The sequence below is a fragment of the Bacillus cereus group sp. BfR-BA-01347 genome (assembly GCF_022663835.1).
Lineage (GTDB): Bacteria > Bacillota > Bacilli > Bacillales > Bacillaceae_G > Bacillus_A > Bacillus_A thuringiensis_K.
In genome coordinates this window covers 1-57,671 of the sequence record NZ_JAKUGG010000007.1, presented here as the reverse complement: position 1 = coordinate 57,671, position 57,671 = coordinate 1, and the positions used below count along the sequence as shown (strand labels likewise).

Genomic DNA, 57,671 nt, shown 5'->3' with positions numbered 1-57,671 from the left:
ATGTTGCATCCATTCTAGATAATTAATTACTGAATGATGCTCAATCATTACTCCCTTTGGATTCCCTGTAGATCCTGAAGTATACATAACATACGCTAAATTTTCTCCTGTTACACCACTTATACATGGGGTTGATTCTTCTTTTTCAATTGCAGTGTAATCTTTATTCATACAAATCGTTTCTATTTTTTCAGATACAAACAAATTTTTAGAATTCTCTTCCGTCACTAGTACTTCGATTCCAGCATTCTCTAATATATAACGAAGCCGACCCTCTGGATAAGTAGGGTCAAGTGGAACATACGCTGCTCCTGATTTTAGAATACCTAATAACGCTATCATCATTTGTAATGAACGTTCCATATATACACCAACTAGAGACTCTGGGCCTACACCATGCTTTTGTAAATAATGAGCTAGCTGATTTGCACGCTTCTCCAACTCTTTATAGGTAATTTGTTCATTTTCGTAACTAGCCGCGATTGCTTCCGGTGTTTTTTTAACTTGCTCCTCAAACATCGTATGAATCATGCCTTCAGCCGAATAATTAACTTGAGTATGATTCCATTCCTCTAGTAACTGTATTTGTTCTTCTTCTGCTAAATGAGTAATTTCAAATAGTTTTGAATCTAAGCTTTTCGTCATCTGAATTAATATTTGCAATAAATGATTCTGAATCCGATTTATTGTTTCTTCATTAAAATAGCTTCGATCATACATCAACTTTAAAGTAATTTTCTTACCGGGCATTACAATGAGTGTTAAAGGATAATTTGTTTGTTCCGTGCTTTTAACATCTAGTAATCTTAAATCATCATTTCTCTCACCTTGAATTGGATAATTTTCAAACACATACAAGTTATGAAATAAGGAGCTATTTCGCGGAACCTCACTCCAGCCTTGAATATCTATCAACGAATTATACTCATACTGTCTTCGTTCCATTTCTTTCATTTGTATTTTACGAAGCCAATCTACTACTGATGTATTATCCGTTAATCGAATTCTGGTAGGTAATGTGTTAATAAATAGCCCCACCATATTCTCTGCTCCTATTAAATCAGTAGGACGTCCAGCGCTAGTTACGCCAAATACGACGTCACTGTCACCGCTATACCTACTCATCAAATAAGCCCATGCACCTTGTACTAACGTATTCAACGTTAATCGACTATTTCGTACCCACTTTTGTAAACTCTCCGTAAGTTCCTCAGATACTTGATAAGCACACTCTCCATAACCCTTCTCTTGTCCTTGATCCTTTCTTTCCATTGCTAATGGAGTAGGTGCATAGAACCCTTTTAATTCTTCTTTCCAAAATTCCTCTGCTAGACTTTGATCTTGTTTATTTATCCACTGGATATATTTTTTATAAGGAAGAGATTTAGGAAGATTCAATAATTCTCCCTTTATCATCTTGAGATAAACTTCCATCACTTCACTAAAGACCAGTGACACACTCCATCCGTCTAGCAAAATATGATGATGTGTCCAGATAATTCTCGTTTCCTCTTTTGCTTCTTTAATCGCAGCGACTCTCATCAATGGTGCTTCATCCAATAAAAATCCTTTCCTACGATCTGCAGTCAAAAACTGTTGTAATTTCTCCTCCCTTTCCTCATGCGAATGGGCACTCCAATCCTCTTGATGAATAGTAAAAGGAAGACGTTCGTAAACTGCTTGTAGTGGCTTTTCTACTTCCTCCCATACAAATACTGAACGTAAAACCTCATGTCGATTAATAACATATTCCCAAGCCTTTTCAAAAGTATCACCATCCAATTGCCCCCCGAGCAAGAAACCTACTTGTACAATATAGGAAAAAGAATGTTCATCATCTTGATCGTATAAAGTATGAAACAGTATTCCTTTTTGCAAAGGTGATAAACCATATATATCAATAACGTCTCCCATTTTTACACCCTCTTCTTTGTTAATTTAAGTAATACTTTGCTCAAGCTTTCTTCCGTAAGATCCTCTGCATCAGCAAAATCTGATACCGTAAAAGCAGACTCTGTTGTTGGTTTATTTATAAGTTGACGAAGATGCCTCAACATACCATCTGCTATCACTTGAATTTTTAATTTAGAAAACTGTTCCCTACTATACATCCAAATAAAATGTAACTTTTCATCTTTCACCATTCCGATAACATCAATTAGATGAGATGGTTTGGAATCTGGAGCATGATCTAAAAGTGTAAACCCTACCTCTTGCATAAACAAAGATTCCTTTGAAAACACCTGATCAAATTGGCCCAAATAGTTAAAGCTTATTGAAGGCTTTTGCTGATAAAACGGAAGTATTTCTTTATTCAAGTAACGTAAAATACCATAGTCTACTCCGTGATTCGGAATTCGACGCAATTGTTCTTTGACAGCCTTTAAGCCTTCAATTGGTGTTTTAGTTCCTTGAAAATTTAGATGAACAGGATAAATACTCGTGAACCAGCCCACTGTCCGTGATAAATCAATACCTTCAATCATCTCTTCCCTTCCGTGTCCTTCTAGATGAATAGAAACCGTTTGCTGATTTGTACAATCGACGATAGCTTGTCCTAATGCCGCCAATAATACCTCATTAATCCTTGTCTTATGAGTGACTGGAACTTCGTGTAACAATGCTTGTGTTTCTTCTATTCCTAAAGTCCTCGTCACTTGATCCATCGATTCTTCTGTCGTTTCTTGTATTGGATAGTCCATTGGAATTTTCATCGTTTCTTTTTCTACTTGTTGATTCCAATAATTTTGTACTTCTTTTGAAATACCCGAATCACTGTACGTCTGGAGTCGTTCAGACCACTCTTTAAAAGATGTACTTTTCGCAGGTAAGCGAATTTCTTGACCTTGTTTCATCTGGTTATATACCACCTGTAAATCTTCCAATAGGATCCTCCATGACACTCCATCTACTACTAAATGATGAATCACCCAGAATATTCGATCATTTCCAGTCAAGTTATCTTCAAAGTACACTACTCTCATTAACGGACCAGTAACTAAATTGAAACTAGCTTGATTAATGTTCATCTCTTCTTGTATTATTTTATTCCACTCTTTTTCATTAACTTGATTCCGTTTTACAACATGGAGTACTGACAGCTCATCAGTCCCTTCATTTCTCTGCCTCCACGTTCCGTTTGGTAACTGTTCGTACCGGAAACGTAAAGCATCATGATGTTTCAGTAAATTTAATATCGCTCCCTCTAGTAACTTCACATCCAATCTTTCTTTTACTCTTAAAAGCATTGATTGATTCCAATGCTCTGTATGTGGATGTTCTTGCTCGAAGAACCAGCACTGAATTGGAGTAAGAGGCACATCACCTATCACAATTCCCTGCTCCGCTTGTACTCCCTGCGTTTCTATAGCCACTTGTGCCAGCTCAGCGATAGTTGGGCATTCAAACATTTGCTTTGGAGTAAGTTTTAACCCCACTTGACTTGCTTGAGATATGATTTGAATACTGAGAATTGAGTCGCCACCAATTTCAAAGAAATTATCATAGATTCCCACCTTTTTAACACCTAATACTCTCTTCCAAATGGTAGTTAGTATCTGTTCGTTACTATTCCGAGGGCCAACACATTCACTATTAATCTGCTTTTTCTCCGGCATAGGTAAGGCCTCACGATCAACTTTACCGTTAGCTGTAAGTGGAATAGCTTCCATCGCCACAAATCCCGCAGGAACCATATAACTTGGTAGTTTCGCTTTAAGATACTCTCTCCACGCATCTACATTTCCATCTCCTACAACATATGCTACTAATCTTTTATCACCCGGCTGATCTTCTCTTACAATTACAACTGCCTCTTTTACATATGCATATGTATGTAAAGTAGACTCAATTTCCCCAATCTCAATTCTGAAACCACGTATTTTAACCTGATGATCAATTCTTCCACGATAATCTAGATTCCCATCTGGCAAATACCTCGCTAAGTCTCCTGTCCGGTATAATCTTGCTTTCGGATCACTACTAAATGGATGAGATATAAAACGCTCTGCTGTTAATTCAGGTCTATTTAAATACCCACGTGCCAATCCTGCTCCACCAATATAAAGTTCACCATCAACACCTATAGGAACAGGTTGTTGATAAGCGTCTAGTATATACACTTCTAAATCGGGAATCCGCTTTCCAATATTACTTCTTGAAGCATGCTGCACATCATCTAAAGTAATTGGATAATATGTAACATGAACTGTAGTTTCTGTAATTCCATACATATTAATTAACTGTGGTTTTTTCTCCCCATACCTTTTAAACCACGGTAACAAGCTAATAGGTTCTAACGCTTCTCCGCCAAATATTACGTAACGCAGCTGCAAATTTTTATTCTTATCTTCTTGTTCACACACTCGTATTAATTGTCGAAATGCGGAAGGTGTCTGATTTAGAACTGTGACTTCTTCCTCCACCAATAATTGATAAAAATCCTTAGGTGATCGACTAATCCAGTACGGAACAACAACTAATTTTCCACCATATAATAAAGCTCCCCAAATTTCCCATACTGAGAAATCAAATGCATACGAATGAAAAAGCGTCCAAGTATCTTTTTCATTAAATTGATACCAACAATCCGTCGATTTAAATAACCGAATGACATTGTGATGCTCTATCATAACGCCCTTTGGATTTCCCGTTGATCCCGAAGTATAGATTACATATGCCAGATTTTTGGGACCGACATCAGAAACAGGCAAAGTCTTACTTTCTTTCCCAATCTCATCTTGATCACGATCCAGGCAAATCGACTTAACATTTTCTGGTAAACATTTCAATTCTTTTAAACTTTCTTGCGTTACGAATAACTGAATGCTAGCATCTTCTAGAATATATTGAAGTCGCTGCTCTGGATATGTTGGATCAAGTGGAACATAAGCCCCACCAGCCTTCAAAATTCCTAAAATACCTACAATCATTTCGAGGGAACGTTCAACACACAGTCCAACTAAAGTATCAGGTCTTACTCCCTTTTTCTGCAAATAATGAGCTAACTGATTTGCGCGTTCATTAAGCTCCCTATAAGTAACTTTTTCTTTGCCATACGTAACTGCAATATCGCTTGGATAGTTCAACGCTTGCCGTTCGAACAATTCATGAATAGTTACTTGAGATGGGAAATCCAGCTTAGGATTGTTGAACTCAACTAAACTTTTTCTTTTATCTTCATCAGAAATGATTTCGATTTCAGCTACCTTCTGCTTTGGTTTTTCAAAAGTGTTTTCCATTATCGCTAACATCACGTTAAAAAACCGTTTTATCTCTTCCTTAGAAAATAGCTCCTCACGATAATCAATATGTACATGTAAAGAGTCAATATCAATTAGATTTTCAATATGCACTGCAAAATCTTGTACCTCTTCATGGTTTGGAATCCATAGTGAGTCACCACTTTCATCGCGATCCCTATAATCAATCGTAGTTCCGAAAAGTCTCACATTACTATTATTCTCTTTATTAATCTGCTTTAACAACAAATCAAATGGATATTTCTGGTGTCTCAATAATTTGCTTTGTTTTCTGGACACCCTACTAATAAATGAAAGTACTTCTTCTTCTGGATCAATATCCATTCTTAAAGGAACTGTACTCACCATCATTCCAATCAATTTTCGTTCCATTTTAGTCATACGGTTGCCGTAAGCCATTCCTAAACCAATATCAAGCGATAAAGTCCACCGATACATGGACAACGAGAAAGCAGCAACAAAAAAAGTGTATAAACTAATTTTGTAATCTTCAGAAAATTTTTCTATCTTTCTCTTCAAATGCTCCGTTAATATAAATGTCTCACGTGATGCTTTGGTACTAACTTGGTACGTATTATAGGGCTTCAATCCAGTCACAGATGGCAGTGTTTTAAATTCCTCTAACCAGAATTTTTGATCTTTTTGAAAGCGACTACTATTCAAGTATGTTTGTTCATTAGTCAGGAATTGAACATATGAATTTTTAATTTCGCCTTCCTCATTCTCGTTATGCATTTCATAATAATATTTTGCAATTTGCTCAGTAAATATTTGAATTGATAAACCATCCATAATAATATGATGAACATTTCCAAAGACTGCACATTCATTATCGTTTAATTTTATTAAAGCGAAATAGTATAAATTTGAATTAAATAATGTAAACGTTTCTTTTGTTTTCTGCTCAATCCATTCCTCAAGTAAATTTGTATTCTCCACATTACTGAAATCAAAAAACTCAAATTCTTGTTCTTCATGTTTAATAAAATATTGTTTTGGTTCCTGATGCCCATTTTCTTTTAACCTAATGCACAGACCGTCATTTTCACTGATAACGCGATTCACAACTTGGTTTAATTTTGAATAATTCATTTTCCGATGAAGTTTAAATAAAAATCTTAAATTACATATTCCTTTATCAGAATGAATAACTTCTGTATACCATATTCTTCGCTGCGGATGGCTTAATGGATAACATTCCTCATTGGTCATAAAAATCTCCCCTTCAAAAATTATTTGCTCTTATAGGTTCGTGTTTATGTCTAGCCCATAAATATTTCTGCAGTGAAACTCCAATTACTCCAATAATAACAAGCCCAACCCCTCCATAAACATAGAGTTGAGTTACTCCAAACAAATGCACTAATGGGCCACTCATAGCAGGAGAAATAATTAGAACTGCGTTTGTTAAACTGCTTTGAATACCAAATACTCTTCCTACTTGATCTTGATCGGATTCTATTTGTAAAATGACTTGATTAGATACAAGCATCAGCCCACTTCCAATACCAGCGATAAAACTAATTAAGTAGGCCAAAACGAAGACCGTACTGGGCGTTATCAAACCGATCCCGCCAAAACCAATTCCCATTAAAACCATACCTCCACATACTACCCAGCCATATTGAAATTGTTTTAATTTCTGAGTTAGTAATGCACCAAGTATTCCGCCAAGACCAATAATAGAAATGATATATCCCATTTTACTTTTATCATGTGGGAATAAGCTCTTAAATAAAGTTGGAAATTGTGAGTCTACTAATTGTAATACTGCCATGGCTATTGTAACGAAAATCATAGTTGATAATATTATCCGATTAGATAACACATAACTCCATCCTTGTACCCAAGCGGTCCAAGTACTTTGTTTTTGCTTTTCAACAAATTCTTTCGATATAGTTTCTTTAAATTTTATTGTGGGTATCAGAACTAAGGTAGCTAATAAACAACTTATAGCTCTTATAATGAGGCAGAACTCTGGTTGAAACCAACTCAGCAACATCCCCCCTATAAGCGGGCCTACTATTTTGGTACCCTGCTCTACTATTCCGTTGATACTTACTGCTTTAGTAAGCAAATCCGGGGATACAATCTGTCTTGTTAGTGTTTGCTGTGCAGGATAATAGAAAACAATAAAAATGGAACGAATCATTAATGCTACTAAGAGCCAGTGGATATCTTGTACAAATAAAAGAGCAATCGTTATTAGACCAACCATTAGATTACAGAACATCATAATTGGAATTTTTCTAAAACGATCTGCAATAACACCTGCCCATGAGCCAAAAATAATTCCTGGAAGTGCGTATGCAACAGGAATCAATCCAATCATAGTAGGATCTACTTCCCATTCAAATCCAACTATAGTCATAATCGCTAACATATCAATAAAAACACCAAGCATAAGCAATGAATAAGCAGAGAAAACTTGTAAATAAACCCTATTTCCTAATAGGCCTTTTGAATCAGTAGTTTTCATAAAAGCAAGCTCCTTAGGTTACTAATATAAACACCTTTGCGTATAAGGTACCCCTTTATTAAACCTAATTAATCATTATAAAGATTTCACCTAGAATTTAACTTCGTCAAAACCTAGACTAATCTCAAGGTTTCTCATATTTTAAATAGTCTGATAAATAAGAGTACACCTATTTCTTCGTCTTTATATCAACTGTTACAAAATAGACCTTTACCTTAGTTAAACATTACCTTAATATAACCATTTACAGTTGTTTGCACATTCAATTCACATCCTTTTTAAAGTTGGCTTTTTTCTATCTCAAATACTATCACACAAATATTTCACCTACTATATTCATAAAGTTGAAATATTTGAATCAGAAAATTCGGATAAAAAACCAAATCCACAAATCATAACAAAACTATTATTTAGTTATATTTTCATTTTATAGATAGCTTTAACCATAGGGATATTAAGAATAAAGTTTTTTAATTTTATTAACATAATAGTTTATAGAGACTATAAATCCTACTAAATAAAAAGATACATATACATTAAAGTATATGTACCTTTCTCTATCCTACATATTTTCTATTCAAATTAATTCCAATAACTAAAATAGATATTAAAAATATAATACTAACAATTACTAATGCACTCATAACAAAGATTGAATCATATAGTATTGAACCTATACATTTACTACCTATTTAATCTATTAGACATTACTGCTTCAAAAAAATTACACATTATACACAATCGGGATAAATCCCTAAAATATAATTTGACTATATTATTATATAATGTTGTTATGAATCTCTTGTAAGATATAATATATTTTACGCTAATGTATCATCAGTTTTTCTATAAAAGAACTTAATTTTTATGTAGTACGAATTTATTTAGTAATCTAATATATTAATTTAGGTATAAGAATGTTTAAAGATCACCTATTTCCGTAGGTGATCTTTTCTTGTAATTCTGTATTTGTACACTACTTTAGAAATATATCGTAGATACGCTTTGTTTGCTAAATGTTTAGTTCTTTCCATTTATTAAAAAACATAGCTTAAATACAATTAATATCATATTTGTTAAATTACAAACTATTATTTTGTCTTCTGTACAGGCAAACTACTAAAAATCAATTCAGCAACTTTTACATATCCTTTTGAGTTTGGATGAATTAAATCCTTAGACCAAAGCGTATTGTCATTAACTAGATGATGATTCCAAAAATCAACATGATGAAGCTTATACTCTCTGCTCAGTGAATGTATAACTTCATTTGCCTCTAATAATTGTTCTTTTATTACTTGTTTTTTTTCAGAAGACAAAGGAAGCCTAACTGTAAAATCGGGAAGGTTTGCTATAATAATATCCGCCCCTGCTTTACTTAATGTATCTATCATAAATTCCATATCGTTCTTATATACATCGTGATTCCAACGTCCTTTTAAAACATCGTTTGCCCCTGCAATGAGACTAATCAAATTTGGATTAAAAGTTAACGCCTTTTCCAATTGCTGCAAGCGAATTTCTTTAGTTACTAACCCACGCTTTGCAAAATTGGCATATTCTATATCTTCTTCACACAGTTGAACAAAATGATCTACCCAGCTTTTTAATGCGATTCCCTCAACTTCATCCCCTATCCCCTCTGTAAAACTATCACCAATTGCTACAAATCGCTTCCACATATGTATTCCCCCTTTATTTTTAAATATATCTATACTATACAATAGCTCACACCGTAATTGTTATTTCTAAGTGGTTTTCGATTTCAATTATATTCCACTTTACTATATTTACATTTATAATCCAAAATTGACCGATTCCCAAGTATACTTAGGAATCGGTCATATTCGTATATTTAATAAAGAAATAAGATCTCCCCAGGAATTATACTTTTTTCAAAAAATTTGTTGTTCTTTGTTTTGCCCAGTTGATACATTTCTTTTCGATTAAATGATACGAAACTATAGAAAAAAGTATTGTCATTGCAATGCACAAAGTAAGAAGAAAAAAATACACCCTGACATTCCAAGCTATCCACATAAGAATCTATAGTGCTTTGAAACCTTTTGTTTCAAACTAATATTTAATTGTACCCTATAAAATTAGCTTTTTACCATATCAATCGCACTATCCCACATACCACTAAAAAAAGATCCAGTTTTACGCATAAAACGTGTAAACCAATTTGCTTGTTCGACATCAGATTTTGTTACAAGGTCTATTTGTAATGATTTACCTGATAAGAAACCAGAATCTGTATTATCTCTAGGAGAGATAATCACTTTACTAATAGTTACCCCCTCTTGAATAGGCGCTTCTTGTTCCATATTGGATACTTTAAATTCTTTTTTATAAATGTCTTTATTGCCCTTCGGCATTGGAAGTGAAACAGCTTGCTTCGTTTGAACTACTACATCTTTGTCTTTTGCATTTGCCACTCGAACTGTTTCATGTCCTTTTATTACTGAATCTTTTCCGTAGACATTCTTCACTTTAAAATTCGCAAATCCATAATCGTATAATTTCTTTGTTTCATCAAAACGTGCCGTATGAGATTTTGCTTTTATCACTACAGAAATTAGACGCATACCATTTCTTTCTACTGTACCAGTGAAACAATCTCCCGCTTCTGGAGTCGTTCCTGTTTTCAAACCATCTACACCTTCATATTGCTTAATTAAACCTTTTAACATCCAGTTAAAGTTCGCCATATCAATTGGATATTTACCACCCTCTTGAAATGTTTTTTTAGGAATTTTTGCTGTATTTAATATTTGAGGGAAATCTTGAATAAGACGTTGTGCTAAAATTGCACAATCCCTTGCAGACATTTTATTTTTCTCGTCTAGAGTTGTCCCTTCTAGGTGATATCCTTTTAAATCTTGATTTGTTAAGCCGGTAGAGTTTACAAACTTATAATCTTTCATACCAAACTCTTTTGACTTATCGTTCATCATTTTTACAAAATTCACCTCTTTACCAGCAATCTCTTCAACTAAAGCAATTGTTGCACCATTTGCAGAGTAAATTGCCATTGCCTCATATAACTCTTTTACCGTATAAGAGCCACCATTTTCTAATGGAACATTTGATAGTGAACGATCTTGCGAAATCTTATGTGCATATTCAGAGATTTTAACTTTTTGATCCCATTTAAGTTTTCCTTTATCCACCGCTTCATGAACTAAGTATTCGCTCATCATTTTTGTCATACTAGCAATTGCCAATGATTCATCTGCATTTTTTTCATATAAAATTTTTCCGGAATTTGCTTCTATTAAAATTGCTGATCCTGCTTCAACGTCTATAGCAGGAACTGTTTCCGCTGCTGCTCTTCCAATTGTAACGACCATGCTACAAAATATTGTAAGCACTGTTACTATTGCAATAACTCTCTTGCAAAACATACCTTTCACTTCTGTTACCTCCAATTTCTTTGTACTTAAAAAAGCGTTATTCTAACATAATCCCGCAAAAAAATAGACAGTGTTCTCAAATTGTATATACATATAAAACGTTAGAATCGCTTTCATATAGACCATCTCATCCGACACTTTTAGGTGCGCTAATACTTTGTATTTCCACACATATCCTTATTTTTAATCCCCTTATATTTTTCAAAATGATTCACACTTTCATATTTTTTAGGATTACAGTTAATAGACAATCTAAATAATACATTTGTTCCACATTTACAAAAAATAAAAAACTACACCCTATACTGGATGTAGTTTTTCTAACTGATTTATTTATTTTTCACTTCATTTTTATAAAAAGCAAATAATGATTCGATGGATGGACTAGATAACAGCGGAATTGCCTTCTCAATCAATTTCCTATCCCAATCAAACCAACGCATTTCCATTAACATGTTTATTTCTGTATCAGTGAATCGTTTCTTTATTTCCTTAGCAGGATTTCCACCAACTATTGTATACGGCGGAACATCTTTACTTACGACAGATCCTGCAGCAACAATTGCACCTTCACCAATAGTAACGCCAGGCATTATTATAGCATTCATTCCAATCCAAGCATCACTTTTAATGACTGTATCTCCCTTAGGTTCATATGATTGTTTAATTTGCTCAGCGAATGGATATACTGTAATCCATTCTGAGTGATGATTATGATTACCACCCATTAAAATGACTACCCCACTTGCAATGCAAACATAATTCCCAATAATGAGTTTGTCAAGGTGCCATCCCATCTGTTCAATTGGATTGAACAGTGCTTGGGACTTAGCATCTCCCCACAAATACCTTACACAGCCATCTTCAAAATTTTGATGACTATAATACCCTGAATAATAGGAGTACTCTCCTACTTCAATGAGTGGATTTGTTACTATATCTTTTATATACTTTGTTTCTGACCAATGATTAAATAATGGATACTTCATAACTTTATTCCTCGCTTCTAAGTATAGTAGATTTTATAATTTACTTAGAAGCTTACTACGACTGCTACATTTTTTAGCTTTCTCAAACGACGAATCATTATCTTCAAGCCTTTCTTTTATACTAGAAAAAGCATAACGCAATACATTACACTAGTCAAATTGTGTAATTTTGAACACATCTTAAACAGCGTAATACTGCAATAGGAACATGAAAACACTCTAACTTTGATACAAATAATATATTGATTACATTTAGTTCATATTTTGTAAAAAAATCTTAATTGCCATGACAAAGCAAACAATAACCACTATTGGTCGTATTAATGCCGTCCCTTTTGTAAGCACCATCTTCGCCCCAATATATGATCCTATTATTTGACCAAGCATCATAATCAATCCAATTGTCCAATCGATTTGGCCAAAAATAATAAAATACAACAAAGCAGCGAAATTACTTGTAAAGTTCAAAATCTTAGCATTTGCAGTCGCCCGTGTAGCACTATATCCACATAAAAGAATGAATGCTAAAGCAATCAAGCTACCTGTTCCTGGGCCGAAGAAACCATCATAAAATCCCAGTAACGGAGCCACTGTTAACGCAAACAACAACATACTTATTTTTCTCGGTCGATCTTCGTTTGCTATATTTGGAGATAATAGGAAATAAATGCCGATAAAAACAAGTAAAAAAGGTAATATCATAATTAGATATTCTGCTTGTATCTGTAAAACAAGCCATCCACCCAAAACTGATCCAAAAAAGGTCATTAAGATGGACAAACGCATTTCTTTAAGATTAATTTCTTTCTTCTTAATAAAAAACACTGTCGCCATGAGAGTTCCGCTACTCCCTTGCAGTTTATTAGTTGCTATCGCTACAGAAGGAGACATACCTACTAATAACATTATCGGGATAGTTATCATACCACCGCCTCCAGCAATCGTATCTATCCACCCTGCTATTACAGCTACTAAAAATAGTAATATGAGTAATTCAATAGTAAAATCCATACAAAGAATATGGGAAGGCTTGAGCTATTATACTCCAAACCTCCCCATCGTCCCTCCTCTCTTTAAACTAGTTAATTAAATCTGTAAAGTAACTTTCTTTCTGATCACGTAATCGGCTGGAAACGTATTGCCTGCAAACAATTCTTCTTCCGTATTTATTATTTCCAATCGGGATTTTATATTCTTCCCCAGATAACCTTTCCCTACCATGAGTTACATTTGTTTGTTTACCATAGTATGAATTTGGTATAATTAATAAATCTTCAGATGTAAGTGGAACCTTATAAGTAGGCGTTGTTCGTAAGAGTTCTAAAAACATGTCAAATTTCAATTTTTCTTCTTCACTTTCTCCCACATAAATCAATCTATTTTCTGCTCCATTTAAACAAGTTGCAATAATATCGCCATTATCATCCAAAAATATAATTTGGTTTATTTCCCCTACAAATCCAGATATTTCACCATCAGCCATTCCTGCGATATGAGCAATAGGCATTTTACTTATCGCCAATATGTCATCTTTACTGAAGTGATTTTCTTCAAGATGCTTTTGAAGTAATTTTGGGGTTCCAATATGAGTTTGAGTTTTTAAATTTAACACTCCTTTTAATAAAAGAGCATCAACTCTAGTAAATTTTCCACAAGTAATTTCAGACACTATTCGTTCCACGGATTTATTAAGTCTATTTGATACAATTTCTAAATTTGTATTGAATGTATTCAATCTCGCTTCAATATCTGACTGGCCTTTCATATCTGTATACACTGTGGCATCGTTATGTTGATAAAAATTCCCACCACCGGTACTTGCACCGACATTTCGCAAAACTTCATCGTTATTTAAAGGCGAAATAAGATGAAATCTATTTTTCCCAGCATGTTCGGATGGGTGAATTAAAGCATCATAATTAAAAAGTGTGGCAAAAAGCCAGGTGACCCATTCTGCATAAAAATATTTTTTCATTCTATCGTGTTCGTCTTCACCATAATTAAAACCTCTGCGATTTTCCCCAGGTAATAGTGTTTCTATAGGATCACATGGAGTATTTTTAATAAGGATAGGCGGTACGTTCCCGCCACAATTCGCTATTTTTATCATATGTAGTAGATTTTTCATATCTGAATTCGGAGTTTTCTTCGAATAGTCAATCAAACAATTAAGCCACTCTTTTGAAAAATATGCTGCTATTTCTTGATCACAAGTATAAGGATTATGAGTTTTTAATTCATTTTCTATCAGATTCTTCATTTTATCCTTCAATAGATTCGGAATAGTAATTTCTTCAATTTCTGTAATCTGCAGTATTCCTTTATTCATTATAAAACCTCCGTTGTTTTATTTTTTACACCCTATCTTCTATTAAACAAACTATCCACTTCTTTTTTACTCCTTTACTTTTCGTCAGAGCTATTAGAATTACCGATTTACAAATAAAAAACATGGAGTATAAGAGATTTCTTCTTAGCTACATTTCCCCCACGAACCTCTATTGAATTGACAAATTTAATTTAAAAATCTGATTCATTTTCATACTTTACTTTCAAACTATGTTTATATGATTTTCAATTCAAGTAAGAGTATTTCATTTTCTAAAGTTTTCCTAATTTTAAAATCAGAATTTTCAATACAACTATGTTAACATTAAAAATATAACACGAAACCAAAAAATGTAAATGAATAGTTTTTTTATAAAAAATAGTCAGACTATTTATAAGGTAATTCGTATTCCATTGAACCAACTACGGCCCCTCAATTTTATTGATAACAATAAAAAAGCCCTCTAAATGAATAGAGGACTTTTTCCAAGTATATTCTATTTTAAAGTTCTTACTTATCTTTTACTTTAAAAGATATTGCTGTAACTTCTTTATTAACAGTTCCATCCCGTTTGGACTTACAATAATCTTCCCATTCGCTAACGAAATATTGCTGTCTGAAATATCTCCTGTAAGTGCACAAGCTCTTGGAGATTGATATTTTCGTAAAATAATCTGATCCTCTTCTATAAACATTTCAAGAGAATCTTTTTCTACAATTCCTAAACTCCGTCTTATTTCCATTGGAATAACAATACGCCCCATACTATCTGCTTTACGAGTAATTCCTCTTGATTTCATAAAATGCCACCCTTTATATTTATCTAATATTACGGTATTTATTTTAGCAATAAACAACAATTAGGAATAGTTCGTATTACAGTACTTTTTTTAGAAATAAATAACAATTAGGAATAGTTTATGTTAGAATTCTTTCTTGTTTATTCTTGATTTTTAATATATTTTTCCTTGATTATTTTTATATATTGTTTTCTTTCAGTTAGTTCAAATATAAATAATGCTTTTTTTATGTCTGTTAAACCAACTTCATTAGAGTGCTGAACTTTCAATAAAATTACACCTTTTTCAAAAAACAATTCACCTAATAAGTATAAAGTATTCATATTTATGGCTAATTTTATACCTATTTCACTATACTTTATTGCTTCTTCATATTGATTTGCAAGGTGTAAACATTTTGTTAACGTATGAATGAGTCTTAATTTGATTTCTTTTTCTCTAGGAAATTCTATCTTATTAAAATTAATTAAACTTTGTTTTAATATATTTATACTTTTCTCATACTCTTCATTTTCTGCATGTATTATAGCAATTGAATTCATTATGCTTATTTCTTTTTCTGATAAAAAGTTAGTACTACTTAAGGTTTGTTTTAGTGCTCTATTTAAAATGTCAAAAGCATTACTTGTTGCTCCATTCACATAATATATAGCAATCGCTTCATGCCATAATAAAAATTGTTTATCTTCTTTTGATTGAAAATTATTCTCATCTTTCTCTTTTTTTACTATTTCGTAAAGCTCATTATATTGTTTTTGTTTCACACAATCTCTCATTACACATTTTACATTTTCAATATATTTTATTTTTTTATTTTTGGTTAGTGCAAATATATAATTTGGATCAATACCAAGTCTTTCAGATAATTGATACAACAATATGCTAGATGGATAAATAATACCTTTTTCTATCTTACTAATTTGACTTTGTGAACATATTCCATGACATAATTCAGATTGTGACATGTTTTTTTTCTTTCTAAGTTCTTTAATAATAATACCAAGATTGTAGAATTCCATCTTTCCTCCCTCAAATGTAACACTTTATGAGTATAAGAATATTTTCCAACTTTTAATGTAATGTAAAATTGATATAGTTACAATTACTAATTATATGGATTTATGGTTTCTTTTACAAACTTGTACCACAATACGAGAAATTATTAAAATATGGCTCACTAATAATCAATGTGCGTTTTATTCACCCCCAATGATTATTAGTCCACCCCAGGCAGGCTTTTACAGGGAGTCCGACTTCTTTGCCACATCTAAATTTTGAGGTAGGAGTCTTACTACCCGCAAATAGCCGGATTAAAATAAATATGATTTTTCACCTTTATTTCTTTTAATAGTTTCTTTTGATTTTTATATAAATAATTTCGAAGGAGCGTATTTTATGAAAAGAATGTTGACCGAAAGAGAGTTAGAAGTGGCTATTTATGTAGCAAAAGGATATACAGATGCAGAAATTTCCAAAAAAATATATGTTACCCCTCGAAGAATTTCAACGATAATTAATCATATTAAAGAAAAATGGCATATTAATTCTAGAGTGGAATTAGGTATTTTAGTTTATCATTATGGTTTTATAGATGCACCCTTATTTTCAAATAAAAAAATTCAGCTATGTAAAAAGGTTGTACAATAGATAGCGGAATATAACGAGTTTAAATCGCAAATAAAAATAGAAGAGCAGACAAACTTTTATTATTTGGTTTACTCCATCACTTTTTAAATTTCAGACATTAATATAAAAAGGTTAGAGAATTAACTTCTCTAACCTTTTTATATACACTATTAGGTTTCAAACAGTAAAGATGCCCTAATGCTACCATTGATCCTGTTCCCTATTCAACCTTGTATAAACACAAAAAAGAATCAGACATTACCACTATTCAAAACCAGTTACAATTCTCTCTTTCATTTTCTGTAATACTTCACTGCTCAATACTTTTTGACCAGCAGGAAGTTTTAATATGGCAGCGGCACCTTTACTAAGGTATATTTCTTGATTATTATTTTGATTTACTACCAATATTCCTTGCCCTTCAAATTCGAAATAACTAATATCTTTTGTTTCATTTGTATTATTTTTTATTGCTTTATATAATCCATATAAATCTTTACTTCTATTTTCCCCGCCCGTTCGAATCGGTTCAGTATCATTCGCAACAATTAGTCCTTCTGGCTGCTCACCCTTCATAATAAACCACAGCTTTTCATTTGTTGGTAATAGTAAATTCTTAAATTCAGAGCTATTTAAAATTTGCTGTGCTGGAATTGTTTTATAGATTGGTAACGAAAATGGAGATGTTGTTATTTTTTCAAAACTTAAATTTTCAGAAGAACTTCCCTTACTATATTGATAATCTTTTAATGCGATCGATTGTACTGATTCACTTTTATTTTTTGATGCATAACTAATTTTACTAGCGAAAATAATAACGGTCATTAAGCACATGCACAGTATCACAAGCTTAAGTAGTTTTCCCATTTATGAACCCCCGCTTTTAATATTATTAGTTTGCATGGATATTATAAACAGTTTCACTCCACCAAAAATTATTATTGTTATGGAACGTACTGAAATTATGATTATAATGATCACCATACCAAGGGTCCATGTATGTTATATAATCTGTTCCATTTGTCCCTTTATAAAATCCATCAAGTACTAGAAAGTGTCCGATGTTAGCTCCATTTTGCCACATAATGAGTGCAATCATCGGCTGATTACTATTAATTTGACTTTTGAACCAATCATACGATTTTGCTCCAGAACTTATAGCTGAGCTAACCCCATATCCGGATAATCCATATTGTATTTCACGTGAAGTTGCAGGATTATTATATGATCCACCCTTAACATACCTAACGTACTGATCTTGTGAAGGAGTTTTCCCAAAATAATTTAAAACTGAAACCGAAGTGCCTGCCCAACACCAATTTGACCTTTCTTGTAATATGTTAGGTACAGATAATTTACGATCTATTGATGTATTTGGAGGATTTCCATTAATATACGCTGACGTTACATATACTTTTTTTCCATCTTTAAAATAATAAAACCAACGATTATCTAAATTTCCTGTCCAATAATCTTTAACCGTTTCACCATACTCCCATCCTTTAAAAGATACTTTTGTATTTCCGGGAATCACATCTACAATATTTGCATTTAAACTTTTTGCCTCTCTAACATTTACATTCAATGGAGCTGTTGTTCCTGAAAATTCAACTTCTTCTGCTATTATTTTCTGAACACCAATAAAACTAAATGTGAAAAACAATAAAAACATACAAACAATAAAATGCTTTCTTTCCTTCATTTCTCCACCCCTTCATCAGTACTAAAAAACATCAACAATTCATCCTTATTAATTGTTCAAGCTTAATATTACATACTAACGAAAAATGACTTCTCATAAAGTGAACCTTTAATCAGTAGTGGTTTTATTCATCCCCCACTGATTATTATTTAAACCAATCGGGCTGCCCGGCAAATAGCTTGATAAATTCCAATACAAAAAAGGAGCCTATAAATTTTTATAGGCTCCTTTTTATTTCGTCGTTATTACTTAGCTAATTCTTTCGTACCCTTCATTACATCAATGAAGAATCCCCAGTTATTCACTACAGAAGAAATACTGATATGTTCATCTGGAGTGTGGACGTTGAAAATGTCTGGTCCGAATGAAATTGCATCTAATTCAGGCATCTTTTGAACGAATGCGCTACACTCAATCCCCGCATGTACAGCGAAGATTTCAATTTCTTTATTGTATTTTTCTTGATGTACTTTTTCAAATAAATTACGAATTTGTGAGTTTGGATTGTATGGCCATTCTGGATACTCTGACTCTATTTCAAATGTAGCACCAACTAATTCAGCAATATATTTGATTTCTTCTGCAACATGTTGTTTTAAACTACTTACAGAACTTCGCACTTCGTTACGTAATTTAATTTCATCTTGCAACGTTTCAATAACGCCTAAATTTGTTGAGCTTTCTACAAGACCTTTAATATCCATGCTCATACTTTGAATGCCATTCGGAATTAAGAATAATGATGAAATAAGCTGCTTTTGTGTCTCTTTAGCAAATACTTTTTCAACTTTTTCATCCAATTTTGTCAGTGTAACATGAACATCTGGATCAACAGCACGCATTTCTTCTTGTAATACACGTGTCCATGATTCTAGTTTTTCTTCTACTTGTCCTACATCTTCTGTACGAATTAAAATTGTAGCTACACTTTCACGCGGAATTGCATTCGTTTTTAATCCGCCGTGAACTTCACTTATGTAAAACTCCGTATGTACTGATAAATCACGTAATACTCGTCCTAATACTTTGTTCGCATTACCGCGTTGTTTATCAATTTCCATACCAGAATGGCCGCCTTTTAGACCACCAACATATAGACGGTATGCATCCATATTCGCTGGCGTTTCATCCCAAATTACTTGAATTGTTTCAACAGCTTTCGCACCACCTGCACTACTTACAAGTAATTTATGATCTTCTTCAGAATCAATATTTATAAATATCTTTCCTTCAAAATGATTTGGATCAATAGCAAAAGCCCCGCCCATTGTCGTTTCTTCTTCAGTAGTGATAACGACTTCAAGTGCTGGATGCGGAATTTCTTTTGAATCTAATAAAGCTAATGCATACGCAACTGCAATACCATTATCAGCACCTAAAGTTGTTTGATTTGCATATAACATGTCCCCAATGATTCGTAATTCAATTGGATCTTTTTCAAAATCATGTACTGTTGCTTGATTTTTTTCGCAAACCATATCCATATGACCTTGAATAATAATAGCTGGTACATTTTCATAACCAGCTGTTGCTTCTTTTTTAATAATGACATTTAATGCTTCATCTTGAATGACTTCTAAGTTACGCTCTTTTGCAAAGCCCACTAAATAATCACTAATTTCCTTTTCATTACCTGATCCTCTAGGAATCTTTGAAATTTCTGCAAAATGAAAAAATACAGGGTGCTTTGTTAATTGTTCTAAAGTAGAATACATTTTTCAAGCTCCTCTCAAAATGAAAAAATAATATGTAAGTCTCATATCATTATACCATGATTCATTATTTTATCTTTCTTTTAACTTTTATTGTTCATTTTATGTACAACACTCTTACAACATTGTAAGGGCGTTGTAATCTACATCGATTTTTCTCATTTAATAATAGTCGTATACTTTTTAAAGAAACACATTAAAGGAGATAAAGAAAATGAAAAAGTTTTTAGCAATTATTACACTATGTTTATTATTTTTTAGTTTTACTATTGGCTGTGAGAGAGCGTCACTAAATAGAATTGGTAAAGATGTATATTACATGCAGATAAAAGGCGAAGGAACTATCGAAAAAGTAGATGGTAGAAACTTACGAAACTATACGCTGCCCGCATATGATGAAGATGGAGCCAAAAAACAAATTACATTTAGAAGTACAAAAAAAGAAAACAATCATAAATTAAATGAAGACGCGTTTTTACGCCTTTATGTAGATCAAGATGATAATAGCAAAAATGAAATATCATCAATTGAAGTAAAGTCTTATGAAGAAATTCAGAAAACAGATTTACCTAATAAAGTAAAAGATAAGTTTACTATTAAATAAAAAAACAAAAGAAAATGCTCTATGCATTTTCTTTTGTTCTTTTCACCTGTATATATTTTGAACTACTATTATTCATCAGTTTCTCTAACCGATTTATATTCTCCGTTAATGCACCTTTCACAAGAGAGAAATCTGTATTGGATTCTTCTTTTTTTTCTTTAAAAAACGAAGACTTTTGCACATTGACTTCAGCCATCTCTTCTCCCCCTTTTCAAAAAGATACAACCTTTTATTTATATTATATAGCAAATGTAAAAAGAGTGTACACTTATGATTTTCTTTTTAATTCTTCTTCTAATTCTTCTACTTGCTGCAACGTATCTCCTTTTATTAAAGAGAAATCTGTTGTATCTTCGTTACCTTCTTTAAAAAAATCATTGTCATAATCTTTTACCACTACAATCACCTCTACATGCTAGTGTAGGAATGATTGTCCAATTTTATTCAACTTTGTCGGATTTTGTTTTTAATTTATGTATAGAAGAAAAGGACAGAAAAAGATTCTGTCCTTATTTACTAAAATAACTATGATGTATTGTTAAATTATATACATTTTCAAAATCCCGATCTTGCAGGTTATTTTTCTTTCCATCAATAACAATGAAAACGTCACTTACTATTTTTGCTGGTATAATCCCGACATTTTCTACTTGCACCGCTTTCTGCTCATTCAATTGCTCGATATGTTCTAACGGAACGATAATACTAAATTGCGAGCGAATACCACGAAAGTTTGTATTTAACTCTTTCGCGGCTTCAAAAACAACAATTTTCGCGCCAATCTTTTCCCCATATGAATCTAAAAATGCATTTAAGCTCTTTGTATATTCCTCTTCCGTATGCCATTCCATCGTACCGAATACTGCTGGATTAACATTTTGAATAATTGTCGTGTATATTTCTCCTCTCGCTTTAGATGCAATTAATGATCGTTTTATTGATTGAACTGTCTTGCCAATATCGCTAAATTTCGCACCCCATATTTCAGAAATATTAGGTGTTAAAATGAACGCAATATCAACAAAAATAGCCATTGCAGTAAACATTAAAAGATTTTTCCAGAGGGTTAAATCAATTCCTTTTATCATGAAATACACGGTGACAGATATGATAAACAAACCATACCAAGTCTTTCTAATACGTTGCTTTTTCTCCTCGTACAACTCCTCATTTTTCCAATAAAAGAAAACAAGGACTACAAAGACAATCGCTAAAACAAATAAGCCAATTCGAATGTTAGAGATCATTAATCACATCACCCTCCATTCAAAAACTACTCACGATATCATTACATGCGCAAGCTGCTCTCTTTATGACAAAAGACGTGGACAAGCTTCTAAAATTAGCTACATCGCATATATATTAGAAAGTACCACGTCTTTTATCCTGTTATTTGTGGGCAGTAAGACCCCCACTGATTAAAATTTCACTTTACCATGAGTCTATATTGTATATGTAGACAAGCATTCATTTCAAATTTTCGTATTAAAAAGAAATATGTTTCGGAATTTCCCCTTCAGGTACTTCTCCATCCATACTTAAATAATAATGACGAATCGGACGTAAGTTTTCGTCTAATTCATAAACAAGCGGAATGCTAGTGGGAATATTTAATGAAACTACACCATCACTTGAAAGGTTGTCTAAATATTTTACTAGCGAGCGAATTGTGTTACCGTGTGATGAAATAATTACTTTGTTACCACTTTTTAATGTCGGCGCAATTTCTGAATGCCAATAAGCAAGTACTCTCTTCTCCGTATCCTCTAAACATTCAGTTAATGGAAATTCACCTTTTTTGAGTGTTTTATATCTTGGATCGGTCGCTTCATATCGAGGATCGTCTTCAGTAAGAGCCGGTGGTCTTACATCAACACTTCTTCTCCAAATATGAACTTGCTCCTCACCATATTTTTGTGCAGTTTCATCTTTATTCAGCCCTTGCAATGCACCATAATGTCTTTCATTTAGCTTCCAAGATTTATGTATTGGAACCCAAGTAAGATCCATCTCATGAAGTACAATCCATAACGTCCGAATTGCGCGTTTTAATACTGATGTATAAGCCACATCAAAAGTATATCCGTTTTTCTTTAATATTGCTCCTGCTTCTCTCGCTTCACTTAATCCATTCTCTGATAGATCAACATCTGTCCATCCAGTAAAGCGATTTTCAAGATTCCATAAGCTTTGTCCGTGACGAATAAGTACAAGTTTTATCATTATAATTCCCCTTTCGGAAATGTGAATTTTATTGTTCCATTGCGTACACGTATAAAGTATCTAGTAATGTATCTTTTTATCCATTCACTCTATGACTAATCGATAGTTGCCAAATGTATGGATAAAATTTGTTCTTTTTCAAACGATAAAAACAGAAGTTTTTTCATTATTTTTGATCGACTGGTATTTCACGTTTCGATATCCAAGCATCAAAACCTGATCGGCTATTTGCCATTTCATTCATAACTTGGTGCCAATTGTCCTCACATGATTCACCAAATTTTGAAAAAATAGCACCCATTTGTTGTCTTTGTACATCACTCAGTTTTTTCTCTAAATCTGTACCTTTTTCTGTTAAAGACAACTGTTTCACACGTCGATCATGCATAGCTTCATTACTCTCAATTAAGCCCTTTTCCACAAGTTGACGTAGCGGTCCGTGGAGCGCTTGTTTACTTATTTCTAATAGTGATAATAACTCATTTACACTTATCCCTGGAAAACGTGCGATAAAAAATAAAATTCGATGATGTACTCGTTGAATGCCATATTCTTTTATAATTTCATCTGGCTTTTCAGTAAATGTTTTATATGCAAAATAAAATAATGCTAATGCCTCATTCATCTGTTCTTCTTTATGTTGTGTCATCTACTTTCCCCCTGTATGTAAATTATACCACAATCTAGTAATGAATATTTTAATCAACGCATTAGAACTTGTTCAGTCTATTGAAACATTCATTGCATAATTAGGAGATGATTCATTTGAAAAAACAATATACTGTAAGTACATATTTATTGGATAGACTACACGACTTAGGAATTGAACATACATTCGGGGTTCCTGGTGATTATAATCTTGCTTTTTAGATGATGTAGTACCACATGAAAATTTAAAGTGGATTGTATTATTAGTATTGGTGTGAAGTTAACTGATACTATTACAGGCGGCTTCACACAAGGTTTTACAAAAGAACAAGTTATAGAAATCCATCCCTACACTGTGAAAATTATAGATAAAAAATACGGTCCAGTTGTAATGCAGGATGTTTTACAACATTTAAGTGATTCAATTGAGCATCGTAATAAAGATACCCTTGACGTTAAGCCATTTATTTTAGAATCATCACCTTTTACTGAAGAGTTCATTCCAAAAGCACAAATGGTCACACAAAAACGTTTTTGGCAGCAAATGTACCATTTCTTACAAGAAAACGACGTCTTAATTGTAGAGCAAGGAACACCTTTCTTTGGTAGTGCTGCTATCCCTCTACCTAATGACACTGCATATGTAGGACAACCGTTATGGGGATCTATCGGCTACACACTGCCTGCTCTACTTGGTACACAGCTCGCCAATTTATCACGGCGCAACATTTTAATTATTGGTGACGGTTCTTTCCAAGTAACTGCCCAAGAGTTATCAACTGTACTACGTCATAATTTAAAACCGATTATATTTTTAATCACTAACAACGGACACACTGTTGAACGTGCCATTCACGGCCAAAACCAACCTTATAATGATATACAAATGTGGGATTACAATAAACTATCAATGGTATTTGGGGCAGAAGAAAAAAGTCTAACATTTAAAGTAGAAAATGAATCAGAATTAGCAGAAGTCTTAACAAATATAACTTTTAATAAGAATCACCTTATCTTTATTGAAGTTATAATGAGCCAAAGCGATCAACCTGAATTGTTAGCTAAACTCGGGAAAAGATTTGGTCAGCAAAATTCTTAATATAAAAGTATAACCTAATTATACAATTGGTAGTGTAAAACTTGTTTTCAGAATAGTTTCGACACTCAAAATACATAAGGAAAAGGATGGAAAGCACCATCCTTTTCTATTTTAAGAGCGTTCTTCGACTAACGCCCCGTGCGACAAGCAAAAATTCTTAATCCATCTTTAACTTTATAGCTTTTGTCGCAATAAATGTTTTAATATGCTTATCTAATATCCTTGTTCCACCAAAATCATCCTCATAAAAACCTGTTATAGCAAAACCAGCATCAATTTGGCCTTGGATTTGGTCTTCTAAAGTATGCGCATATTCTATTGTTTGATTTGAATCGATGTAATCTTGAACTTCATCCTCTGGTAAATAATCCAACGTTGATGAAGGAATTGAATGTTTAACATCAAGAATACCTTTTTGCTCTTCGTTATCATCAAAAATCCATAGTAACGGATTTGTAAATCCAGCAATAAGAATACCTTTATTCTTTAAAACGCTAGAAACTTCATTCCATACAAGATGAACATCTTTTACAAACAAATAAGCTACACTTTTTCTTTTTTATTCAGCAAGAGTTAACTGCCAAGATACACCATACTTATCATTTAACCAGCCAAACTTTTTACTAAACGGATAAGAACCTAACGGCATAAGAATTGCTCCATCCTGCGCTAGTTTATGAAAGACCGTTTCAATTTCTTCTTCTGTCTCACAAGTTACATAAAGAGACATAGCTGGAGTGAATGTAAAATTATGATTTACATAACTATCAATACACATAAACTCTTGGTCATTTAGCGTAAAAGTTGCATGAATTACAGTTCCCTCTTTACCAGGTCCATTTTCATCGTAGCGAGAAATACTTATAATTTCTGATTGATCAAATAGCGACGTATAAAAATTCATCGCTTCCTCAGCTTTGCCCTCAAACATTAAAAACGTAGTAATTTTTGTGTTACTCATATGGAGACAGCTCCTTGTTATGTATTTATGTAAAACATACGTCGGCTAACGAAATCGAACGTACATTCCTATAAGTGTATTGTCTATAAAAACGTTGAGTTTGTCAATTATCTACTCTCTTATTTCTTCTTAAATAATGCTGTCCAAAGAAATGATTCTCCAAACATTTCATTCGGTTGTTTCATTTGTTTCATCCTTCTAATCTCAATTACCTCAAATTCTTTAAATATTTCTCTTAACTTTTCTTCCGAGTATGCAAGACCACCTTGTAGACTCCATCCTCTATATACATCCCAATCTGTTATTTCTGATCCATTTCGTTCATCTAAATCGCCTGCCGCAAAACATGTTAATCCGAAATAACCACCCGATTTTAATGAGTTTTTAATTAAATCCACATAATTTATTCTTCTATGCGGTGGAATGTGATGCAAACAGCCCGAATCGTATACAAAATCAAATTCGTTTTGAACCTCTAAATTAAAAATTGAATCACAAATAAAGTGAATTTCTACCCCTTTTGCCAATGTCCTTTCTTTAGCCCAATTAATGCCTTCTACAGATAAATCCACTGCTGTTACATCAAATTCTTGAGTCGCTAAATAAATGGCATTTCTACCTGGACCACATCCAAGTTCTAATACTTTCCCTTTTGAAACTCTCTCTTTTTGTATATACGAAACTAGATTCTCATCTGGAACATTTTCAAAAAACGGAACATCCTTTTCTCTATTCTCATAAAACTCATTCCAAAATGGCTCTGCAGGTCTTAATAATGAATCAAGCATTTTTAAAATGTCTTCTTGTGTGTGTAACGTTTCATTTTTCATTAACACCCCTCCATAAATTAATAGTCAGAAAATTATTATATATCTTTTTGAACTTTCAAACAAAGAAAAAACTCCTACATTTTGAAGTGAACCCCGAAAACGGGACACCTATCAAAATACCTAAACCACCTTTCATTTGGTGCGGATGCATCGAATTGGCGTTCCAATCGATGAGGGGCTACTACTGGCTCCGCACCACTGATATATTTCTTTTTCTTTCGACCAACTTTTGAGAGAATCTGATTTTGCCTCATGATTCATAATACTTTTTTATGATTTACACACAGCCCCATTTTCCGAAGAGTTGCGGTCACTCTTCGATATCCATATCGTAATTTATGCCGAAGACAAACATCCTTTATTTTCTCTTCTATCCCTTAGGTCCACTGTTCGTTGTAACTTGTTTAAATTCACCTTAATTCATATCAAGGTTTCTTAACATTCGCATTAATAACTGTATAATATAATTAAACTATTTGTATAAGGGGGACTTATTATGAACTGGAAACAAAAATACAATCCAAGATATCTCTTTTACCGAATGTATAGTTATATTTATAAAGCCCTTGATGATATATCATGCTCCTTAAAATAACGCTTTTGTTCACTTTTTTTGATACATTTACGAAACATTCATGTGTTATCTTCATTAAGGTCTTTTCTTTTTATAATGTCGTGTGAGATATACCAACAGAGGAAGCCCTAGATCCCCTAATCCTAGGGCTTTTTTTATAAGAATTTTATACATTTTATTATTTCCATCAACTTTTCAAATTGTATAAACATAATATATTTTTTTATGTTGTTATATTTTTTGATGGCCTCTTATCTTTCCTTAAAAGGCTTTTTTTTCAAATAACGCTTTTGTTTAATTTATATTTAAAAAGTTCCTTTTCATAAAGACTTCCCTTATATGCTATACTCATTCTTAAATAATTGTATAAGGAATGTTAAAAATGGATGATAGATCGTCAAGACAATGGAAATTGCGACAAAAGTTAAGAGCACTGAAAACCAAAAACAACAATGACACAAACCCTTTGTTTAGTGAATGCCTTGAATCCCTAGGAAACGAAACTCTCATTTTCTCCCAAGAAAAAAGCCAGCAGATTGCTACTATTTTAATGAATTCATTTCCTATAACTGTCTCGGGAAGAATATATTGGGAACAGATAGATAATCAATTCATAGCTTCGAACAAAGAACAACTAATTTCCCTTATTAGAGCAAACCAACTAGATTTTGACGAACAGATTTTTATAATATGGGATAACTATGAAATCCCTGTAGTAAGTACAAATCTTGATAAAGTATTCCAATCACTAGTTGACGTTGATGCAGTCAGTTTTTATTACTGGCTATTAGACAAAGAATATAGATTCGTAATTGAAATAAATGATGAAGAATTGATTAGGATTGGGTTTCGCTAATACTCTAAGCATATGAAGCTAGTTCCCTTCATTTCTTAATATTTTCTTCGTCACCACCGCTATTATTATCATTATGAAACTAATAGCTAATATAGGTAAATAAATTTTCGTACTGAATCCTTCAAACATAAAACCATATACGACTTGCCCAATTGGTGCCATACATTGAGATACCGCTGTTATAATTGCCATTACTTTTCCTATATTTTCATTTGGTGTTTTCTTTTGGACTACAGTAATCACATAGATGGATACAATTGTCATAATCATTGCGATTAGAAGAGAAGAAAGTATAAAGAGGATAAATGGTGGATAGTATCCTAAATTAAGAGTAAACGGTGTAACTGATAGTGCCACTGGTATTACTAATAAAGCTATGATAAACATCCAATTATATAATCTTTTCATCTGTAACTTTTTAGCAAAGAAACCGATTGACAATGCCCCTAATATGGTTGCAAAATCAATTAATCCCATTCCAATTCCATACATCATATCGCTACTCTGCATAGTTACTCGTAACATAATAGGTCCTCCGACAACAAATAACGGTGTCAAAATTAAGTTTAGTAAAGCTGCAAGTAACATAGCCTTCAAAATAAAAGGTTGCTTTAAAACATAAAGAAAACCTTCTTTCATATCTTTTACAAGTGTAGGTACGATATGGCCTTCCTGTATTCTTTTTATAAATGGCATTGTAATAAACATTTCTAAAATCGCAGATAAAAAGAAAGCAAGACAACTTGTTATTACGAGCATTTTCAAACCAATTATGCCATACAATATTCCTCCTAATACAGGAGCAACTATATTAGATAATGCTTGCACACCATTTATGATACCGTTTGCTTGTTCTAACTTTTTCTCTGGAACTAATTGCGGAATACTTGCCATAACAACTGGTGCGTACATTGCACTAACGACTGCTAGTAAAAACATAATTGTTCCAATCAATAAAATAGATATCGATTCAGTTAATAACAAAACTATAAAACTTAATACAATAGCAGCGTTTATAAAATCCAAAATGACCATTACATTACGGCGGTTGAAACGATCTGCTATCGCTCCGCCAAGAGGAGCTAACAAAAACGGGATACTCGTTACGGCATATAACCCTGCAAATATATCGGCACGTCCTGTTATATCTAGCACATATAAAGACAGTGCAAAACGTAATAGTGTTGAACCTAAAATAGTAATAATTTGACCACTTACCATTAAGTGAAAATCTTTCAAGGAAGATTGAATACTTGCTGGCATCCTCATCACATCCTTCATTTAGCATAGACCGACTGCCGGTCTATAATACCCAAACAGAAAAAAGCTATTTCTGTTTCATTAAAACCTCGATCATATAATTAAAGGACCCTTCTTTCGCTCCAACAGATACTTCCATCATTTTAATATAAGCCTTAGCTCTTCTCATCATTTCTTCCGTTTTCCACTGGAATAAACCATCATCAAATATGACTTGTGCTGAAGAGAGTAATAATTCAATTGTTTCTTGTGGGTATGGAGTATAAAATATGCCTTCTTCTATTCCTTGCTCTAAAACTTCCGTTAATACAGGAGATAAATGTATAATGGATTGCACTAAACTTTTCTGATGCATTTCTGCATTATTTGGTTGATGGAATTGTTGGATCATTTTTTCTTTTACATCTCCTGATTTTGGTGATTGTTCCATTAAAATTTTAAATAACTTATCTAAAACGGGGATATCGGGATTGGAGACAATCCTTTTCGCCTTAGTGACATCCTCTTTAATAATCCTCATAATGATTTCATCCATTACTTCCTCCTTCGACTTAAAATAATGATAAAACGTCCCCTTTGCTATACCAATTTCTTTTAAAATATCATTCACGGTTGTTTTCGTATAACCTTTCGTAAGAAACAAACGCTCAGCTGTTTCTAAAATTTCCTTTCTACGCTCCTCATACTCCTTTACAATTCGCATTCAAGTTCTCCTTCCCACCAGACCGACTGTCGGTCTATTAAAATTATATGTTTAGTTTGCAAAAAGTTTCCTATTATCGTACATATACAACACCATACTTTCCATTTCCTTTATAAATTTTTATTTTTTAACGTCCGCTCAATTTGTTTAAAACGTATCTCATGTTTCTTATCGTCACCTTTCATTTTAGGAAAAGAACGATGCCCTCCGCTTGATCCTATTTTTCTCGATTCTTTATCCAGACGCACAACACTTTGTAGTTTTTCAGCTCCTTCACCACAAGTCAGCGCATCTCCTTTACATCGATGACTTCAAAAAATGACAATTGATTCATACGATACGGTTCCCCTCCGTTCGATCTATGTACTTATCAATGGAGTATTTTGTTGAGTTCCAATATGTAATATTGCATATTTCGCACTTTTAATTTTTGCACATGCGATAATTTATTTATAAAAATATAAATTATTAATAAGGGTGATTTATATGAGCAAATTCCGAAAGAAGATGATTAAATATTTGCAAACATTTTGGGGATGCTTAACATTTGGTGTATTAATGTTTGCTATCTTCTTAATTACGGATTTAACAGATGCATCTTTAAATACATTAGGTTGGAGAGACTGGCTAGGTTCTGTAGCAGGCGCAACCATTTTATCTGTTGGGATGTTTACTTTAAATAAATTGAATTTAAAATAAACATTCGGTCAATACTGTATGTAGGCTGTATGCCAACATTCATTTAAAGTAGTCTTCTCTGTATCTCCTTGTATTGAGTATTGAGCAGTTAGCTTTTGCTAGCCGCTCTTTTATTTTGTTCCGGTTCTTGCCTCTTAAAGAACTCTTTATCTACTTTCCCCCAATAAGTACACATATCTATTCTCCATTGCTACAAAATGAAATCTTTATTTTGTTTTACGCGTCGCTTTTTCAATCAGCCAAGATACAATATTAAAATCATTAGCTTCCCCTTTAAAGATGTTCCGTTCCAAAAGCATTCTTTCATCACTTCAAGTAATTCTTCAACAGCTTCAATTCATCTCATATTCATTTTCCCTTTCTCCCAAATAACTATTTTGTTTTATTAATTAACTGATTAATAAAACAAACACCTTTATTAAACATTCCATGTTTCTTCACCCCTTGAATATTTTTTAAATAAAAATACATACTATTTTCAAGCCGCCGTGTCCACGGCTAATACCTCTTATCTTTTGTTACAGCAAAAGCAGGTAGGTTCTTCACTTATCTGCTTTCTCTGTATATTTTTTAAGAAATCGAAAATAATACCAACAAGCTGTTTGAACTAGCAGCTTCACTCTTCTCGCAATGGGGATGCAAATTATCACAATTAGCTAACTCATTGAGCTCACTGGCAGACAACCAAAATCGTTGTCTGCTTTTTGTATGAGATTTTTCGTTTTACATATACTACTTTTGAACCTGCAGACCAATACGAGCCATTTTGGTGCTTGGGATTTCCCTTCCGGGGATAAGTATCTTTTACTTATCCCTTTTTTGTATAGACATGTATATTTAGGGTAAAACTAATTACAAGCAGATTTTCTGTTTATGCGTAGTTCTAAACAAGATTACTTTTTCTCCTATTAAAGGACGGCAGGTACGACTGCTAGTCCTTTTTTCTTATTTCGCATATTATCACTACATTACCTTCATCGTCATAAGCAATTTCCCCATAAGGATGGCAGTGGTGCTTCTCGAGTTCCTCATCGATCAAAGCTAACAAATTAGTTTTCCAGTTTCCAACAATCGTACACCAATACGAGTTTAATCCTTCATAAACTTCTCTTGTTCTATTTCGATAATTGCGGAATGTGTAATGAAAATACTCGCTCGCTTCAATACCTTTTCTTTTAATCAAAGTGTTCTGCTGAATGATAGTAATATCCTTGCTCTAATGGTTTTGGACTATAAAATTTCCTTTATAAATTTCAAATACGGTGAATGAAATTTTTGTTTTTTCTTGCCATCATCCTTGTTGTATACAAACAAAAAAAGAGCCACAATATTTTGCGACTCTTTTACAATTATAACTATTTAACGACCACGCCTTTGCTGACCTTGCTTTGTACTACCTTTTTTATTACTTGGCTTATTAAATGATCGGTTATTTTCATTTCTAGAACTATTTCTCGAACTATTTCTGGAACCACTTCTTGAGCTATTTCTGGAATCACGTCTTGAATCACTTCTTGAACCTTCGCGGCTATCTCTTTGACGATTTTGACCTGATTTCTTCGGAGCCGGCTTTGGTACCGGTTTTCCATTTTCATCTACACGTTTTATCTTCGGTTGTTCGATTATTTCTCTTTGTATTGGTGCACCAAGCGTTTTTTCAATTTCTTCTAAATGTTTTTCATCTTTCGCTGCAACGAACGTAATTGCAAGACCTGATCCACCTGCACGTCCTGTTCGGCCAATGCGGTGAATATAACTTTCTACATCTTCAGGAATATCAAAGTTAAATACGTGCGTTACACCATCTACATCAAGTCCACGAGCTGCTACATCAGTCGCAATTAAGTACTGAATTTTCGCTTCGCGGAAACTCTTCATAACTCTTTCACGTTTCGCTTGAGGTATATCACCATGAAGTTCAGCACAATTATAACCTAGTCCTTTTAAATTATCATACAACTTACTTGCTCTAACCTTTGTACGACAGAAAATAACAGCTAAAAATGGCTGATCACGGTCCATAACAAAACGAAGTGCATCTGGCTTTGCACGATCTGTCGTCTCAATGACACGCTGCTCAATTGTATTTACCGTTACTTCTTCACTTTGTATTTGAATCATTTGCGGTTCATCCATATAACGCTTCGCCAATTTTTTAATATCTTTTGGCATCGTTGCTGAGAATAACATCATTTGTTTACTACCAGGTGTCTCATCTAAAATATCTTCAATATCATATAAGAAACCGAAATAAAGCATTTGATCCGCTTCATCTAGTACAATCGTTGAAAGATTACTTAAATCAATTGTTTCACGACGTATATGATCTAATAAGCGTCCTGGTGTCGCAACAACTATATGTGTATTTCCTTTTAATTTTCTCAATTGCTGTGCTACATCTTGCCCGCCATAAATCGCTAGTACATTAATATCTTCTCTTTGAACAAGCATCTTTTTAATTTCAGTCGTAATTTGCAGTGCTAGTTCCCTTGTTGGCGCAACAATTAAAGCCTGAACATCACTACACTCAGGATCGATTTTTTCTAAAATTGGTAACACGAATGCTAACGTTTTACCCGTTCCTGTTTTCGCCTGCCCAATAATATCTTTACCTGACATAATAACGGGAATTGCCTGCTCTTGAATTGGTGTTGCTTCTGTAATGCCATTTTCACGTAATGTATGATTAAAAGTTTCACTAATTCCTAATTCTAAAAAGTTTTTCAAATAGACCACTTCTTTTCCTTATTTTTCACATTAGCTTTCATTGTACCATTTGTTTCGCCAAATATGAAAAATAAAAAAATTCTTATCTTCTTTTTTTATATTCATCCTGTACTAGATGAACAAATTCTTTTTGCTTTTTCTCTGATTTTATTAGTACTTCCATATTTGCTGAATTCAAAATATACTTCTTAATTTTTCTATTACTCCAAATTAAACTTGTATACTTCGAATCTTCATGTAGATTTCGAAACCACTCTAATTCACTTAATTTTGCGATATGATGTTTTAATTTCATGTCACTTCGAGGGTAAAACAAAATAACATTTGCTATTACATCAAATAACGAACCCATCTTCTTCCCCCTATCCCCTTGCTCAAATTATATATTCTTTTTTACATATATATTTCAATTTTACCGAAATATACTGTTACTGATTTGGTTGAAATCGCAAAATATATGAACTAAAAAACCGATCTTTTCGATTTAGGAAAGACCGGTTTTCATTAGTTTATACAGTAAGCTTTCCTCCATGATAGCAATAATACTCTGCTGCTTTAAAACTTTTAATCCTATTTAAAGACTGTTTCGCTTTTTCTATATCTAAACAAAAATTCGGATTAGCTATTACTAACTCACTATTCTCTTGAACAGCCGCATCTCCCGTAATTACACAATCTAAATTCGGAAAATATAATGAAATATGCCCCGAAGTATGTCCTGGCATCGCTACTATTTGACATTCATTATTCAAAATCATTTGACCATCATGCACTTTTTCATCGACGGAAATATGTTTTATATTTTTTAACTGTTGTATAAACCATTTACCAAATTCTTTTTCTTCATTTGGCATACGTTCTAACATTTCTTCAGCTTGAACTAACCTCTCTGATTTTATATCACCACTAATATAGTTAGATTCAATTTCACTAGCAATAATATTAATGTGAGGATATTTCACTTTGAAATCATATAAAGCCCCTAGATGATCATCATCATAATGAGTAATAATTATATTTTTTAAGTTTTTCATCTCATATCCATGTTTTAATATTGCATTTTCAATTAAAGGTAAAAAACTTGTATATCCTGTATCGACTAATGTTAATTCATTATGTACTATAATTAAACTTGGATAAACACATTGTTTTTGCCCGTTAAATTCGAATTCAATTGGTAGTTCTATTATTTTCATTTTGCTTTCCCCATACCGCTTATGAAATGCATAATAATAACTAAATCATCCACATACATTTTACAATATATATACTATGTAACGGAACACTATGAATCGTTGCATAATCCACATTATATTATTTTAAACAGGTAATCCCCTATTTTTATGGAAATATATAATTAAGAAAAACAATAAAATTGATTAATCTCTCACTTCTTTGTCCATCCTTTTAAAAAATCTATGTTTTGTAAAAGGAGTGTTTATATGGAGAAACAGACACTTTGGAAAAAGTTCAAAAAAAGCTCTGTAAACCTCGGTAAATCTAGCGTATATGAAAGTATTATTTTATTCTACACAATGAAAAAGAAAGAATTACCTACTAAGGCGAAATTCATAATATTAGCCGCTTTATCTTATTACGTATTAACAATCGATTTCATTCCAGATATAGCTGCTATTATTGGGATTGGCTTATTAGATGATGTTTTAGCAATCGCTGTAGCGCATAAATATGTGATGCGCCATGCAGATGCTGAAATTCGAGAGAAGAGCAAAATAAAAATGGAGTCATTATTTACTTCAGCACAAGCATAATGAAATTATCTAGTCATTTACCTACCTTTTTACTTTCAAATAAAGCTAACTGTAATTAATGATAGTTCCACCTCACTGAATATTACCCCTCACCATGAGACCATTGCAGAATAAATTCCTAAACAAAAGCATTTCTCTTAGCTCTCAAACCGTAAACAAATAGGGAATCAGCACTTGTTCCTAAGTTCTGACTCCCTTTTATTTGTTCTTATATCTATCTGTTATACAGTTTCATACGTTCCCTTATACAAAACTGCTATTGCCGCTACTATAAGAATCATACCCATAAAAGCAGGTGCGGCATGACCAAGTGATACATAGATTGGTCCTCCAATAATCGGACCAATCATTCTTGCTAAAGCTTGAATAGATTGGCTTCCACCTTGAATCCTTCCTTGTTCATTAGAACTGACAGACTTTGAAAGCATCCCGTTGAATGAAGGCCCGAAAATTGAATCCCCAAAACCATACATTAGCATTCCAACGATTAGTAGTGGATAGAGTGAAAACAAAGCTGATGCCGCAATAAAACTGTATCCTATAATCTCCGAAACCATCCCAAGAATTGCTATTTGTTTATCACTAAGCTTGATTAAAAGCTTTGGCATGATAAAACTTTGTGAAACAATGTCTTGAAAGCCCAAAATTGAAAACATAAGTCCGATTAATGCAGGTTTCCAACTGAAAGTATCCATTGTAAATTGTGTGAAAATCGCTTGTAAAGATCCGTTAGGTATCCATAGTAAAAACGCTGAGACAAGTAACCATTTTAAGTTTTTCATGGAAAGTATGTTTGCTAGCTGTGCAAAAGGATTTAACCTTACAAAAGTAATCTCTTTTAACCTGTTATTTTTGTCAAGGCTCTCAGGCATGTATTTCATACCATATAAAACATTTAATAAAGTTATGAACGCTCCAAAGTATAAAGGTACAGAATGACCAAACTTTGCAAGTAAGCCCCCAAGAGTTGGTCCAATAATAGTTCCCACACCTACAACTGCACTCACCCATCCAAAGTATTTCGTTCTCTGTTCTGGAGGGATGATGTCTGCAAAATATGCGAAAATGGTACTTATGCTTCCGCCTGTTATTCCTTCTATTATGCGTCCAGCAAATAGTACCCATAAAGCTCCTCCTATTCCAAAAACTAAGTACCCAATTGCAGAACCAAATAAGCATATTAAAAGTAATGGACGACGGCCATAATTATCACTTAAAGCCCCGAGTACTGGGGCAGCTAAAAACACGCAAGCCGCATATACGGAAGTTAGTAGTGTAACAACTAATGCTTGTTCTTCCGGATTACTTGTATATGGCTGTACTAAGAATGGGACTACAGGCATGATGATACTGAAACCTATACCACAAAGAAATACAGAAATAAGTCCGAATAGTAAAGCATGTTTATCTATGCTTTTTTCAGTTTCCCTTTCATTTTGTGATCTAAATATAGACATTTGACTTCTCTCCTTAAAATATTTTGTTGCTTTGTCAACAAAATAAAATAATAAAAAAGCAGCCTGTTCTCATATTAGAGTAAGGCTGCCATTTATTCTTAAAATGTCTTACGATTTAATATGTATACCTTGTTTCTTTATTTCGGCATCCAAATGTCTACTATACTTTTCCACAAAGCTAATTATACTGTTGAATTCTTCTTCAGTTACTTGCTCAAATACAGCTTTATCCCGCTCTTGAAACTCTTTGTGCAGATCTTCATGGATTTTATAAATTTCTTTCCCTTGTTCGGTAAGTCTAAAATAAATTTCTTTCTTATTTTCTGACTTTTGGTAGCTTTCAACAAGGCCTTTTTGTATGAGCTTCTTAGTCATTCTACTTGTAGCACCACGAGTCACATAAAAAGCCTCTGCGAGTTGTGTCACGTTAGAATCTGCATTGTTTTCAATATATTCAATACAGTGGACTTCAGAAGACTTAAACCCTTTAAGACCTTCTTCCATCTTATCTTTATTAAGCCAAACCAGCTTATTATATAATTCCCTGAAACCGTTCATGACCTGTTCTTCTTTATTCATGACCTGCCCTCCTCACCGCTCATTAGCACATTAAGACTATTATATTAAATTTCTGCTTACGTTTCGACAATATTGAAATAATTATTGTAACATTAAAGATATGTGCAAAAATTGGCGCTTAAATAATACAATTGATTAAACGGAAAATTCTGCAAGTTTATTGCTACTTACAGTAAACGGTAGACAAAAAGTAAGAGCTAAGATTATTTCTCTTAGCTCTTCTTTCATAAAACTATTTTACTTCATTAGCAACAAAAAAGTGCTCACATACACTCGATATGCGCTGTAAGTCCACGTTCCCACCAGATATAACTGCTACTACCTTTTTTCCTTTTGTATAGCTATCAACTTTTCCTGCAAGAAGTGCAGCAGTTGCTAACGCACCTGCACCTTCTACAACAGCTTTCCCACGTTGTAATAAATCTTTCATCGCTACTTCCAGCTCTTTTTCTGATACAGTTACAATATCATCTACTAATTCTTTTACAATTTCAAATGTTAATTCGCCTGGTATTTTAACTGCACAACCATCTGCAATAGTAGGCGCCTCATAATGTTCTACGATTGCGCCTTTATCGTAAGATGCCTTCATTCCGTGAACATTATCTGCTTGGACACCAATTATATTAATGGATGGATTAAAAGATTTCAATGCTACAGAAATACCAGAAATAATTCCGCCTCCACCTATTGGTACAATGACAGTATCTACATCCCACATATCATCAAGAATATCTAATCCAATTGTACCTTGACCAGCCATTACCTCTACATCATCATATGGATGTAAGTATGTTTCACCTGTTTCCCTTATAATTTCTTTACATTTTGCCTTTGCATCATCAAAGGTTTCACCATGTAAAATTACTTCAGATCCATATCCTTTAGTTGCTTCAACTTTCGCCTGCGGTGCAGAAATTGGCATAACAATTTTACTCTTAATACCGAGTAAATGAGCAGATAATGCAACTCCTTGTGTATGATTACCTGCTGAACATGCAATTACACCTCTTTCTTTTTCTTGATCCGTGAGCCGCGACATTTTATTAAATGCGCCACGAAATTTAAAAGAACCCGTTAATTGCATATTTTCTAATTTCAAATGAATTTCTCCGCCCGTTTTACTAGTCAAGTAAAAAGATTTTACTAATGGCGTTTTACGAGCATTTCTATCTAGAATTTTGTGAGCTTTTTTAATATCGTCTATATGTAATGGTAGTTTTCTAGTTATCATACTTACACCTCTTCCAATGTTCTATTCCTAAGTTTTCGTAAGTCTTAGCTCCTTTATACGAAAAGAAAAAGTCTTTATATATGTACCCCACTCTAAAATAAACACATTTGCAAACAATTTAACATCCTCTTCATATCGCGTTCTTTATAATGATTTAAACATGCAATTTGAATCCAATTATTCTTTTGCAAATAAGATGACTCATAATGAACAATGTATCCTTGTAATGCTAACGCATCGCCTACTACTTTAGAAGAATGATCTTCGCTCAATACAATAGTAAGTATAATTGGCGCGGCATGTTCTTTAGGTGAAACAAGCTTTAACCCCATATCAGTAATAACTTCTTCAACATAATCGTATGTCTCTTTAATTTTTACAAATGCCTTTTCATCTTCAAATCTCTTCAACGCTTCTTGCAATGCGTAAATTAAATTCCATGATTGTGAGTATGGAATGCTTTCATTTTCTTCATACATGCCAATGTCCATATAGGCCGGCACAGCCTCGTTTATTTTTACAATGTGGTTATGAAAAACGAAAGAAATTCCGGTATATGATTTAATCGCTTTACCGCTAACACCACTTGCAAAATACACATCTTTCAGGTCTAATGGTATTGCTCCAATTGAACTTATACAATCTACACATAGTTTCATTTGATTCTCGTTACAAAGAGTATTTAACTCGTCTAAATCGTTTAACATTCCAGTAGATGTTTCATGATGAACAAACCAAAGCCATTCATAATTTCCAGTTGTTATTATTTCTTCTAATTCGTTATAAATAAACGGTTCTCCCATTTCTTTTTTATACGTATCAAAATGTAACCAAGCTCGTTTTGCATGTCCAACTAATCTATTTCCAAATTCTCCATTTGTTAATATTAGTCCTTTCCCTTTTAAAGAACGTAACTGTAAAGCAATCGCATCATTTGCTAACGTCCCTGTTCCTAACATAAGCTGTACATGTTTTGCTTTTGTCATGTGAAGTAACCGTTTTTTCGCATTGTCCATTGTCACTTGAAATGACTTAGATCGATGCGAAATAGGCCGCGTAGAAAATGCCTTTCGAACATTCTCTTCAATATCTACTGGACCAGGTAAAAACGTATATTCTTTCGTCATAATCCCCCCAACACTCGACTCTTCAAACATAGCAGGAGTAACATACATTGGCTGGAAGGTTGCTTCTTCTGTACCAACTAACGTATGGAAAGATTTGAATCCCATTTGCTTATATAAAGCTAGTTCACGTGTTGTTGCAGAAATGAGTGCTAATTCATATCCGTTTAGAAGCAAATAACGATGTAGAAAACGAATTAATCCTAACAACGCTCTTCCATTTCTATATTCACGTTCTACTGAAAGTAAACGAATTTCATACACTTTTTCTCCATGCTCTTGCAAATAAACATCTAAATTTGAGATTTTATAATCTAACGAGAATGGTCGTTTTCCCCGCACTGCGACCATACCTACTAATCTATCCTCATCTAAACAAATTAAATATGTATTTTCTTTATGAAACCGATCTATACGAAACCGGTCTTTCGTTTCTTCATGTTGTGGTATCTCTTCCACAAAAGTTTTATAATTTAATTTATGTATACTTTCAAATTCCCAATCTTGATCAGCAACTTTATAAATTAACCCCATGCCTTATCTCCTTTATCTATTTAATAAAAAATGATAAGTGGAGATTATCTCCACTTATTAAACATTCATTTTATTCTCGATTTACATATAGAATAAGTACAATAATCATTCCACTTAATATAGTGGTAACAATAGAATAAGAATAAAGAATCATACAAATTGGTAAACAAGCAATCGTAATTAGTCCTGGCTTCGTAAACCCTTTAAATATTAAATAAAATACAATAAAAATGCCTAAGAGGGTAAGCGCTATCAAATAATCAAATGCGATTAGTCCTCCTATAAATGTTGAAATACCTTTACCGCCCTTGCCTTTAAATAAAACTGGGTAAATATGTCCAATAATAACGGCCAATAATGTTAACATTACGAATGTAGGATCTTTAAAAAGAGATTTTGCTACAGCAACAACTATTGCCCCTTTAATCGCATCACCTAAAAATGTAGCGATGAAATACCCTTTTCCATATACGCGCCCCATATTTCTTGCGCCAGGATTTCCGCTTCCTTCATCCCTAATATCAACGTTATGTCTCAATTTTGTTACTATATAAGCGGTCAATATGTTTCCAATTAAATAAGAAGCCACCAAATATAAAAACTGCATACTATTAATCATGTAATCATTCACTTTCTACATGGGAATACATATACAATATTCAATTACTACGTATATTGTACGTTTTTAACATACATCCCTTTATACATTTTAACATCATATTTTTACAAATCATACAAAAATTCTCATACACTATTTTTTAAAATATATATCCCTCATTAAATAATATGTTCCTTTCACTGCCATTTCTGCTTGTGATACGAATGTAATTTCTTTCATACTTTCTTCACAGCATTTCTGAAATACAGCAAATATTTCAGGAACTAAACGCAATATACTGCCACTTACTGCAATTGGCGTTGAGTACTTAAAGTTCAACTTGTTATAAACATTTACTGTAATCCTTGCTAATTCCTTTCCAGCTTGCATCATAATTTCATGCGCATCATCATTGCCATTTCTCGCTTCCTGAATAACTAATGGCGCGATTGCTGCAATTTTATCTTTAGAAGAAGTATATACTAAGCTTTTTATATGAGACGGTGTCAAAAGTTGAAACTGCCTTTGAATATTCAAACTCAATGGACAAAGACTGATTCCTTGATCGAACTGAATTGCCATTTTCTTTAAAGCTTGTAATGCAATCCAATATCCGCTCCCCTCATCTCCTAAAATATGTCCCCATCCACCGCTATACTGATATACTTCTTCTTTCTTTCCGATACAAATTGCACCTGTACCACCTATAGTTAATATTCCATCCTTACCTTTTAAAGCTGCTGCATGCGCAATCATTGCATCATTAAAAATTTCAATTTTTGTTCCGTATTTCTTTTTAAAACGTAATGTTAATTCATTTGTATTCGCTCCGCTTATACCAGCTACTCCTAAACAAATACAAACGCAATGCCCATTTATTAAACTCTTCTGGCATTGATCAATTGCTTCCATAATATGCAACAGTGCCTGATCAAAATCTATTAATACATTTCCAAATCGGCTCGTACCTCTTACAACTTCATTTCCATCTTGATCAAATGCAATGGCCTCCGTCTTCGTTCCCCCGCCATCTACTCCAATCATATACTTCATATGTTCGCCTCATTTTCATCTGCGTATGGAGGGAATGTTATATTCCCTAAAATTACGGAATTCTTAGCACCTGTTGCGCTCGGCATATTACTCGGATTACGATGATACGTTTCGTTTGCTAAAATAGCAAACGCAATTGCTTCTTTCGCTGCTGAAGAATGACCAATATCTTCTTGTATACATATGCTACATTTCTCTTCTCTTAATCCATTCCGTAACATTTCAACAAGTGTATTATTATAACTTCCACCACCACCTAAAATCACCTCATCAATTTCATAATACGGCAAAATAAACTCCTTATAATGATGAATAATTGAACATGCTGTAAACATCGTGACAGTTGCCAATATATTTTCTTTACTATGCTTTTTAAATCGATTCAATATATCAGTCACAAACGATTCTCCAAACTGTTCTCTACCTGTTGATTTTGGTGGTTTCATGTTCAAAAATGGATGGTTCATACAGTATGTTAAAATTTCATCTACAACTACCCCCTGCTTTGCAATCCAACCATTTTGATCATATGGTACATGAAATAATCTTTGACATACTTCATCGATTACCATGTTGCCTGGTCCCGTATCAAAAGCAATAACACTCTCATTACTTCGTTTACTTGGAAGCACTGTAACATTCCCAATCCCACCAATATTTTGTAGCAGTCTATTTTTAGTTTGATGCTGATATAAAATAACTTCTGAATATGGTACAAGTGGTGCACCTTGTCCCCCTGCCGCCATGTCCATTGTTCGGAAATTCGAGATAACCGTCGTGTTCGTTTCATATGCTATTACTGCTGGTTCCCCAATTTGCAATGTTGAAGAAATAATATTCCCTTCTTGCTTTGGCTGATGATAAATCGTTTGTCCGTGAGAACCTATTAAATCTAATTGTCTCAAAGGAAAATTGGCCTCTTTACAAACTTCCTTTACAGCATTGGCGAAGAATAAACCAAGTTTAAAATTCAAACTACATATAAGTTGGACATTCGAAGTTTCAATTGATAACGCTTGTTGGATCTCATTTTTTATATCATTACAAAATAGAACTGTAGTAAAATAGATGGGTTCAATTTTAGAATCTACACCGCTTCCTTCTATATGAACGAGTGCTACATCTATTCCGTCTAATGATGTACCGGACATTACCCCTGCAATATACATAACGTGCATGACCTCCTATTTACTAAAAAACAATCATGTAAGTAACCAACGTACAACCAATCGAAAACAATATAAATCTAAAAAACAATTGAGCTTTCGATGCAAACGACCCATCGATGAAAGAAACAACTATCGTAAGCAAAACGCTTGCCGCAATGCTTGTAACGAGCCATATACTATGCATTTGCGATAGATTTAGCATGCCTAATAAAGGGACAAAAAGTAAATTTGAACAAATCACTCCAAATAATAATAAAAATACACCTTTATAACTAAATTTTATATTCATTTTATTCCCCCCTTACTGGTTTTAATGTGAAAGAAGTGATAGACAGAAGTCTATCACTCAAAATAACAGCATGCAGATTAAGGATTAACAGATTCCCCGTCACCATGCTTTTCAATTTCAAGCATATTTTTGTCGTACATTTTAAAGAATGGTAAATAAATAAGGAATGATATAGCTATATTTATTAAGACTAATACAATAGCACGCCAATCTCCACCTGTAGCTAAATATGCACCAATTGGGGCTGGTAATGTCCATGGTGGCATAATATGAGTTGGCGTTACAAAACCCATTGCCGTTGCGGCATAAGCAATAGTCGCTGTTACTAGCGGCGTAATGACGAAAGGAATAATTAAAATTGGATTTAATACAATCGGCAAACCGAATATAACCGGTTCATTTATATTAAAAATCCCAGGAACAATACATGTTCTCGATAATGCTTTCGAATATTTTGACCGACCAAATACGATCATCGCTAACACAAGCCCTAATGTTGCTCCCGAGCCACCAATCCAAATAAACCATTGATAAAACGGTTCTGGTGCAATAAATGGAAATTGACTCGCACCACTTGCTACAGCTTCACCGTTTTTTCCTAGATATACATCCCAAAGCGGTCTTGCTACAGTACCTACAACCGATACACCATGTATTCCGAAGGACCAGAAAAATGTAATTAAAAATACAGGTATTATGACGCCAAAGTAACTATCTCCAGCTTTGACTAACGGTGCGGCTAATTTATCCACTACGTAATGTACATCAACTTTAAAAACAACTGTAATAAGGCTCATAATAATAATAACGAATGCAGCAGGTATAAGTGCTTCAAACGAACGCGATACTGACGGTGGTACTTGTTCTGGCATTTTAATCGTTACGTTGTTCTTCTTACAAAACCTTAAAATCTCAACTGATAAAATAGAAACAATCATAGTCACAAATAGTCCATGCCCTCCGAGATTTGTCATCGGAAGCATGAATCCTTTTTTATCAATTAATTCAGGAGTTAATGTTAAAAGTAGTGAACATACTGCAAGCTGAGCTCCCGATAAAGCATCTAACTTATAACTCTTCGCTAAATTATATCCTATTCCAAATGCTATATATAAAGACATAATAAACATAGTTAAACGATATGGTATTAATATACTTGTTTGATTCTTTAATGCCCAAACGGATATGAAACTATCTTTCGGTAATGGTGGAAATGCTACGATTAAAAAGAAACTTCCTACGATGATAAATGGTAATGCTGAAATAACTCCATCACGGATTGCTTGTAAATGTCTCTGTTCAGAAAGTCTTGCCATCGGTCCAGATAAGTTTTTATCAAGAAACGTGACAAACTTATTCATAACGGTTCCCCCTAACGAATTAAATCATTTACAGTCTTTAATAAAGTCGCTCCACCAAGCGGCGTATATGCTTGCGGCGGAATGATACCACACGGAATAGACTCCTCTTCTGCAAATTTTTTTACAGAGTCAAATCGGTGTCTAACTTGTGGTGCAACCATTACAACATCCCAACCATTCTTTACTTCTTCCTCTACCTCATTCGTTCCAATTGCATGCACTTCCATGTTCACACCATTTTTCTCCGCTTCTTTTTTTAAAGCGTTTACAACAATTGCACTGGACATTCCTCCAGAACAGACGAACAAAACTTTCATTTGTTAATCCTCCTATACTTATAATTTATTACCCTTCAAATGAAAGGAAGTTTCACTTTACTAACAAGCATATGAAGTAGTAAATGAATTTATTTATAATGAAAGTAAATTTCATTATAAATATTTCCCCTATTAAATTAATGTTTCAATATGTAATTTTCTCTATTGCAAGGTCAACCTCGCCTCAGATATTATTTTAACTAATCATATGATAGGAGGCGTATAAATGATCGTTAAACGTTTATTAATGATATGTTGTATCGTCATCTTGTTCATCCCTTTCTCTTTCATTCCCCCTCACTCTACTTATGCTGAAGTAAATACTGCATACAAAAAACACGAATTACGTGCTGTATGGATTGCATCTGTTCTGAATATTGATTGGCCCTCAAAAACTGGCTTACCCATTGAAAAACAGAAACAAGAATTTATACGATTATTAGACGATGTAAAAAGCACTGGTATGAATGCAGTTGTTGTACAAATTAAACCAACTGCTGATGCTTTCTATCCTTCAAATTACGGTCCTTGGTCTGAATACATTACGGGGACACAAGAAAAAGATCCTGGTTATGACCCGCTCGCATTTATGATTGAAGAAACTCATAAAAGAAATATAGAATTCCACGCTTGGATTAACCCATACCGAATAACGATGAATCATACCGATATAAATCGATTATCAAATAATCATCCTGCAAGGCAACATCCCGATTGGGTTGTACCTTATGGTGGAAAGTTATATTACAATCCTGGTATTCCGGAAGTGAAAAAATTTATAACAGAAGGTGCTTTAGAAATCGTACAAAATTACGATATTGATGCGCTGCATATGGATGATTATTTTTACCCATATAAAGTAGCCGGTGAAGAATTTCCAGATCAGAAAACGTACGAAACATATAATAACGGTAGATTTACAAATATAGAAGATTGGCGACGTAACAATGTAAATGAACTTGTAAAAGATTTAAATACTGCTATAAAACAAGAAAAATCATATGTAAAGTTTGGCATTAGTCCGTTCGGCGTATGGCGAAATATAGCTGACGATCCGACTGGCTCTAACACAACCGCAGGCCAAAGAAACTATGATGACCTTTATGCTGACACACGTGAGTGGATACAAAAAGGATATATTGACTACATTACACCGCAAATATATTGGAATATAGGTTTCACCCCAGCTGCATATGACATATTAGTAGATTGGTGGGTTAAAGAAACAAATAACAAACCAATTCACCTATACATCGGTCAAGCGGCCTATAAAATTAATAATAACTCCGTCCCTGCTTGGTCTGATCCAGAAGAATATCCGAGACAAATTGCATTAAACCGGCTATATCCTGAAATAAAAGGTAGTATGCATTTTAGCTTAAAAGATATTAATAACAATCCACTTGGAGTTAAAGATCGACTCTCAAAAGACATATATAAATATCCTGCATTAATCCCGCCTATGCCTTGGCTTGATCATGATCCACCAAAACAACCGACTTTAAAAGGTGCCATTCCAAGAAATGAAGGTATTGCAATCGGTATCATTGACAATAGAGATAATGATTCTGCTTATTACGCTATTTACCGCACGAATGGGAAAAATGAAGTAGATATACAAAACCCCAAAAATTTACTTACTACTGTAAGAAAAACAAAACTTGGAGAAATTTATGTAGATAAAACCGCTATTTCTGGAGAAACGTATACGTATGTCGTAACTGCAGTTGATCGATTGCATAATGAAAGTGTGGCTTCTAGTAAATCTACTATTCAAGCAAAATAAAAGTAAGAGCCCGCATTTTTTTGAATGCGGGCTCTTACTTTTATTTTCGTAGTTCACTATATTGAATATGAATTCTATTCTCAGGGTTTTTATCTACTGTGTAAAGTACAAATAAGAAGAACCATTCTAGTGGCTTCATTAAAATATAAACAAAATCAGCCGACCATTTCGTATTAATATGTTTACTAATTGGATAACCGTATTTATCATAAAAATTACGAATAACTTTATGACATTTTGGTACCCGCTCCTCAATTACATTTTCAAAAGCGTTCGCAATTAATAACTGTCGATTAACTGTAATTCTTTCCCCATGCCTAATTCCTGCTCGTAATGGCTTAACGATGTTTTTATGACCTTTCACAGAAACTGTACATAAATAATGCCCATCCCCGGAGACAATTTGAGGACTTGGGGCGGGAATCTTAGAATAATTAAAACTACTTGTTTCCATAAACACTCTTATAAAACTATCTGGTTTTTGGCCAAACAGTATTAAAATAAATTGAACAATTAACAAGACAGGAAATAAACTTATCATCCAGACTGTAGCCATTTTTTGATATCCAAAAGAAATGCGATACAGCAATAATATAATTCTGTTGCTCTGCGTATAATCTTTCTCATTCTGAGATTGTATGAAATAACCTAATGTATTTCTTAATTTAGCTAAGAATAATAGACTAAATGCAAGCATTCCAACTTGAATACAAAAGACTGGAATGTATCTCAATCCTCCTAATTCCGTATAAAAAGCAGAGCCTGTATGAGTAATATAGATGAATGTATATACAATGTTTACTATCATTAAAGTACTATAAAAAATATAAAATATTGGTGAAAGTTTTATTAAGCCTGTTGTTAATCTCCAATACGAAACTCCACCTAAAATAACTAAAAGAACTACTATCGCAATGTGGTCATGTGCTAAAGAAGCATATTGATCAGACATCATTCCGTTCTTTTCGAATTTATGTAATGGTATTCCTGCTCTTACATCATTTGCATTCCACATAATACCTAAACCAAAGATAAAATAACTCAAACCTATTGATAATATTTCCTGTGGCTCGAACTTTAGTATACTTGAGGAATTCTCCTTCTTCAATTGGAAACTATCCCATGCTTTACTAATAGGGTAGCCAAGAAATAAAAATAGAATTACAAATAGTATGACTAACTCAATTAGCACAATATCATACCCCTTTTATAATAATTGTTTACACAAAGTATAAAAAAACACTCTATATTTTACCACTTATTAACGTTTGTATATACAATTTCACAAAAGATTACACTCTCTCAACTCACAAAAAAAACGCCTAAAAGCTGAAACATTCAACTTTTTAGGCGATCTCTTCTATTTATTCTTAAACTTCTCAGTCGCTGCTCTCATCTTCACATTTAAATCGTGATCAATTGAGTCGCGAATATCTCGCTCTACTACTTCCATTTCTTTTTGGAAATTTTCCAAGTAGATTTTCAATTCTTCTTCCTTCTCTGGTCTTTGTGAAGGTGGTAATTGTACTACCAACGATAACATGGCCGTTAAATCTTTCATTAAGAACGTTTCAAGTTTATGTTGTTGTTCAAACATGCGTTGCTCTTGATAGTACGGAAGTGCATTCAATACTGAAATTGTAATATCATCAACCGTTCTTTGTAATGAAGGATTTATTGAGCGTTTATACGCTTGAATTGTATTTAATGCGTCTGGATAACGGTCATAAAAATACAATTTGTAAAATGATAAGTCTGTCGGTTTTACAGTTTGTTGTGTTTCTTGTCTTAAGAAATCTTTCACTTTCATCGCAGCCACATCGATATCTTCATTCGTAAACTTTTTCGTAATTTTTGCCATTACATGCACTTTTTTCTGCTTTTCTTTCGGTAACATCGAGAAGACTTGTTCTCTCGTACGTTGACCTGATGCACAAAATAGAGTATTTAATGTATTTTGTTCTTTCTTTCCTTCAGTGCGAATCCAGCGATAAAACAGTGGATGTTGTGTAAATTCTTGTAGAAACGGTATTGATTTGTTTGATAACTTATCTAAAGAATCTTGCGCTCTTTTATATGGCTTCGTCCATGAAAAATACAACTTCCGTCCGAAATATACGACTAAAACAACAACAGTAAATGCTATTAAAAGCAATGTACCGAGTAGTAATAGTACTGTTTGAATGAAACTCATTTGTTCACCTCCTCTAATAATCCGTTATTTCCTTGGACGCTGAATGAGTTTCTGCTTCATCTCATCATTAAATGTGTCTAGTTCAATAACGAACTTCTTACTTGACTCGATAATACGTTCTGACGATTTTTCAGATGCTTCAATTGCAGCGAACACATTTTGGAATGATTCACGTAATTTATCCATGCTAATAGCGGGATTTTCAAGCAATTTCGTCGTCTCTTCTGTATTTTGTTTTAACGCTTGAGAATTACTTAATACCATCGATTCAATTGCTTCATTCGTCGCATTTACAGCGTCAATTGTTTTACGTTGATTCGTTAATGCTAGCTGAATAGCAGCTGAAACTGTTACAACGTTTTGCGTCATCGTAATTGCATTTCGTATTGCCTCTGTTAACTTTTCGTTATTTTTCTTAATGATGTCTACAGAAGCTATCGATTGTAATAATACACTTTTCGCTTGCTGCATATTACGTGTACGTACAAGTATCTTTTCTAACGCATCGTTAATTAACGGAATATCTCTTTGACGCTCTGGGTTTTGTTTCTCAGCTTCAAGCATGCCAGCAAGCTTTTTCCCTAAGTATACTTGTTTATCAAGCGCATGAATTTTATCGTGCGATTGTTCTTTTAACATTTCAAGACCAACTGTATCCTCTTGTAAGTTATCACGGCCAATTAGAAGGGATCTAATAATTTCCTCGATTTGTTTATCTATAGATTGGTATTTATGCACGTATGTTTCAAGTGGATTTTTCTTGAATACTTTAAACATTATTTTCTTCATACCACTTGCTTTAAGTGAATTGGGATCAAGCTCTGATACCACTTTTCGTAATTCTAACAATGTATTTGGAATTTCTTCATTTTTCCCATTCATCATCGCTGTTACAGGGCGTTTTAAAGCTGATAACGTTTGTCCTGCTGCTTGTTGCTCTTTATCCCCTAAATCTCCTAGCTGAGACAATACTTTTGATAAATCTGTATTTTGCTCGCTATTTAACTTTTGTACATAAAGATCAGCTTCTTTATTTAGTTCCTCTAATTCTTCATCTTTTATAACTGTATCAACTACTACTTCTACATTATTATCTTTCACAATGGATACAGGTTCTTTTTTCTCGAGTTCAGTCAACAAAATCGCTCCTTTATTTATATGTGCGAATTTATATGCACTATATTTCATCAATTATATCGTATTTCATATACATTCTGACTGCTTGAAATCGATTTTTTTAGAAATGTCTGTTTATGCAGTCATTCCCTGTTTCTTACTATAAGTATACCTGTAATCAACATAATTTTCCTCAGACTTAAGACCTAGAGAACGACATGCTGAAGGCGGATTCTTCATATATTTCCTAAATAATTTATGTTCTTTTAATCGTGCTACACTCAATCTTTTGACATTCACCCGTTTTCAATGTGATAATTCTATTACACTCACTTCTATTTATTTTTGCGAGCTACAAATGCTCCCTTTTGAAACGCTAATAACACCGTTTCAAACGTATCATCTTCTTCAATCATTTTTATAAACTCATCTAATTCACTCGCATGAGAAGTTGCATTATCAACAACAAGAAAACCTTTTGGTTGTAACATACGTTTTATATGCTCAAACCACCACATGTATTGCGTGCGCTCTGAATCTAGGAAAATAAAATCAAATGAATGATCTAATTGGGAATCTAAAAATGCCCCTGCTTCTTGATTATGAATATCGATTCTTTGTAACAGGTTTGCCTTTTCAAAATTGACAAGTGCCTCTCCAACTCGTTCTGAAGAAAGCTCTACAGTTGTTACATTTCCATTTGTTTCTTCTACTGCATTAGCTAACCACAATGTAGAATAACCATTAGAAGTTCCAATTTCTAAGATGTTTTTTGCATTACACCCTTTTACTAAAATTGATAAAAATTGCCCCATCTCACGAGAAACATTCCGTAATTTTTCTTCCCTTGTTTTTTTATTTCGATCATGCTCTTCTCCATATTGTTCAAGTTGCAATAATAATGAATCTACTGTATCCATTCTTTTCATCGCCTTTCCAAGCAATATGATGAAAAAAGCTCTTGCTGCCCGTCTACTTTTTATTATATGCGAAACAAAAACCTTTTTCCTGTTATATGACAAAGATTTATAATTTTTTATAGCATATTGTTTCGTTTTTTGGTAAAGTTAATTTCTACGTGCAATTATTCCATTCATATTATTTCATATTAAAATTGCAGTTATTAAATTATATAAACCACATTTTAAATGAATCGGTATTTCAAATTCAATTAAGCGCCCTTTTCGGACGCATTTTCTTTGTTTATATATTTCCAGAAGAAAGGATGCTTACAAATGAACGTTATTAGCTTAGATGCTGCTCGAAAACGAAAGCAGCATAAAAAATTAATGATTACTATACCGATTATTACACGTATTTATGAAGAAGACGGGGAAATTAAATTTGAGGTAGCCGGCGAAAAAGATGTACCTCTTGAAATGTTAGAAAAATAATAAAAAACGCATTTCTGAAGAAATGCGCTTTTTTATATTTTTACATTTAAATGCATAAGTTTTTCAGGATTAACCATCATATAAATATTTGAAATCTTCTCATCCTCAAATGCAAACGAAAGAACATACGTTACTTTATTATTTATTGTAACTATAACTCCTGGTATACCATTTACCATTTTGAAATCAACAGTGTACTCTTCTGTCAATCGTTGTGCAATCCCAAAGAACAAACGTATAATTCGATCTGCAGAATAAATCGGATTGATCGCAGTCGTAACTTTACCGCCACCATCAGCTTTGAGTATAGCATCTGTTTTTAATACTTCTAACATACCTTCCGCATCCCCACACTGTAATGATGATACAAACTTTTCAACATAAGAAGCCATTTTCTCCGTGCTTAATTTTGATTGCTTCGGTTTCTCCAACATGCTTTTTCGAGCACGTTGAAAGATCTTCCTGCAGTTCACACTACTCTTATCAACAATTGAAGCTATTTCTTCGTATTCATAACTGAAAACCTCTCTTAATATGAAAACAATCCTTTCTACCTCAGATAACTGTTGTAAAAGTAATAAATATGCGGTGGAAAGGGATTCTTTCATTATAAAAGACTTTGATGGCTCATCACTCTCTTCTACAATTGGCTCTGGTAACCACATCCCTACATACACGTTACGCTTATGCGTTGCCGATCGTAATTTATCAATTGAACGATTTGTCGCCATCTTACATAAATATGCTTTCATATTTTCTATAGATTGAGGATCTTCTATATTATTTAGCGAGATAAATACATCCTGAACGATATCCTCAGCATCCATAACACTCCCAAGGATTCTGTATGCTAACGAAAATAATAATGGTTGATACGCTTCATATAACTGCTCCGTTTCCATGATGAACTGCCTCACTTTCATATTGCTTTAAAATGTGTAACGCTGCACGTTTCCCGCTTGCTACCGCAGCATCAGCTAATATTTCATCATGCCCTGCCCAATCTCCTGCAACATAAACACCTGGCATTTCAGGTATATTAGGGCCCGGTTTTTCAACACGGTCAATATGAGGAAAATCATGTACTACTGTTATTTTCGGTAAATATTGCTGTGCAACAACTTCTCTTTTCCAATTTGGATGTAACAACTCCATCGTACTTTCCAATTGTTCTTTATCTTCATGAATATGATTCATCTCTAGCACAGGATTATGGTACTTAATTAGACTCACTGCAATTGATCCATCTTCACTTAATTTAGCTGCTCTCGATTGATTTGTGAAAAATATAGGTTGATCTAATCCTAATACAAATTGATGTGTAGGATTGGGTAATTGTCTCAAGCCAATATCTAATGCAGCAACAGTAACCGGTACCGATTGTTCACTCCATCTATGCAAACTTGTTCCTTCTGCACCTTTTATTATTTTACAAGCTTCTTTCGGCGGAGTCGTCACGATAACTGTGCCTACTTCAAAAACCTCATGATCAACACAATGTATTCTTTGTTTATCTTCGGAATGCTCAATTTCCACAACATGCTTTTTAGCCAAAAACTGTACCCCAATATCATTCGCTATAGCTCTTAATTTTGTTATTATCGTCTCCCAACCACCATCTACATAAAGCACCCCCTCTTTTATAGAAAGCTGTATTTGCTTTAGTACAGATGATGCTAATTGTATTGTAGGAGCAAACGTATATGTTGTTGTCCGGCATAGCGCATAAAATATATTGCGAACCATTGGATCTTTTATTTCATTTTCTGCCCATGTAGTTAGACTCATTTTCGGAACTTCTCCTACATCTAAATTTCCTAAACGCATCATAAGACGTGAGAATTGTACTTTTGCAGACCAAGAAAGTAGTGGTGTTGATAAAATTGAGTAAAAATCTGTTGGGATAGTGAATATATCCCCTTTCCATATTCCATGTGCTTTTGTAGATGGTATTCCACCTGGAAGATTCATACCGAGCTCATTACAAGTTATAAACGCTGTCCCGCCTCTATATAAAGCATGTGCACCAAGATTCATGCAGATTCCATTTTTATTTATAGTCATCCCTCGGCCACCGAATTGACTAGACTTTTCTAATACAATCACTTTCCTTCCAGCTTTCGCTAAATATATAGATGCTGTTAATCCAGCAAGCCCACCGCCAACAATTGCTATATCAAATGTATTCATAATAAAATCCCTCCTCAATCGTTCTACATACAAGACGAACGATTAAGGAGGGATGTGACATAAAAATAAATTTTTATTACCCTACTTTATTTCATTACTTTTTAATTCGATCATATTGCATACGAAATAACTCAATTGCAAATGGAATATCCTCTTCACTCTTTAAATAATAACTGATCCATCCTGATTCAGGTAATACGTGATGTGGTTTTACCAATCCTTGCTTCACTAATTCATCTCTCTTTAACTTCGGAAATGGTAAATCAGCTAATTTATCACCATGAAGATGCCCAAGTTCTTTCTTACCATAATTTATTTCAATACCACCAAATCGATGCGGTTTTTCAGAAACACCCGCCCAGCTGAGTACTTCATTTCTAATCATTTCACTAAATGACATGAACATTCACTCCTTATAAATGATTGATGTAATTTTAAATTAACATTTTCATTACTTTTTTCCATCAATCCAAAGTATGAATGGGAATACGAATATAGTTTAGTCTTAACACCTTATTCTTTATGGAATAAGTGAATTTATTAAGCTACCGACAACAGCACAAAACAAAGACTAGACACATATCCTAATTTTGTAACCTAACTTACCTATAGAAAGGCGGGTAATACAATTGACTGCCAACATCGACTATACCTCCCCCTCAACCAATTTTACTTATGATGTAAATAAAAGTAATTTTTTTCGGAAAGATGCCAAAAATTATATAAATGTACTTGGTATTAAACAATTAAATACCTTAGAAAATACTTCATTATTAGATATTTATTTAAGTACAGGAAATGTTGTAGAGCCACATATTCATCAAAATGCAGCTGAACTTGTTTATTGTATTTCAGGGTCTGCTGTTGTTTCTTTACTTAATCCATTTACGAATCAAATATTAAACTTACCGATAAAACCCGGGCAAGTTGCCAACATTCCACAAGCATGGTGGCATTATGAAATTGCTACAGCAGATAATACTCATTTATTAGCTATTTTCAATGCCCCAACGCCAGAAGTTATTTTCGGTTCTGACATTTTAAGATTAACTCCTGCTCATATGATGGCCCATACTTATTGTCTCAATGAACAACAATGGAAACAAGCGGTTTCTCCTATCCAATCAACTGCTGTAATTGGCCCTCCGGCAAACTGTAATCAAAACCGCGAAATGAAAAATTATCCACCCCAGCCCCCCGCTCAACAACATAATCCGTATTGCCAAGACTCTTATTACTTTCCTCTTTACTGGGGTTATTAATTTATAATTTTTCAAAAGAATCATCATTTATCTCCTAGGAAAATACCGAGGAGATTTTTTATTGTATCTTCTCTTCCTATTAATAATAGTAACAATTGATAGTGTACATACATATAATATTTATATATTAAATTGGAGGTGATAGTACTATGAGTAATTATAACTATCGAAAAAACTACTCTTATAATAAAAATAGTAGCTCTTCAGCATCCTCTCAATCTTCCAATTCGCAATCTTCCAATTCCCAATCGCAAAGAGACTTAACTCAGCAAGGCTATGTAAAGAAAAAAGGATGTAACTGCAATAAAAATAAATAGTTTATTTTATGGATGAATTCTTTTTTAAAAGAATTCATCTTTTTTTGCTGATTGAAATTTTTTAAGTTACATAATTTATTCCTTAAATAAGAAAGGGGAAATTATACTTTTTTATACGAACTTAACAAAGAGTAATTGTTCATTTAATTTATTACATATTTCCCCCAAAAATATAGTCCTTCCTAAATTTATTAGGAAGGACTATATACGAACCCCTGTTTAATTTCCTATTAACATTGTAACAAATTAGACGATATTAAGACCTGCGCTTACAAATCCGGCAACTGCAGCTATTGGACTAGCTCCTGTTAATGAAACATATACTAATATTTTATCCCCAGCAACTACTGGAACATTATAAGCTTGGATTCCTGTTGCTGTAGTACCAATTGCTATTGCTGGTAATGCTGGTGTTAATAATAGAGGTGGTGCTACTGGTGTAAACGTATTACTTGCAGCAGGTGCGATAAATATTTGCATCTGAATTTGAACAGGTGCTAATGGAGCTAACGCCGCTGTTGCACTAAAGAATCCTGCTAATGACGTGATAATTCCATCACGTGGTGCTACAAATGCATAATCACCTACAACACCTGGTAGTATTGTGAGAGTTCCTCCCACACCTGGAGCTATGCCAGGCTGACTAAATCCAAATCCAAGAAGAGTTCCTGTATTAGCTAATGCCGCATTAACTAACAGAGCTGGTGTTGTACCTGAAGCGAATGGAATAATAGCTCCGCCACCAGTTGCTCCCGTTGCACCAGTTGCTCCCGTTAGACCTGTTGCTCCTGTCGGGCCTGTTGCTCCTGCTAGACCTGTTGCTCCTGTCGGGCCTGTTGCTCCTGTTGGACCCGTTGCTCCTGCTAGACCTGTGTCTCCCGTTGGACCTGTTGGGCCTGTTGCTCCTCCTCCTGGAGTAGCACCAATTAATTGAGTTAATAAGTTTAATAAAAGTTGTAAACTTGCAGGGTCAATAATTAAAGAGAAGAAGAATGGTGCAAGAGCACTATAGAATTGTTGTAATAAAGAAAGCAATTGACCTAAATCTGGGTTAGGAGATTGTAGTAAATTGATAATACTTTGAATTAATTGTTTTAAGAAATTCCCTTCTGGAGAAGGTGCTAATTCATTTAGTAAGTTCAATAGTTGAGTAAACAAATTGAGTAAAGCTAATCTGTTTGCATCACTTGGGTTTGCAAAAAACGCTGCAATAGCCGCTATTAAAGAGTTTAGTAAAGTAATTAATCTACCTAATTGCTCACTAGTAATTGGAACTGTTTGTGGATTATTACAACAATCTGGAGTGAAAACAATCGGATTATTGCAGTGGTTATGACCAAAACAATTATTGTTTGTCATTTATGTCCTCCTTACTTGTTTTATATTTGAGTTTTTCCTATTATAAGGATCATAAAGTTGTAAAAAAACATGTTATATATTGACTTAAAATAGGAAACATGAAATATAATTAAACTTAAAAACGTTATTTAATTATGTTCATGACTCACATATTAATTATATGTTTTTAATAATTGACTGCTTAGATTAAATACCTAAACTTACGGGTTTATTTTATTTTTCCACGTTTATCTCTTAGGTTTAAATACACATATTAATTTGAATATACTCAACAATTAACAGTGCCATTTTTTTATATAAATATACATTATTTCTTTACTAAGATTGTGTTCTCTTTTTAAACATGAAGCCGTTTGTATTATAGAGGACTCTCATATAATATATTGAAAAATTCATTTTATATTTTATTCCAATACACTGTGGAAAGGATTGAAGTTAAAATTCCTATCATTCAACCATTTATGACAGCTAGAAATTGAATGTACCTTCACTTAATTTTAACTATTTAAATATAAAACAAAAAAGGACAGATTCCTTTTCATTAAGGATCTGTCCTTTTAATTAATAATGATAAATTGTAATATAATTGAAGATCCTTGCGATGGTGGTTGCGTATCCAATAAAGTTAATTTACCAGTACTCACTTCATATAATGGTTGTGGTTGTAGTATTCCGTTAACAAACAAATTAATATAAGAAACTTCACTAGGAGACAAAATATTCGTTGTACCATATTGAGGTATCCCGTCAGCATCTGTATATATAAGTTTCTCTCCATCTGCAAAAGTGTAATATAACAAATTGGTTGTGGTTATAGGACCGATACCCCCAGTAGGACCTGTTGCTCCGGTTGGGCCTGTTATTCCAGTCGGTCCTGTTTCTCCGGTTGGACCTGTTATTCCAATTGGGCCTGTTTCTCCGGTCGGTCCCGTTATTCCGGTTGGGCCTGTTTCTCCGGTTGCTCCTGTTATTCCGGTCGGCCCCGTTTCTCCGGTTGCTCCTGTTATTCCGGTCGGCCCCGTTTCTCCGGTTGGGCCTGTTATTCCGATCGGGCCTGTTATTCCGGTC

At 33.5% G+C, this 57,671-nt stretch carries 52 protein-coding genes and 4 pseudogenes (1 of these 56 running past the window's edge); 9 read left to right on the top strand and 47 right to left on the bottom strand.

From position 1 onward, the window contains the following. From MR143_RS13105 to MR143_RS13055, 11 genes and pseudogenes are all read right to left on the bottom strand, one after another. A protein-coding gene (locus tag MR143_RS13105) for a non-ribosomal peptide synthetase (RefSeq protein WP_242280796.1) crosses the window boundary here: on the bottom strand, positions 1–1,914 show its beginning. The gene continues 4,557 nt to the left of window position 1, outside the view; the window shows 1,914 of its 6,471 coding nt (coding positions 1–1,914); the start codon lies at positions 1,912–1,914; the stop codon falls past the left edge of the window. Between the two features lie 2 nt (positions 1,915–1,916). Beyond that, positions 1,917–6,473 (bottom strand): non-ribosomal peptide synthetase, encoded by a 4,557-nt coding sequence (locus tag MR143_RS13100; RefSeq protein ID WP_000180436.1) that lies wholly within the window; start codon positions 6,471–6,473, stop codon positions 1,917–1,919. Positions 6,474–6,486: 13 nt separating this feature from the next. Then, the gene (locus MR143_RS13095; RefSeq protein ID WP_000858618.1) at positions 6,487–7,740 is read right to left on the bottom strand and encodes an MFS transporter; all 1,254 of its coding nucleotides are present in this window, start codon (positions 7,738–7,740) and stop codon (positions 6,487–6,489) included. A gap of 1,091 nt (positions 7,741–8,831) precedes the next feature. Beyond that, entirely contained in the window at positions 8,832–9,422 is a 591-nt protein-coding gene (locus MR143_RS13090) for an SGNH/GDSL hydrolase family protein (RefSeq protein WP_000265870.1), read from the bottom strand. A gap of 202 nt (positions 9,423–9,624) precedes the next feature. Further along, positions 9,625–9,750, bottom strand: a pseudogene (locus MR143_RS13085) (acyltransferase family protein); the annotation flags it as partial. Positions 9,751–9,842: 92 nt separating this feature from the next. After that, positions 9,843–11,156, bottom strand: coding sequence for a D-alanyl-D-alanine carboxypeptidase family protein (locus MR143_RS13080; RefSeq protein ID WP_000677703.1), 1,314 nt, complete (start codon positions 11,154–11,156; stop codon positions 9,843–9,845). A 329-nt stretch (positions 11,157–11,485) separates the two neighbouring features. Beyond that, positions 11,486–12,145, bottom strand: a complete 660-nt coding sequence (locus MR143_RS13075; RefSeq protein WP_000876936.1) for a CatB-related O-acetyltransferase — start codon at positions 12,143–12,145, stop codon at positions 11,486–11,488. 252 nt (positions 12,146–12,397) lie between these two features. Beyond that, a complete protein-coding gene (locus MR143_RS13070; RefSeq protein ID WP_000347980.1) occupies positions 12,398–13,156 on the bottom strand; it encodes a TSUP family transporter in 759 nt (252 codons plus the stop codon). 67 nt (positions 13,157–13,223) lie between these two features. Then, positions 13,224–14,474, bottom strand: coding sequence for a hypothetical protein (locus tag MR143_RS13065; RefSeq protein WP_001032368.1), 1,251 nt, complete (start codon positions 14,472–14,474; stop codon positions 13,224–13,226). A gap of 521 nt (positions 14,475–14,995) precedes the next feature. Next, positions 14,996–15,274, bottom strand: coding sequence for an AbrB/MazE/SpoVT family DNA-binding domain-containing protein (locus MR143_RS13060; protein WP_000842216.1), 279 nt, complete (start codon positions 15,272–15,274; stop codon positions 14,996–14,998). 140 nt (positions 15,275–15,414) lie between these two features. Next, the gene (locus MR143_RS13055; RefSeq protein WP_000397981.1) at positions 15,415–16,293 is read right to left on the bottom strand and encodes a helix-turn-helix domain-containing protein; all 879 of its coding nucleotides are present in this window, start codon (positions 16,291–16,293) and stop codon (positions 15,415–15,417) included. Positions 16,294–16,669: 376 nt separating this feature from the next. On the opposite strand from MR143_RS13055, the gene MR143_RS13050 reads away from it, so the two are divergent. Beyond that, on the top strand, positions 16,670–16,921 hold the full coding sequence (locus MR143_RS13050) for a response regulator transcription factor (protein ID WP_000827560.1): 252 nt from the start codon (positions 16,670–16,672) through the stop codon (positions 16,919–16,921). Positions 16,922–17,164: 243 nt separating this feature from the next. On the opposite strand, the gene MR143_RS13045 is transcribed toward MR143_RS13050, so the two are convergent. The 3 genes from MR143_RS13045 to pepD all read right to left on the bottom strand — a co-directional run bounded on the left by MR143_RS13045 (position 17,165) and on the right by pepD (position 20,317). After that, positions 17,165–17,767, bottom strand: coding sequence for a hypothetical protein (locus tag MR143_RS13045; RefSeq protein ID WP_242280795.1), 603 nt, complete (start codon positions 17,765–17,767; stop codon positions 17,165–17,167). Positions 17,768–17,792: 25 nt separating this feature from the next. Continuing rightward, complete coding sequence (locus MR143_RS13040; RefSeq protein WP_000664545.1) at positions 17,793–18,602, bottom strand: papain-like cysteine protease family protein; 810 nt, start codon at positions 18,600–18,602, stop codon at positions 17,793–17,795. A gap of 245 nt (positions 18,603–18,847) precedes the next feature. Then, positions 18,848–20,317, bottom strand: coding sequence for a beta-Ala-His dipeptidase (gene pepD, locus MR143_RS13035; RefSeq protein ID WP_000287516.1), 1,470 nt, complete (start codon positions 20,315–20,317; stop codon positions 18,848–18,850). 211 nt (positions 20,318–20,528) lie between these two features. On the opposite strand from pepD, the gene MR143_RS13030 reads away from it, so the two are divergent. After that, a complete protein-coding gene (locus MR143_RS13030) occupies positions 20,529–20,918 on the top strand; it encodes a YxeA family protein (RefSeq protein ID WP_000713861.1) in 390 nt (129 codons plus the stop codon). A gap of 19 nt (positions 20,919–20,937) precedes the next feature. On the opposite strand, the gene spoIISB is transcribed toward MR143_RS13030, so the two are convergent. The 5 genes from spoIISB to MR143_RS13005 form a co-directional block, all read right to left on the bottom strand. Then, a complete protein-coding gene (spoIISB, locus tag MR143_RS13025; RefSeq protein WP_000852629.1) occupies positions 20,938–21,114 on the bottom strand; it encodes a stage II sporulation protein SB in 177 nt (58 codons plus the stop codon). Positions 21,115–21,186: 72 nt separating this feature from the next. Next, the gene (locus MR143_RS13020) at positions 21,187–21,315 is read right to left on the bottom strand and encodes a hypothetical protein (protein WP_000237819.1); all 129 of its coding nucleotides are present in this window, start codon (positions 21,313–21,315) and stop codon (positions 21,187–21,189) included. Positions 21,316–21,427: 112 nt separating this feature from the next. Beyond that, positions 21,428–22,165, bottom strand: coding sequence for a type II toxin-antitoxin system SpoIISA family toxin (locus MR143_RS13015; RefSeq protein ID WP_000624975.1), 738 nt, complete (start codon positions 22,163–22,165; stop codon positions 21,428–21,430). 238 nt (positions 22,166–22,403) lie between these two features. Then, the gene (gene gpmA, locus MR143_RS13010) at positions 22,404–23,141 is read right to left on the bottom strand and encodes a 2,3-diphosphoglycerate-dependent phosphoglycerate mutase (protein WP_000594152.1); all 738 of its coding nucleotides are present in this window, start codon (positions 23,139–23,141) and stop codon (positions 22,404–22,406) included. Between the two features lie 166 nt (positions 23,142–23,307). After that, positions 23,308–23,790, bottom strand: coding sequence for a MarR family winged helix-turn-helix transcriptional regulator (locus MR143_RS13005; protein WP_000191888.1), 483 nt, complete (start codon positions 23,788–23,790; stop codon positions 23,308–23,310). A 252-nt stretch (positions 23,791–24,042) separates the two neighbouring features. Between MR143_RS13005 and MR143_RS13000 the strand changes: the two are divergent. Continuing rightward, positions 24,043–24,888 (top strand): annotated as a pseudogene (locus MR143_RS13000) (thiamine pyrophosphate-dependent enzyme); the annotation flags it as partial. 157 nt (positions 24,889–25,045) lie between these two features. Here MR143_RS13000 and MR143_RS12995 read toward each other — a convergent pair. The 4 genes and pseudogenes from MR143_RS12995 to MR143_RS12980 form a co-directional block, all read right to left on the bottom strand. Further along, positions 25,046–25,435: pseudogene (locus MR143_RS12995) on the bottom strand (SAM-dependent methyltransferase); the annotation flags it as partial. A gap of 12 nt (positions 25,436–25,447) precedes the next feature. After that, on the bottom strand, positions 25,448–25,849 hold the full coding sequence (locus MR143_RS12990; protein WP_000072393.1) for a VOC family protein: 402 nt from the start codon (positions 25,847–25,849) through the stop codon (positions 25,448–25,450). A 119-nt stretch (positions 25,850–25,968) separates the two neighbouring features. Further along, positions 25,969–26,679 carry a class I SAM-dependent methyltransferase gene (locus MR143_RS12985; RefSeq protein WP_000787492.1) on the bottom strand — a complete coding sequence of 237 codons (711 nt, stop codon included), beginning with the start codon at positions 26,677–26,679 and terminating at the stop codon, positions 25,969–25,971. Positions 26,680–26,801: 122 nt separating this feature from the next. Then, a pseudogene (locus tag MR143_RS12980) lies at positions 26,802–27,053 on the bottom strand (IS3 family transposase); the annotation flags it as partial. 582 nt (positions 27,054–27,635) lie between these two features. On the opposite strand from MR143_RS12980, the gene MR143_RS12975 reads away from it, so the two are divergent. Continuing rightward, positions 27,636–28,109 carry a CDI toxin immunity protein gene (locus MR143_RS12975; RefSeq protein WP_000342731.1) on the top strand — a complete coding sequence of 158 codons (474 nt, stop codon included), beginning with the start codon at positions 27,636–27,638 and terminating at the stop codon, positions 28,107–28,109. A gap of 18 nt (positions 28,110–28,127) precedes the next feature. Here the strand turns inward: MR143_RS12975 and MR143_RS12970 are convergent, their stop codons facing one another. Both MR143_RS12970 and MR143_RS12965 read right to left on the bottom strand, forming a co-directional pair. After that, positions 28,128–29,372: an MFS transporter gene (locus MR143_RS12970; RefSeq protein WP_242280794.1), complete on the bottom strand. Its 1,245-nt coding sequence runs from the start codon at positions 29,370–29,372 to the stop codon at positions 28,128–28,130. A gap of 64 nt (positions 29,373–29,436) precedes the next feature. Beyond that, positions 29,437–30,072, bottom strand: coding sequence for a TetR/AcrR family transcriptional regulator (locus MR143_RS12965; protein WP_001223583.1), 636 nt, complete (start codon positions 30,070–30,072; stop codon positions 29,437–29,439). Between the two features lie 486 nt (positions 30,073–30,558). Here MR143_RS12965 and MR143_RS12960 point away from each other — a divergent pair, with 486 nt between their 5' ends. Beyond that, complete coding sequence (locus MR143_RS12960; RefSeq protein ID WP_000033163.1) at positions 30,559–30,771, top strand: hypothetical protein; 213 nt, start codon at positions 30,559–30,561, stop codon at positions 30,769–30,771. 1,359 nt (positions 30,772–32,130) lie between these two features. Here the strand turns inward: MR143_RS12960 and MR143_RS12955 are convergent. The 3 genes from MR143_RS12955 to MR143_RS12945 form a co-directional block, all read right to left on the bottom strand. Continuing rightward, the gene (locus tag MR143_RS12955; RefSeq protein ID WP_002181566.1) at positions 32,131–33,507 is read right to left on the bottom strand and encodes a DEAD/DEAH box helicase; all 1,377 of its coding nucleotides are present in this window, start codon (positions 33,505–33,507) and stop codon (positions 32,131–32,133) included. 73 nt (positions 33,508–33,580) lie between these two features. Next, on the bottom strand, positions 33,581–33,850 hold the full coding sequence (locus tag MR143_RS12950; protein ID WP_000535042.1) for a hypothetical protein: 270 nt from the start codon (positions 33,848–33,850) through the stop codon (positions 33,581–33,583). Positions 33,851–34,007: 157 nt separating this feature from the next. Next, complete coding sequence (locus MR143_RS12945; protein ID WP_199717818.1) at positions 34,008–34,694, bottom strand: MBL fold metallo-hydrolase; 687 nt, start codon at positions 34,692–34,694, stop codon at positions 34,008–34,010. Positions 34,695–34,940: 246 nt separating this feature from the next. Between MR143_RS12945 and MR143_RS12940 the strand changes: the two genes are divergently transcribed. Continuing rightward, positions 34,941–35,270: a YkvA family protein gene (locus tag MR143_RS12940; RefSeq protein ID WP_000415088.1), complete on the top strand. Its 330-nt coding sequence runs from the start codon at positions 34,941–34,943 to the stop codon at positions 35,268–35,270. A gap of 221 nt (positions 35,271–35,491) precedes the next feature. On the opposite strand, the gene MR143_RS12935 is transcribed toward MR143_RS12940, so the two are convergent. From MR143_RS12935 to MR143_RS12890, 10 genes are all read right to left on the bottom strand, one after another. After that, the gene (locus MR143_RS12935) at positions 35,492–36,727 is read right to left on the bottom strand and encodes an MFS transporter (protein WP_000021824.1); all 1,236 of its coding nucleotides are present in this window, start codon (positions 36,725–36,727) and stop codon (positions 35,492–35,494) included. 108 nt (positions 36,728–36,835) lie between these two features. Next, positions 36,836–37,306, bottom strand: a complete 471-nt coding sequence (locus MR143_RS12930) for a MarR family transcriptional regulator (protein ID WP_001030905.1) — start codon at positions 37,304–37,306, stop codon at positions 36,836–36,838. A 232-nt stretch (positions 37,307–37,538) separates the two neighbouring features. Then, complete coding sequence (gene tdcB, locus MR143_RS12925; protein ID WP_199717817.1) at positions 37,539–38,540, bottom strand: bifunctional threonine ammonia-lyase/L-serine ammonia-lyase TdcB; 1,002 nt, start codon at positions 38,538–38,540, stop codon at positions 37,539–37,541. A gap of 92 nt (positions 38,541–38,632) precedes the next feature. Next, positions 38,633–40,198: an aminotransferase class V-fold PLP-dependent enzyme gene (locus MR143_RS12920; RefSeq protein ID WP_000523053.1), complete on the bottom strand. Its 1,566-nt coding sequence runs from the start codon at positions 40,196–40,198 to the stop codon at positions 38,633–38,635. Positions 40,199–40,268: 70 nt separating this feature from the next. Beyond that, positions 40,269–40,817 (bottom strand): glycerol-3-phosphate 1-O-acyltransferase PlsY, encoded by a 549-nt coding sequence (gene plsY, locus MR143_RS12915; protein ID WP_000610866.1) that lies wholly within the window; start codon positions 40,815–40,817, stop codon positions 40,269–40,271. Between the two features lie 132 nt (positions 40,818–40,949). Then, positions 40,950–41,849 carry a BadF/BadG/BcrA/BcrD ATPase family protein gene (locus MR143_RS12910; RefSeq protein ID WP_000876613.1) on the bottom strand — a complete coding sequence of 300 codons (900 nt, stop codon included), beginning with the start codon at positions 41,847–41,849 and terminating at the stop codon, positions 40,950–40,952. Further along, positions 41,846–43,018, bottom strand: a complete 1,173-nt coding sequence (anmK, locus tag MR143_RS12905; RefSeq protein WP_061884154.1) for an anhydro-N-acetylmuramic acid kinase AnmK — start codon at positions 43,016–43,018, stop codon at positions 41,846–41,848. The genes MR143_RS12910 and anmK overlap by 4 nt, the downstream gene beginning before the upstream one ends. A 22-nt stretch (positions 43,019–43,040) precedes the next feature. Beyond that, complete coding sequence (locus MR143_RS12900) at positions 43,041–43,307, bottom strand: hypothetical protein (RefSeq protein ID WP_001021977.1); 267 nt, start codon at positions 43,305–43,307, stop codon at positions 43,041–43,043. 77 nt (positions 43,308–43,384) lie between these two features. Next, a complete protein-coding gene (locus tag MR143_RS12895) occupies positions 43,385–44,668 on the bottom strand; it encodes a PTS sugar transporter subunit IIC (protein WP_001032290.1) in 1,284 nt (427 codons plus the stop codon). Positions 44,669–44,679: 11 nt separating this feature from the next. After that, positions 44,680–44,985: a PTS sugar transporter subunit IIB gene (locus tag MR143_RS12890; protein WP_000865909.1), complete on the bottom strand. Its 306-nt coding sequence runs from the start codon at positions 44,983–44,985 to the stop codon at positions 44,680–44,682. A gap of 226 nt (positions 44,986–45,211) precedes the next feature. Between MR143_RS12890 and MR143_RS12885 the strand changes: the two genes are divergently transcribed. Next, positions 45,212–46,771, top strand: a complete 1,560-nt coding sequence (locus tag MR143_RS12885) for a glycoside hydrolase family 10-like protein (protein WP_000636003.1) — start codon at positions 45,212–45,214, stop codon at positions 46,769–46,771. Between the two features lie 40 nt (positions 46,772–46,811). Here the strand turns inward: MR143_RS12885 and MR143_RS12880 are convergent, their stop codons facing one another. From MR143_RS12880 to MR143_RS12865, 4 genes are all read right to left on the bottom strand, one after another. Further along, positions 46,812–47,963, bottom strand: a complete 1,152-nt coding sequence (locus MR143_RS12880; RefSeq protein ID WP_000904387.1) for a DUF6688 domain-containing protein — start codon at positions 47,961–47,963, stop codon at positions 46,812–46,814. 168 nt (positions 47,964–48,131) lie between these two features. Next, positions 48,132–48,965, bottom strand: a complete 834-nt coding sequence (locus MR143_RS12875) for a DUF3974 domain-containing protein (protein WP_242280793.1) — start codon at positions 48,963–48,965, stop codon at positions 48,132–48,134. Positions 48,966–48,989: 24 nt separating this feature from the next. Further along, on the bottom strand, positions 48,990–50,102 hold the full coding sequence (locus MR143_RS12870; protein WP_000137407.1) for a toxic anion resistance protein: 1,113 nt from the start codon (positions 50,100–50,102) through the stop codon (positions 48,990–48,992). A 314-nt stretch (positions 50,103–50,416) separates the two neighbouring features. Beyond that, positions 50,417–51,010, bottom strand: coding sequence for an O-methyltransferase (locus tag MR143_RS12865; protein WP_002094007.1), 594 nt, complete (start codon positions 51,008–51,010; stop codon positions 50,417–50,419). 306 nt (positions 51,011–51,316) lie between these two features. On the opposite strand from MR143_RS12865, the gene MR143_RS12860 reads away from it, so the two are divergent. After that, positions 51,317–51,475 carry a hypothetical protein gene (locus MR143_RS12860; RefSeq protein WP_001100984.1) on the top strand — a complete coding sequence of 53 codons (159 nt, stop codon included), beginning with the start codon at positions 51,317–51,319 and terminating at the stop codon, positions 51,473–51,475. 32 nt (positions 51,476–51,507) lie between these two features. On the opposite strand, the gene MR143_RS12855 is transcribed toward MR143_RS12860, so the two are convergent. From MR143_RS12855 to MR143_RS12845, 3 genes are all read right to left on the bottom strand, one after another. Further along, entirely contained in the window at positions 51,508–52,377 is an 870-nt protein-coding gene (locus MR143_RS12855) for a sigma-70 family RNA polymerase sigma factor (protein WP_000447149.1), read from the bottom strand. Beyond that, a complete protein-coding gene (locus MR143_RS12850; RefSeq protein ID WP_001091194.1) occupies positions 52,355–53,665 on the bottom strand; it encodes a phytoene desaturase family protein in 1,311 nt (436 codons plus the stop codon). The genes MR143_RS12855 and MR143_RS12850 overlap by 23 nt, the downstream gene beginning before the upstream one ends. A gap of 94 nt (positions 53,666–53,759) precedes the next feature. Continuing rightward, the gene (locus MR143_RS12845) at positions 53,760–54,065 is read right to left on the bottom strand and encodes a luciferase domain-containing protein (RefSeq protein ID WP_000010319.1); all 306 of its coding nucleotides are present in this window, start codon (positions 54,063–54,065) and stop codon (positions 53,760–53,762) included. Between the two features lie 229 nt (positions 54,066–54,294). Between MR143_RS12845 and MR143_RS12840 the strand changes: the two genes are divergently transcribed. Beyond that, on the top strand, positions 54,295–54,927 hold the full coding sequence (locus tag MR143_RS12840) for a cupin domain-containing protein (RefSeq protein ID WP_000126315.1): 633 nt from the start codon (positions 54,295–54,297) through the stop codon (positions 54,925–54,927). Between the two features lie 563 nt (positions 54,928–55,490). Here the strand turns inward: MR143_RS12840 and MR143_RS12835 are convergent. Both MR143_RS12835 and MR143_RS12830 read right to left on the bottom strand, forming a co-directional pair. Continuing rightward, positions 55,491–56,603, bottom strand: a complete 1,113-nt coding sequence (locus tag MR143_RS12835) for an exosporium glycoprotein BclB-related protein (protein ID WP_242280792.1) — start codon at positions 56,601–56,603, stop codon at positions 55,491–55,493. Between the two features lie 557 nt (positions 56,604–57,160). Further along, positions 57,161–57,671, bottom strand: a 511-nt coding sequence (locus MR143_RS12830) for a DUF4183 domain-containing protein (protein ID WP_242280791.1), incomplete at its 5' end; no start/stop codon positions are given.

What these genes read in the sequence shown, in the direction of transcription:
- MR143_RS12885 (WP_000636003.1), top strand. Translation starts at nt 45,212, where the DNA reads ATGATCGTTAAACGTTTATTAATGATATGTTGTATCGTCATCTTGTTC.
- spoIISB (WP_000852629.1), bottom strand. Translation starts at nt 21,114, where the DNA reads ATGGCTGAAGTCAATGTGCAAAAGTCTTCGTTTTTTAAAGAAAAAAAA.
- MR143_RS12940 (WP_000415088.1), top strand. Translation starts at nt 34,941, where the DNA reads ATGGAGAAACAGACACTTTGGAAAAAGTTCAAAAAAAGCTCTGTAAAC.
- MR143_RS13070 (WP_000347980.1), bottom strand. Translation starts at nt 13,156, where the DNA reads ATGGATTTTACTATTGAATTACTCATATTACTATTTTTAGTAGCTGTA.
- MR143_RS12945 (WP_199717818.1), bottom strand. Translation starts at nt 34,694, where the DNA reads ATGAAAATAATAGAACTACCAATTGAATTCGAATTTAACGGGCAAAAA.
- MR143_RS12895 (WP_001032290.1), bottom strand. Translation starts at nt 44,668, where the DNA reads ATGAATAAGTTTGTCACGTTTCTTGATAAAAACTTATCTGGACCGATG.
- MR143_RS13100 (WP_000180436.1), bottom strand. Translation starts at nt 6,473, where the DNA reads ATGACCAATGAGGAATGTTATCCATTAAGCCATCCGCAGCGAAGAATA.
- MR143_RS12845 (WP_000010319.1), bottom strand. Translation starts at nt 54,065, where the DNA reads ATGTCATTTAGTGAAATGATTAGAAATGAAGTACTCAGCTGGGCGGGT.
- plsY (WP_000610866.1), bottom strand. Translation starts at nt 40,817, where the DNA reads ATGATTAATAGTATGCAGTTTTTATATTTGGTGGCTTCTTATTTAATT.
- MR143_RS12990 (WP_000072393.1), bottom strand. Translation starts at nt 25,849, where the DNA reads ATGAGTAACACAAAAATTACTACGTTTTTAATGTTTGAGGGCAAAGCT.
- MR143_RS12985 (WP_000787492.1), bottom strand. Translation starts at nt 26,679, where the DNA reads ATGAAAAATGAAACGTTACACACACAAGAAGACATTTTAAAAATGCTT.
- MR143_RS12850 (WP_001091194.1), bottom strand. Translation starts at nt 53,665, where the DNA reads ATGAATACATTTGATATAGCAATTGTTGGCGGTGGGCTTGCTGGATTA.
- MR143_RS12950 (WP_000535042.1), bottom strand. Translation starts at nt 33,850, where the DNA reads ATGGGTTCGTTATTTGATGTAATAGCAAATGTTATTTTGTTTTACCCT.
- MR143_RS13065 (WP_001032368.1), bottom strand. Translation starts at nt 14,474, where the DNA reads ATGAATAAAGGAATACTGCAGATTACAGAAATTGAAGAAATTACTATT.
- MR143_RS13045 (WP_242280795.1), bottom strand. Translation starts at nt 17,767, where the DNA reads ATGGGAAAACTACTTAAGCTTGTGATACTGTGCATGTGCTTAATGACC.
- MR143_RS12975 (WP_000342731.1), top strand. Translation starts at nt 27,636, where the DNA reads ATGGATGATAGATCGTCAAGACAATGGAAATTGCGACAAAAGTTAAGA.
- MR143_RS13040 (WP_000664545.1), bottom strand. Translation starts at nt 18,602, where the DNA reads ATGAAGGAAAGAAAGCATTTTATTGTTTGTATGTTTTTATTGTTTTTC.
- MR143_RS12860 (WP_001100984.1), top strand. Translation starts at nt 51,317, where the DNA reads ATGAACGTTATTAGCTTAGATGCTGCTCGAAAACGAAAGCAGCATAAA.
- MR143_RS13005 (WP_000191888.1), bottom strand. Translation starts at nt 23,790, where the DNA reads ATGACACAACATAAAGAAGAACAGATGAATGAGGCATTAGCATTATTT.
- MR143_RS12835 (WP_242280792.1), bottom strand. Translation starts at nt 56,603, where the DNA reads ATGACAAACAATAATTGTTTTGGTCATAACCACTGCAATAATCCGATT.
- MR143_RS13095 (WP_000858618.1), bottom strand. Translation starts at nt 7,740, where the DNA reads ATGAAAACTACTGATTCAAAAGGCCTATTAGGAAATAGGGTTTATTTA.
- MR143_RS12960 (WP_000033163.1), top strand. Translation starts at nt 30,559, where the DNA reads ATGAGCAAATTCCGAAAGAAGATGATTAAATATTTGCAAACATTTTGG.
- MR143_RS12855 (WP_000447149.1), bottom strand. Translation starts at nt 52,377, where the DNA reads ATGGAAACGGAGCAGTTATATGAAGCGTATCAACCATTATTATTTTCG.
- MR143_RS12965 (WP_001223583.1), bottom strand. Translation starts at nt 30,072, where the DNA reads ATGCGAATTGTAAAGGAGTATGAGGAGCGTAGAAAGGAAATTTTAGAA.
- gpmA (WP_000594152.1), bottom strand. Translation starts at nt 23,141, where the DNA reads ATGATAAAACTTGTACTTATTCGTCACGGACAAAGCTTATGGAATCTT.
- MR143_RS12930 (WP_001030905.1), bottom strand. Translation starts at nt 37,306, where the DNA reads ATGAATAAAGAAGAACAGGTCATGAACGGTTTCAGGGAATTATATAAT.
- MR143_RS13030 (WP_000713861.1), top strand. Translation starts at nt 20,529, where the DNA reads ATGAAAAAGTTTTTAGCAATTATTACACTATGTTTATTATTTTTTAGT.
- MR143_RS12910 (WP_000876613.1), bottom strand. Translation starts at nt 41,849, where the DNA reads ATGAAGTATATGATTGGAGTAGATGGCGGGGGAACGAAGACGGAGGCC.
- MR143_RS13015 (WP_000624975.1), bottom strand. Translation starts at nt 22,165, where the DNA reads ATGATCTCTAACATTCGAATTGGCTTATTTGTTTTAGCGATTGTCTTT.
- anmK (WP_061884154.1), bottom strand. Translation starts at nt 43,018, where the DNA reads ATGTATATTGCAGGGGTAATGTCCGGTACATCATTAGACGGAATAGAT.
- MR143_RS12865 (WP_002094007.1), bottom strand. Translation starts at nt 51,010, where the DNA reads ATGAAAAGAATGGATACAGTAGATTCATTATTATTGCAACTTGAACAA.
- MR143_RS12935 (WP_000021824.1), bottom strand. Translation starts at nt 36,727, where the DNA reads ATGTCTATATTTAGATCACAAAATGAAAGGGAAACTGAAAAAAGCATA.
- MR143_RS13090 (WP_000265870.1), bottom strand. Translation starts at nt 9,422, where the DNA reads ATGTGGAAGCGATTTGTAGCAATTGGTGATAGTTTTACAGAGGGGATA.
- MR143_RS12900 (WP_001021977.1), bottom strand. Translation starts at nt 43,307, where the DNA reads ATGAATATAAAATTTAGTTATAAAGGTGTATTTTTATTATTATTTGGA.
- MR143_RS12920 (WP_000523053.1), bottom strand. Translation starts at nt 40,198, where the DNA reads ATGGGGTTAATTTATAAAGTTGCTGATCAAGATTGGGAATTTGAAAGT.
- MR143_RS13060 (WP_000842216.1), bottom strand. Translation starts at nt 15,274, where the DNA reads ATGAAATCAAGAGGAATTACTCGTAAAGCAGATAGTATGGGGCGTATT.
- MR143_RS12890 (WP_000865909.1), bottom strand. Translation starts at nt 44,985, where the DNA reads ATGAAAGTTTTGTTCGTCTGTTCTGGAGGAATGTCCAGTGCAATTGTT.
- tdcB (WP_199717817.1), bottom strand. Translation starts at nt 38,540, where the DNA reads ATGATAACTAGAAAACTACCATTACATATAGACGATATTAAAAAAGCT.
- pepD (WP_000287516.1), bottom strand. Translation starts at nt 20,317, where the DNA reads ATGTATTCTACTTTAGAACAATTAACAAAGCACCCTGTATTTTTTCAT.
- MR143_RS13055 (WP_000397981.1), bottom strand. Translation starts at nt 16,293, where the DNA reads ATGGAATTCTACAATCTTGGTATTATTATTAAAGAACTTAGAAAGAAA.
- MR143_RS12970 (WP_242280794.1), bottom strand. Translation starts at nt 29,372, where the DNA reads ATGCCAGCAAGTATTCAATCTTCCTTGAAAGATTTTCACTTAATGGTA.
- MR143_RS12875 (WP_242280793.1), bottom strand. Translation starts at nt 48,965, where the DNA reads ATGAGTTTCATTCAAACAGTACTATTACTACTCGGTACATTGCTTTTA.
- MR143_RS13075 (WP_000876936.1), bottom strand. Translation starts at nt 12,145, where the DNA reads ATGAAGTATCCATTATTTAATCATTGGTCAGAAACAAAGTATATAAAA.
- MR143_RS13050 (WP_000827560.1), top strand. Translation starts at nt 16,670, where the DNA reads ATGAAAAGAATGTTGACCGAAAGAGAGTTAGAAGTGGCTATTTATGTA.